The organism is Arthrobacter sp. Leaf337 (assembly GCF_001423745.1).
Taxonomy (GTDB): Bacteria; Actinomycetota; Actinomycetes; order Actinomycetales; family Micrococcaceae; genus Arthrobacter.
Genome location: NZ_LMPC01000002.1, coordinates 171,620 through 228,820 on the forward strand (window position 1 = coordinate 171,620; position 57,201 = coordinate 228,820).

Below are 57,201 nucleotides of genomic sequence, written 5' to 3' on the forward strand. Positions count from 1 at the left end.
CCGCTTGACCCCCGAAATCCTGCAGATATCGGCAGTGCTCGCCTGGGGTGCAATTCCGTGAAGCCAGCGTTGGAACGCCTTGGCGGGGAGTGGCATGGATGGCTTCCTGCGGGGTGGGGCGGGCTGGATACGTCGGTCGATTTTACGGCGGGGGGTATATGAACTATGCTAGATGGTCGAACCCGTTGGTCCGTACACCCCCCAAGTCCGGACCAGCGGGTTCCTCCATGCCCGGCGGGATTTCAGGCCGTTTTGGGCCGCAGTGAGAGGATGGACTAATGACTGCAACCCTAGTTGCCAAAGACCTTTCGGGCGGTCACGACCACCGCACACTCTTCTCAAAACTTTCCCTCACAGTGGCGCCCGGCGACGTCGTGGGCGTCGTTGGAGCGAACGGTGCCGGCAAATCCACCCTGCTGCGGCTGCTGGCCGGTGTGGACCAGCCCCTCGCGGGCTCGGTGAGCCTGGCCCCGGCCGATGCCTTCGTGGGCTGGCTGCCGCAGGAGCACGAGCGCGTGGACGGGGAAACCGTGGCGGACTACGTTGCACGCCGAACCGGCTGCGCCCAGGCAACGGCGGACATGGAATCCACCGCCGAGGCCCTGGGGTCCGGCGCCCCCGGCGCCGATGACGCCTACTCCCTGGCATTCGACCGCTGGATGGCCTCCGGCGCGGCCGACCTTGACGAACGGATTGCGCCGGTCCTGGCCGACCTTGGCCTGGACGTGGGGTCGGAAGCCCTGATGACCGGACTTTCCGGCGGACAGGCCGCACGGGTGGCGCTGGCCGCCCTGCTGCTGAGCCGCTTCGACGTGGTCCTGCTCGATGAGCCCACTAACGACCTGGACCTCAATGGGCTGGCCAAGCTGGAAGCATTCGTGCAGGGCCTCCGCGGCGGTGTGGTCCTGGTGTCCCACGACCGTGAATTCCTGGCACGGTGTGTCACCACCATCGTCGAACTGGACCTGGCCCAGAACTCCGTGGCGGTCTACGACGGCGGCTACGAGGCGTTCCTGGAGGAACGCGCCGTCGCGCGGCGCCATGCCCGCGAGCGCTACGAAGAGTTCGCTTCCACGAAAGCGGATCTCGTCTCCCGCGCCAGGACCCAGCGCGAGTGGAGCTCCCAAGGTGTGCGCAACGCCATGAAGAAAAGCCCCGACAATGACAAGATCCGCCGTGCGGCCTCCACCGAATCGTCGGAGAAGCAGGCCCAGAAGGTGCGCCAGATGGAGTCCCGTATTGCCCGGCTCGATGAGGTGGAGGAACCCCGCAAGGAGTGGCAGCTGCAGTTCAGCATTGGCCAGGCGCCGCGGTCCAGCGCGGTAGTGGCCACCTTGAGGGACGCCGTCGTACACCAGGGCGACTTCACCCTGGGACCGGTGAACCTGCAGCTCAACGCCGGCGAACGCATCGGCATCACGGGCCCCAACGGGGCCGGCAAGTCGACGCTTCTCCGGCTCCTGCTTGGAATCCGGGAGCCCGATTCCGGCAATGCCGCCATGGGCGCCTCGGTGGCCATTGGCGAAATCGACCAGGCCCGAGGCCTGCTGGCCGGCCACCTCAACCTGGGTAACGCCGTCGAAGCTGTCCTGACGGACCTGACCCCGGCCGAAGTCCGCACCCTGCTCGCCAAATTCGGCCTCAAAGCGGACCACACCTCGCGCCCGGTCGACTCGCTTTCCCCGGGCGAGCGGACTCGCGCGGCGCTGGCGCTCCTGCAGGCGCGCGGCGTGAACCTGCTGGTCCTGGACGAGCCCACCAACCACCTCGACCTGCCCGCGATCGAACAGCTCGAAGAAGCGTTGGAAAGTTACGACGGCGCCCTGCTCCTGGTGACCCATGACCGGCGGCTGCTGGAAAACGTGCGCCTGGACGTCCGCTGGAACGTCGAGGACGGAGTGGTGACCGAACAGCTTGCCGGCACGGGATCGCCGCACCGCGACGCAGGCCGCGCCAATGAACGTGCCACGAAAGGCCAGTCACGATGAGCATGGACCGGGTAGCGTGGAGCTCCCTTTACAACATCACGCGCGCCTCGAGCGGATCGAAGCCGTTCTCGAAGGCAACGCTGAAACGGGTGTTCGGTTTCGCCCGTCCGCACAAGGGCAAGCTGATCGCCTTCGTGTTACTGTCCATCGCCATGGCAGTCCTTGCCGTGGCCACACCCGTCCTTGCCGGGCAGGTGGTGGATGCCATCATCGCCGGCGCGGGTGCCGACGTCGTGATCCGGCTGGCCGTACTCATCGCCCTGGTGGCGGTTGCCGAGGCCGGCCTGGGGCTGGTCACCCGCTGGCTGTCCTCCACCATCGGTGAGGGCGTGATCGTGGACCTGCGCACCAAGGTGTTCGACCACGTGCAGAAAATGCCGATCGCCTTCTTCACCCGCACCAGGACCGGCGCCCTGGTCAGCCGCCTCAACAACGACGTGATCGGCGCGCAGTCCGCGTTCGCCGGAACCCTGTCCGGCGTCGTGAGCAACGTGGTGGCCCTCGCCCTGACCCTTGTGGTGATGCTGGGCAAGTCCTGGCTCGTGACCGTGCTCGCCATGATCCTGCTGCCGATCTTCCTCATCCCCGCCCGCCGGATGGGCTCCAAGCTGGCCGACCTGCGCCGGGAAGCCGCGGAGCACAACGCCTCCATGGGCACCCAGATGACGGAACGCTTCTCCGCCCCCGGCGCCACCCTGGTGAAGCTCTTCGGCCGCCCGGATGAGGAATCCCGGGAATTCGCCGCCCGCGCGGGACGCGTCCGGGATATCGGCGTGCGGACGGCGATGCTGCAGTTCACGTTCGTGACCGCCCTGACGCTCGTCTCGGCGCTGGCACTTGCCCTGGTCTACGGGCTGGGCGCCTTCCTGGCGCTGCAGGGGCAGCTGGCCGCGGGCGACGTCGTGGTGCTGGCACTGCTTCTCACCCGCCTTTATGCGCCGCTCACCGCCCTCTCCAACGCCCGGGTCGAGATCATGAGCGCCCTGGTCAGTTTTGAACGGGTCTTCGAGATCCTGGACCTCAAGCCGCTCATCCAGCAGAAACCCGATGCGGTGTCATCGCCCGCCGGGCCGCTGTCCGTGGAGTTCGACGACGTCCGCTTCTCCTACCCGTCCGCGGACAAGGTCTCGCTCGCCTCGCTGGAGGACGTGTCCACGCTCGACACCCGCGGCGGCGAAGAGGTGCTGCATGGCATCAGCTTCCGGGTGGAACCCGGCCAGACGGTCGCCCTCGTGGGCTCCTCGGGCGCCGGAAAGTCCACCATCGCCCAGCTGCTCTCGCGCCTGTACGACGTCGATTCCGGCGCCGTCCGCTTCGGCGGAACCACGCCGGGGACCGGGGTGGACGTCCGCGATCTCACCTTCGATTCGATGCGGCACACGCTCGGCATGGTGACGCAGGACGGGCACCTGTTCCACGAGAGCATCGCGTCCAACCTGCGCCTGGCCCGGCCGGAGGCCAGCGACGAGCTCATGTGGGACGTGCTGCGCCAGGCCCGGCTCGAAGACATGATCCGGTCGCTCCCGGACGGCCTGGACACGGTGGTGGGGGAGCGCGGCTACCGGCTCTCCGGTGGCGAACGCCAGCGCCTCACCATAGCCCGCCTGCTCATTGCCCAGCCGCGCGTCGTGATCCTGGACGAGGCCACCGCGGCCCTGGATTCCACCAACGAAGCCGCGGTCCAGGAGGCCCTGGGCGCCGCGCTCGAGGGCCGCACCGCCGTCGTCATCGCGCACCGGTTGTCCACCATCCGCGCGGCCGACATGATCCTGGTGGTGGAGGACGGCACCATCGTGGAGCGCGGTACCCACAGTGAACTGCTCGCGGCGGAAGGCCGGTACGCGGAGCTGTACCGCACGCAGTTTGCCGAAGCGAGCGCCGTGGTGGAAGAGGCTGTGCCGGAGTTCTAGCGCTGGAAACTACCTGCGGCCGGCGGCGAGGGCAGGCAGGATGTGGTCCGTCAACAGGGGTGCAAGGTCGGCCGGCAGCTCGCCGGCCAGGTCCAGCCAGCGGATTTCGGCTATCTCCGCGGACGGGTGGGCCTGCCAGGTTCCGGGGGCGGTGAAAACCGTGGCCTCGATGTCCGTGGCGGCCTCGTTGGCGGCATCGGCCAGCCACACTCCCATGAGCTGGAGATCTTCCGGCGCCACCACGATGCCCACTTCTTCCAGCAGTTCACGGGAGGCGGCCTGGGCTGCCGTTTCGCCGGGTTCGGGCTTGCCGCCCGGGTGCATGAACTTGTCCGTGCCGCGCTTGCGCACGGTCAGCAGGCGGCCGGCGCGGTCATAGACGCAAACGGCGGACACAACAATGCGGTCTTTCACGGCAACGACCCTAGCCCATCCGTGCCCGGCCTGAGCCGCCGCAGGACCGATTCCAGGAGCAGGTCCTTCCGCGGCCCCTGGACATCCCAGGAATAGCTGAATTCGTCGGGTCCGCGGAGGGCGTACGTCACTCGGTAGGTGTCCGGATCACACCAATGGTTGTCCTGGCTGGCAGCTTCCCGGAAGCTCATGCGGTGGAACGGCCGTCCGTCGGGGAACGTCATGTCCATCGCGTCGGGGGAATCCGCAGGCTGCAGGATGTAGTTCCGGCTTGCCGGACCCGTGAACGCACCGCCGTCCGGAGTAGGCCAGCGCACGGTGCCTTCTTCGTGGAAGTCAAGGCCGCCGTCGTCGTCCGTGGGGGAAAACCGGGCGATGCCGGTGAAGGTACCGCGGGTGCCGGAACTGCGGTCCCACAGGGTGCGCTCCACGGACCAGCTGCCCAGCAGGTACGCACGCAGGTGGAAGTTCAAGTGCCCTCGATTGGAATCGAACCAACGACACCGGCTTTAGGAGAGCCGTGCTCTATCCACTGAGCTACGAGGGCGGGCGTCCGAAGCGGTTGGCACAGGCCGTCCTGTTCGGGCACGGATACAAGCATACAAGGTGCGGGCCCGTACTACGCTCTTGGCATGACTGCAGCAACACCAGCAACGTCCTACCAGGCCGGGTTCCTCCCGGACATCGCCTCCGCCCGGGAGTATTTCGGGGCGTGGGCCAAGTTGAGCGTGCTGCAGTACTTCGTGGCGGAGTCGGCCGTGATCGCGGCGTGGGCCGGGCCGGAACCCTACGACCGGCGGATCGGCTACATCAGTGACCTTGGGGCCACGCATTGCGGGATCTACGAAGACCGGGACGTCTGCTCGCCCCTGCACGCGCTGATGAACGCCTCGTTCGTGGTGCAGGGGCTGGGCATGCTGGCAGGGGCACTGCTCCTCAGCTCCGCGCTCCTGTGCGTTGCAGCCCGTCCCGGTGTCCGGCTCGCTTTCGGCCCGGGCCACCGCGTTCCCTGGCTCACCGCCCTCGCTGCCAAGGTCCTGACCTTCACCGCCGGAACCGGGACAATCATCGTGGGCCTGGTGCCCGAGGACGCCGGCTGGTTTGCCGTGCATCTGACCGGTGCCCTGATGTATTTCATCGGGGGCGCGCTGGCACTGCTGCTGTTGGGGGTGCTGTGGCTGAGGCAGTCACCCCTGGGCTGGTTCATCCTCGCCTGCGGGGCTGTTTCCTTCGGCGCGCTGGTGATCGGCGGCGCCACCGGGATGGCCGTGCCCGAGCCGGGCACGCTGGAGCGCTTCATGGGCTACCCGGTGACGATCGGCCTGGCCACGGCGGGGCTGGTGATCGCCCAGCGCGTGCGGCAGGAACACAGGGCGCGGAAAGCTGCGCGGGCCGCGGCCCAGGGACCTACTTCCGCGGCTTCCGGCCGATAAACACCGCGGCGCCGCCGGCCAGCAGGCTCAGCACGAGCAGTACCCAGCCGGAAACGGTGAGCACGGACGCGAGCGCTACCTGACCGGCGTCGAGCGTTGACGTGGACATCATCGAATCAATGGCAGCGTTCCCCCACAACCGGACGGCCGCGAACAGCAGGGGGAGCGCCCAGAGCGCCCAGCGAAGGGGTTTGCGCGCCACGTTGGTCCCGATCAGCAGCAGCCAGGTGAACGCGAAGATCAGCGGAAACAGCGTGCCCGCCGTCTTGTGGAGGTAGTTGAGCTGGCCGCGGGCGTCCTCGTTCATGGCCGCACTCAGCTGGTCCACGAAGCCCTGGTCAAAGCCGCCGATCAGGGAATCGGGCATGGGCAGGCCGCCGGAGAGCTGGGTGAGCTGGTTCAGGGTCAGCAAGTGCAGGTACCAGAACAGGAAGAGGCTGGCCACCACGCCCGCGATGAGGATCAGGCTGCTGTTGCTCTGCGCCTTCTCCGGGGTCCGCCGGGTGGTCGGGTTGATCACCGGCGGCAGATGATGCTGGGGAACGGACGCCTTGGCGCCGTGTTTCTTGATCCGCTGTGCTGGTGTCTTGGCCATGCGTTCATTATCGCCGGTTCTGTTCGCGTTGCTGTTCCTTGCCTGTCCAGTTCCTGTTCCTTGCGGGTGGCCCCGGATAGGCTGGGACGCGTGACGGAACTAGGAAGACACAAACTTGGCAGGCACAGCGCGGCTGAACTGAACGCGGGCCTGGATGACTACCAGCTGGCCGAAGCCCTGGTCAGGGAAGCCGGGATGCTGGCCCTCATGATGCGCCAGGGCGGCCTGGAAGGGCAGCAAAAAACGTCGGTTTCCGATGTTGTCACCGCCGCCGACCACGCCGCCGAAGCCTACGTCCTCGAACAGCTGCGCCGCTGCCGGCCGGACGACGGCATCCTGGGGGAGGAAGGTGCCTCCGTCAAGGGGAGCAGCGGACGGACCTGGGTGATCGACCCCGTGGACGGCACCTATAACTTCCTGCACGGCTCCACGTACTGGTGCTCCGCGCTCGCCCTCAAGGATCCCGCCGGCACGGTGCTTGGTGCCATTTTCCAGCCCGAAGAGGACAAGCTGTGGCTGGGCGGAACCACCCGGCCCGCGACCCTGAACGGTGAACGGCTCACGTCCTTCCAGGAAGACGGCGGGGCCAGGACCCAGAGGCCGCTGGCCGAGCAAGGTGCCGCAACCTACATCCACCCGTCCTGGCTCGCGGACCCGCTGTGCGCCATGCCCTGGCACGCCGCGGCCACTGCCGCAGCGGCGCTGCGGATGTTCGGCTCGGGGTCGTGCGACCTGGGCCGGGTGGCCGACGGCGAACTGGACTGCTGGTTCCAGCACAGCTGCCCCGAATGGGACTGGCTCCCCGGCCAGGCAATCGTGATCGCCGCCGGCGGCGCCGCCGAGACAGTCCGTGTGAACGGGCTGGAATGGTTCATGGCAGGCGGAACGACGGCGGTCCGGCAGCTCCGTTCCGCCCTCGAGGCCGGCTCGGTGGAGTGAGCACGCCGGCTGGCCCGGAAGATAGTGTCGGCCCCACCGCCTAGACTTATAGCACCATGGATATGTTGTTTGACCCCTACGCTGACGGACCGTTCAAGGCTGCCCCGCGAGCGGCAGCGCTCACCAAGTCGCGCCCCGGGGGCGGGGAAGAGCCGGCACTCTATGGGAACGGCGGGCAGGAATCCGACCGGGAACGGGCGCACCCGCGCCTGCCCGGGGCGGATGAACTCCTGCAGGGCCTCAACCCCCAGCAGGAGGAAGCGGTCAAGCATTCCGGCAGCGCACTGCTCATCGTGGCCGGAGCCGGATCGGGCAAGACCCGGGTTCTCAGCAACCGGATCGCGTACCTCATCGCCACCCGGCAGGCGCATCACGGTGAGATCCTGGCCATCACCTTCACCAACAAGGCGGCCGCGGAAATGCGGGAGCGCATCCAGGCGCTGGTCGGCGGCAAGGCCAAGATCATGTGGATCTCCACGTTCCACTCGTCCTGCGTGCGCATCCTACGGCAGGAGGCCGCGAACGTCGGGCTGAAGTCCAACTTCTCCATCTATGACTCCGCGGACTCCCTCCGCCTCGTTACGCAGGTGTCCAAGAGCCTGGACCTTGATCCGAAGAAGTTCGCGCCCAAGGCCATCCAGCACAAGATCTCGGCGCTCAAGAACGAACTCATCGACGCCGATTCCTACACCTTGTCGGCCAACCACAACGATCCCTTCGAATCAGCCGTGGCCGACGTCTTCAAGGGCTACACCCAGCGGTTGCGCCAGGCCAACGCCATGGACTTTGACGACCTCATCGCCGAGACCGTCTACATGTTCCGCGCCTTCCCGGCGCTCGCCGAGTCCTACCGTCGGCGCTTCCGGCACGTCCTGGTGGACGAATACCAGGACACCAACCACGCCCAGTACGCACTGGTCCGCGAAATTGTGGGCGAGGGACCCGGGGCGTCCGAGCTGACCGTGGTGGGCGACTCGGACCAGTCCATCTACGCCTTCCGCGGCGCCGATATCCGCAACATTGTGGAGTTCGAAAAGGACTACCCGAACGCCCGCACCATCAAGTTGGAACAGAACTACCGCTCCACCCAGAACATCCTGTCCGCCGCCAACTCGGTGATTTCCCGCAACCCCAACCGGCCGGAGAAGCGGCTCTGGACCGCCGAGGGCGAAGGCCACAAAATCATCGGCTACGTGGGCGAGAACGAACACGACGAAGCCCAATTCATCGCCAAGGAAATCGACCGGCTGCAGGACGAGGACAACCTCCGTCCCGGCGACGTCGCCATCTTCTACCGCACCAACGCCCAGTCGCGCTCGATTGAAGACGTGCTGGTGCGCGTCGGGCTGCCGTACAAGGTGGTGGGCGGCACGCGCTTCTACGAGCGCAAGGAAATCAAGGACGCCCTCGCGTACCTGCGCGTCCTGGTCAACCCCGACGACGACGTCAACCTCCGGCGGGTGCTCAACGAGCCCAAACGCGGCATCGGCGACCGTGCCGAGGGTGCGGTGGCGGCCCTTGCCGAACGCGAACGCACGTCGTTCATGGCCGCCGCCCGCCGCGCCGACCACGCGCCCGGGATGGCAACGCGCTCGGTCAACGCCGTGCTTGGCTTCGTGAAACTGCTGGACGACCTCGCCGAGGTGGCCACCGGCTCCGGCGCGGCGGCAGCCCTGGAAGCCGTCCTGGAGCAGACCGGCTACCTTGCCGGCCTGCGGTCCAGCACGGATCCCCAGGACGAGTCCCGCGTGGAGAACCTCGCCGAACTCGTCGCCGTCGTGCGCGAATACGAACAGGAAAACCCCGAAGGATCCCTGGGCGCCTTCCTGGAGCAGGTCTCGCTCGTTGCGGACGCGGACCAGATCCCGGACGCCCCCGGCGCGGATATTGATGCCGCCGTCGCGGAAGCCAAACGGCTGGGCGTCGTCACGCTCATGACCCTCCACACGGCGAAGGGACTTGAGTTCCCGGTGGTGTTCCTCACCGGCATGGAGCACGGCCTCTTCCCGCACCAGCGGTCCGCCACGGATCCCAAGGAACTCGCGGAAGAGCGCCGGCTTGCCTACGTGGGCCTGACCCGTGCGCGGAAGCGACTGTACGTCACCCGCTCGGAGGTCCGCAGCATGTGGGGCCAGAGCCAGTACAACCCGGCCAGCCAGTTCATCGAGGAGATCCCGGCAGAACTGGTGGAATGGCGGCGCGAAGGCACCAGCCGCCAGGTCGGCGGCTGGGGGAGCGGCGCAGCCATCGGGTCCAGCCGGTACAGCGGCTCGTTCTGGGGCGCCGGCACAGCCCGAGGCAACGCTGCGAGCCCTTCCGCCGGCTTCAACGCCGACGTGCCCGCGGCCGTCGCGAAGAACCGCGTACAGCCGCAAAAGGAAGTGGTGGCCGTTAGCGTGGGGGACAAGGTCAACCACACAAGTTTCGGCAACGGCACGGTCCTGGCCGTTGAAGGCGCCGGCGACAAGACGGTCGCGAAGGTGAAGTTCAGCGTTGGCGAGAAGCGGCTATTGCTAAGGTACGCGCCGCTGACCAAACTGGACGCATAGCGCCGCAGTCTCGCGGCGCGGAGCCGCTCAGGCTCAGAGCGAGTCCGGGGGGACCATGAAGATCCTGTTCGCCAGCCAGGCCATTGACGGCCATTTCAATCCGATGACCGGCGTTGCCGTGCGGCTCAGGGAGCGCGGCCACGATGTCGGCTGGTACACGGGTCCTGTTTTTGAGGACAAACTTCGGAAGCTCGAGGTTCAGCACTTCCCGTTCCGCCGCGCCGTTGAGCACCGGGGCGACAACCTGAACGAGCTGTATCCGGAACGCGCCCGGCTCAAAGGTCCCAGGGCCATCGGATTCGACGGCGAAAAGATCTTTGCCAGCAACATCAGCAACTTCTTCGAGGACATCCGGGAGCTCCACGGCGACTTCCCATTCGATGTGGCCGTGGTGGACAGCTCCATGTTCATCCAGCGGCTGGTTTCAAGGTTGATGAGCACACCGGTGGTGACGTTTGTAGCGATTCCCAACATGGAAAGCGACCCGCTGGTGCCGCCGCTCTTCTTCGGTTTCAAACCGTCCCGCAACCTGGCCGAGAAAACCGCCCAGGCCGCCGCGGGGCTGCTGTCAGACAAGGTCATCCTCCGGCCGGCTAGCCAGAGCTACCGGCGGCAGCACGCGGCGTACGGCCAGGAGGTCCCCCGCCGGGGACGGCTGACCGACGAACCGTACCGCTGCGCGGCTGCCGTCATTCAGACAGGCCTGGAATCGCTGGACTTCCCGCGCCGGAACGTGAATCCGAAGGTCCACTACGTCGGCGCGCTTCTTCCCTACCGGGCACCGGAGGCTGTCGGTCCAGGGACGGACGGCGCCCGCTCAGCGGAGGCGGTGCCTGGTGAAGACCACGAATGGCCGCGGTCCTACCCGGCCACCATCGTGGTGACGCAGGGAACCGTGGACAACATAGACCAGAACAAGCTGATCGTCCCTGCGCTCGAAGCCGTGAAGGACATGGACGCGCTGGTGATCGTTGCCACCGGCGGACGCGGCACCGACGAATTGAAGGCCCGGTACCCGCAGCCCAACATCATCGTGCGCGACTATGTGGACTTCGCCAAAGTCTTCGAGTTCACCGATGTGTTCATCAGCAACGGCGGTTTTGGCGGCGTGCAGCTGAGCCTGTCCAAGGGCGTCCCGCTGGTGGTGTCCGGCATCAACGAGGGCAAGAGCGACGTCAATGCCCGGGTGGAGTACGCCGGCGTGGGCATCAGCCTGCGGACTGAGGCACCCAGGCCCGGCGACATAGCCCGGGCGGTGGCTGACGTCCTGGGTGATCCCGCCTGGAAGAGGCGGGCTGCCCAGATGCGGGAGCAGTTTGACCAGGCGGACCCCGCCGAGGCGGCTGCCGCCGTCGTCGAAGGTGCAGGGGCCGTCACCGGCTCCTAGCCGGTGACGGCATAATGGAGCCCATGCGACGGACTGTACCGGGGATCCTGGCCGCCCTCATCCTGCTGGCCTGCACTTCGTGCACCATCACCCGGGAGGACCCGGACTACGTCCCGCCGCCGCCGCTTCCCGCGCTGGAACAGCTCAAGCAGGCCCCGGTGGCGGACGCCGCCCCGTTCTCCGCGGGCGAAGGTGTGCTGAGTTTCGTCACTGCCGATCACAGCGCCGTCTGCTCGCTGACTTCGCAACGCGGCGAGCACATCAACCTGCCGTACGAGCAGAACGCCTATAGCGACGGCGCCAACAACAAGCTGGCAATCGTCCCTGTGGCCCACTGCGAACTCGCCGCATACCCCAAACCCGAGGCCGCCGACGTGACGGACGACTGTGCCGGCACCGGCCTGGGCTACCTCGGCGGCGCCGCGCTGCTCACTCCGGACAAGGCGACCTACGGGGAATGCCGCTCCGGCGTGACCCGGATGGAGGCGGAGTTCGGGCCCAAGGGCACCAAAGCCGGCCCCATCTCCCAGCTGCCCGTCCTGGCGGACGGACAGAACCTTGAGCGGAACGGCCTGCGCTGCTCGGCCTATAACGACGGCGTGGCCTGCGGAAACGTGTCTGCGGGCGTTGCTTTCTTCATTTCGCGGGACCATTACGAACTAGTTTCCGGAGAGGGCGCGGACCCCACCGTAACGCCGTCAGGGGCGCCAAAATCCCCGTAATCTAGGGGTTTTTCTACGCTCCATAGAATAGTGTCCTTACTCACATAACGGGTACTCTGGAACGGGCCGGTCCGAAGAAAGGACTAGAGTTCCGAGAGGAGCATTGCGCCGTGTGGCTCGTTTCCTAACCTGTCGCAGGGTGCGTTTATTCCGCAGCCCGGTAACCACGATTACGTGGGGTCCGGCTGTACAGAAACTACTTCGACGTAGAAGGACACTAAACCGTGGACCTGTTTGAATATCAGGCGCGCGATATGTTCGAGGCGCACGGTGTACCCGTGCTTGCTGGCATCGTGGCGCACACCCCTGAAGAAGCAAAGGCAGCTGCCGAGAAGATCGGCGGCGTAACTGTCGTCAAGGCACAGGTTAAGGTCGGTGGCCGCGGCAAGGCCGGCGGCGTTAAGGTCGCAAAGACCGCCGATGAGGCGCTGGAGCACTCCACCAACATCCTGGGCATGGACATCAAGGGCCACACGGTCAACAAGGTCATGATTGCCCAGGGCGCGGACATCGCCGAGGAATACTACTTCTCCGTCCTTCTGGACCGGGCCAACCGCAACTACCTGGCCATGTGCTCGGTTGAAGGCGGCATGGAAATCGAACAGCTCGCCGTCGAACGCCCCGACGCCCTGGCCAAGGTCGCCATCGATCCCGCAGTGGGCATCGACCAGGCCAAGGCCGACGAAATCGTTGCCGCTGCCGGCTTCGCTGAGGAACTGCGCGGCAAAGTCGCCGACGTCATCCTGAAGCTCTGGGACGTTTTCAAGAAGGAAGACGCCACCCTGGTGGAGGTCAACCCGCTGGTCAAGACCGGCGCCGGCGACATCGTTGCCCTTGACGGCAAGGTGACCCTGGACGAGAACGCCGATTTCCGGCACGCCAAGCACGCACTCCTGGAAGACAAGGACGCTGCTGACCCGCTCGAGGCCAAGGCCAAGGCGCAGGACCTGAACTACGTCAAGCTGGACGGCGAAGTCGGCATCATCGGCAACGGCGCCGGCCTGGTCATGTCCACCCTGGACGTCGTTGCCTACGCCGGTGAAAACCACGGCAACGTCAAGCCGGCCAACTTCCTGGACATCGGCGGCGGAGCCTCCGCCGAGGTCATGGCAGCCGGCCTGGACGTCATCCTGGGCGACGAGCAGGTCAAGTCCGTGTTCGTGAACGTCTTCGGCGGAATCACCGCCTGTGACGCAGTGGCCAAGGGCATCGTCGGAGCACTGGCCGAGCTGGGCCACTCCGCGAACAAGCCGCTGGTCGTCCGCCTCGACGGAAACAACGTCGAGGAAGGCCGCCGCATCCTGGCCGAGGCCAACCACCCGCTGGTTACCCTGGCCGCCACCATGGACGAGGGCGCCGACAAGGCCGCCGAGCTCGCCAACGCAGCTAAGTAAAGGGACGCACCATGTCTATCTATCTGAACAAGGACTCCAAGGTCATCGTCCAGGGCATCACCGGCGGCGAAGGCACCAAGCACACCGCCCTGATGCTCAAGGCCGGCACCAACGTTGTTGGCGGCGTCAACGCCCGCAAGGCCGGCACCACGGTCCTGCACGGCGATAACGAAATCACCGTTTTCGGCACCGTCAAGGAAGCCATGGCCGAGACCGGCGCCGACGTCTCCATCGTCTTCGTCCCCCCGGCATTCACCAAGGACGCCGTCGTTGAAGCCATCGAGGCCGGCATCGGCCTGGTCGTTGTCATCACCGAAGGCGTGCCGGTCCAGGACTCCGCCGAGTTCTGGGCACTGGCTCAGTCCACGGTTGACGCCAACGGCAAGCAGGTCACCCGCATCATCGGACCGAACTGCCCCGGCATCATCACCCCGGGCGAGGCCCTCGTGGGCATCACCCCGGCAAACATCACGGGCAAGGGCCCCATCGGCCTGGTCTCCAAGTCCGGTACCTTGACCTACCAGATGATGTACGAACTGCGCGACCTGGGCTTCTCCACCGCCATCGGCATCGGCGGCGACCCCGTCATCGGCACCACGCACATCGATGCACTGGAAGCCTTCGAAGCCGACCCCGAGACCAAGGCGATCGTCATGATCGGCGAGATCGGCGGCGACGCCGAAGAGCGTGCCGCTGACTACATCAAGGCTCACGTCACCAAGCCGGTTGTAGGCTACGTGGCAGGCTTCACCGCTCCGGAAGGTAAGACCATGGGCCACGCAGGCGCCATCGTCTCCGGTTCCGCGGGCACCGCACAGGCCAAGAAGGAAGCCCTCGAGGCTGCCGGCGTCAAGGTCGGCAAGACGCCGTCCGAGACCGCCAAGCTCCTGCGCGAGGTCTTCGCGACCCTCTAGGTCACGCCCCTCCACGCAGAAACGTTTTAGAGTACGACGGCGTCCGGCCGCCTTCCCCAGGAAGGCAACCGGACGCCGTCGTGCTTTAACCGGCAGTTCCCGGCGCCCACATCCGCGGCAGCGCGAACGGACAGTTGGGCCCCCCGGACGGACGGCCCCAAGTGTCCGTTCGCGCTATTTGCCGAGCAGCTCGTCCAGTTGGTCGTAGCCGGCGGCGATGCCGGACTCCATGCCGTCGGTGAGGAACTTCTCCCGGGCCTCGACGCTGGGGTATACGGACCGGCCGGTGAGCCTGGAGCGTCCCCCCGGCAGGTCCTGGAACGTGGCGAATTCCAGCGTGACGGTGTCCGGGTAGCCCTCGTACTCGAAGGTCTGCAGCACGAAGGCGTTCTCGCGGACCGTGTGGAAGACGCCCCGGAAGGCGTGCTGGCGGCCGTCCCGGCCCTCCTGCACGAAGCGGTACGTTCCGCCCGTGCGGCAGTCAAAGACGTCGATCCTCGTGCTCAGTTCCCGCGGTCCGATCCATTGCCGGAAGGCCTCCGCATCGGAGTGGGCGCGGAAGACGGCTGCCGCCGGGTAATCAAACTCCCGCTCGGAGTCCACAAAGGGCACATTCTCCGGGGCCACGAGCTTCAGTGCGTTGCTCATGCCGTCACCTTTCCGGCCTCCGACTGGCCCGTGGCGGAGGTGCCCGTGACCAAGGTGCCCGCGGCGGCGCCGCTGAGGAGCTCGTCGAGCCGCTCGTAGCCCTCCGTCATGCCGCCCTCCATGCCGGACTGCGCCATCCCGTCGCGGGCCTCCTGGCTGGGGTAGACGGAGTGGCCTGTCAGACGGCACCGGCCGCCGCCCAGGTCCTCGAAGGTGAGGTACTCGATGCTGACCACGTCCGGGTAACCGTCGAACTCGAATGTCTGGACGGCGAACTCGTTCTCGCGGACAGTGTGGAAGATGCCGTTGAAGCCGTAGCTTTGACCGTCGGGGGCGGTGTGCGTATAGCGGTAGCTTCCGCCGGTCCGGAAATCGTAGTGGTCGATGTCCATCCGGAGGCCGCGGGGGCCAAGCCACTGCGCGATCAGCTCGGGCTCCTTGTGGGCACGGAAGACGTCAGCCACCGGGAAATCGAACTCCCGCTCGTACTCGATGAAGGGCTGCCCCTCCGGAACAGTGAGTTTCAGGGAATTGCTCATCACGAATCCTTTGCCTGGGTGCCGCGTGAGGCGGCATTTGCTTGAAGCACGGCATCAAGGCTGCGGAACTGCCCCTCGCGGACCAGCCGGTACTGGTCGATCCATGCGGTGAGCGCCTCCAGCCGTGCGGGGTTCAGGTGGACGGGCCTGCGCTGGGCGTCACGCGTGCGCGTGACCAGCTGTGCCTGCTCGAGGACCTGGATGTGCTTCGAGACCGCCTGCTTGGTGATCGCGAAGGGTTCCGCCAGTTCGTTTACGGTGGCCGGGCCCCGGCTGAGCCGGGAGATGATGCGGCGGCGGACCGGGTCGGCGAGGGCCAGGAAGGCTGCATCGAGCAGTTCGTCGTCGCCGGTGTCCATGGCCTGCCAATCACCCCGCCCCGTTGCCTGGTGTCAAAACAGTGAATATGTAATCAATCAATTGCTTTATCAACCTCTTAGTTGTTTAAGGCTACGCCCGAAGCGGGAACGCTGGCAAGGGGCCATTTCCGGCGGGTCTTGTTCTTCGCCGATGTACTTTGTTAGTATGTCAGGACAAACTACTGAAGGAGCTAACGTGCCGCTGGTACGAATTGATGTGAACCAGGGGCGCAGCCCCGAGGATCTGCGCCGCCTCAGTCGGGGGATCCATGATGCGATCCTGGCCGAGTACGGGATTCCGGAGCGCGACTATTTCCACGTCCTCACCGAACACTCCCGCGGGCAGATCTTCGCCCAGGATGCCGGACTCGGCTTTGAGCGCACGCCGGATGTGGTGATGATCCAGATCTTTACCCAGGGCGGCCGGAGCCAGGAGGCGAAACAGTCGCTCTTTGCAGCCATCGCCGGAAGGTTGGCGGAGCTGGGAGTGGCCGGTGAGGATGTGTTCATCGGGTACGTGGAGAACACTGCCGGCGACTGGTCGTTCGGCTTCGGGCGGGCCCAGTATGTCACCGGCGAGCTGGCCGTTCCGCGGAAATAATCCCCGCCCTGAGCCTGCGATGTGCGGCCCGGGGGCTGCCGTTTCGGTGCGCTATGCCAAGTTGTAAATATGTCAGTACAAACCTTTGACAGGACAATAATTCTAGGGCAAAGTAGTGGTTGTGGCCCCGCTCACGGGGGTCCGCCAGGAACCGGAGCTCTATCTGTTCAGAGGTACAGAGTTCAAACCAGAAAGGTCCGCGATTACCGTGACCCACGAACTGCTCACGATCGGGCGCATCAGCGTTGATATCTACCCGAACGACATCGGGGTTGATCTGGAGGACGTCACGTCCTTCGGCAAGTACCTCGGTGGATCGCCTTCCAACGTGGCTGTCGCAGCCGCCCGGCACGGCCGCCGGACCGGAGTGATCACCCGCACCGGCGACGACGCCTTCGGTAAGTACCTGCACCGTGAACTGCGCAAGTTCAACGTGGACGACACTTTCGTTACACCGGTGAAGGAATGGCCCACCGCAGTGACGTTCTGCGCAATCAAACCGCCGGAAGACTTCCCGCTCTACTTCTACGGGCGCTTCCCCACGGCACCGGACCTGCAGATCAAGGCCGAAGAGCTGGATCTGGACGCCATCCGGGACGCACGGATCTTCTGGTCCACCGTGACCGGACTGTGCCAGGAGCCCAGCCGTGAAGCGCACATCAAGGCCCACGAGGCCCGCCCGCAGGCCGGCCTCAAGGAAGGCCAGTACACCATCCTCGACCTGGACTACCGCCCCATGTTTTGGGCGTCGGAAGAGGAAGCCCGGGCACAGGTCGCCAGGATCCTGCCGCATGTCACGGTGGCGATCGGCAACGACAAGGAGTGCGCCGTGGCCGTGGGTGAGGGAACCCCGGACGAGCAGGCAGACCGCCTCCTGGCCGCCGGCGTCGAAATCGCCGTCGTCAAGCTCGGCCCCGAAGGCGTGATGGCCAAGACCCGCACCGAGCGTGTGGTGTCCGCCCCCGTTCCGGTGGAGACCGTCAACGGCCTTGGTGCCGGTGACTCGTTCGGCGGAGCGTTCTGCCACGGGCTGCTGTCCGGCTGGAGCCTTGCCGAGGTCCTCGACTACGCGAACGCCGCCGGCGCGATCGTCGCCTCCCGCCTGTCCTGCGCCGACGCCATGCCGACGCCGGGCGAGGTCACCTTGCTGCTGGCCGAGCGCGGCCGCCTGGTTCCCGGTCAGTTCGCCACTGAAGGAGCAGCACTGTGACTCTCACACCCATCGCCTCGAACAATGCCCTGGACGACGATCCCCGCCGCTACGCGCACTTGAGCACCATCCGCTTGGAGGACCCGGACGCTGTTGCCCGCGCCGCCAAGGCCCGGCGCCGGCACCCCGGCCTGAAATACGGCCGGCAGAACTTCATCGTCGCGGCCGACCACCCGGCCCGCGGCGCCCTCGCCGTCGGCAATGATCCGGTGGCCATGGCGGACCGCCGCCAGCTGCTGGACCGGTTGCAGATCGCGCTGGCCAACCCGGATGTGGACGGCGTGCTCGCTTCCCCGGACATCATGGACGACCTGCTGCTGCTCGGTGCGCTCGACGGCAAACTGATTTTCGGTTCGATGAACCGCGGCGGACTGTCCGGCCTGGTCAACGAGTTCGATGACCGCTTCACCGGCCACACCGCCGCTGCACTGGAGGCCCTGGGGGCCGACGGCGGCAAGATGCTCACCCGCATCTGCCTCGGCGACCCCGACACGGTGGCCCTGCTGGAGGCGACGGCCAAGGCCATCGACTCCCTCGCCGAACGCAAGCTGATCGCCATGGTTGAGCCCTTCCTGTCCGTCCGCGAAAACGGCAAGGTCCGCAACGACCTCTCCACCAACGCCGTCATCAAATCCATCGCCATCGCCGAAGGCCTCGGCTCCACCAGCGCGTACACCTGGATGAAACTCCCCGTGGTGGCCGAGATGGAGCGCGTGATGGCCGCCACCACCATGCCCACCGTGCTGCTGGGCGGCGACCCGGAGGGCACCCAGGACGAAGTCTTCGCCACGTGGGAAGCCGCCCTGGCCCTCCCCGGCGTGCAGGGCCTCACCGTCGGCCGGACCCTCCTGTACCCGCAGGACGGTGATGTTGCCGGCGCCGTGGCCACTGCAGCCTCCCTCCTTCACCACACCGCATCAGCCCACACCGCAGAAGTATCGGAGTAATTCCCATGGGGATCAGAACTGGCAACGCAGCCGGAACCCGTCGAATGACCGTGGCCCAGGCCGTGGTGGAGTACCTTTCCAAGCAGTACACCGTTGATTCTGTCGGCGGGCTGGACTACCGGGAACGCCTGATCCCCGGAACGTTCGGCATCTTTGGCCACGGCAACGTTGCCGGCGTCGGGCAGGCCCTCAAGCAGTACCAGGCCGCCGACCCGACGATCATGCCGTACTACCAGGGCCGCAACGAGCAGGCGCAGTCCCACCAGGCCGTGGGCTACGCCCGCCACACCCGCCGCCGCCAGACGTTCGCCATCAGCACGTCCATCGGCCCCGGCTCCTCCAACCTGCTGACCGGCGCGGCACTGGCCACCACCAACCGCCTGCCGGTGCTGCTGCTGCCCAGCGACACCTTCGCCACCCGCGCCGCGGACCCGGTGCTGCAGCAGCTCGAGCAGCCCTACGCCTACGACATCACGGTCAACGACGCCTTCCGGCCGCTGTCCAAGTTCTTCGACCGCGTCAACCGGCCCGAACAGCTGTTCTCCGCGTTCCACCACGGCCTCCGCGTCCTGACGGATCCGGCCGAAACCGGCGCCGTCACCATCTCGCTGCCGCAGGACGTCCAAGCCGAAGCCTTTGACGTGCCCGAGGAATTCCTGGCCGAACGGGAGTGGCGCATCCGCCGCCCCGACGCCGACGACGAGGACATCCGCCGCGCCGCCGAAGCGATCCGGGCCGCAAAGCGCCCGCTGATCATCGCCGGCGGTGGCGTCCTCTACGCCTTCGCCAACGACGAACTCGCGAAGTTCGCGGAACTCACCGGGATTCCGGTTGGGAACACCCAGGCCGGCGTCGGCGTCCTGCCATGGGACCACCGGTTCTCCCTCGGAGCCATCGGCTCCACCGGCACGACGGCGGCAAACGCCATCGCTGCGGAGGCAGACCTGATCATCGGGATCGGCACCCGCTACGAGGACTTCACCACCGCGTCCCGGACCGCGTTCCAGAACCCGGACGTGAAGTTCATCAACATCAACGTGGCTGCCATCGATGCCTACAAGCACGGCACCACGCTGCCGATCGTGGCCGACGCCCGCAAGGCCCTGATCAAGCTGAACCAGGCGCTGGGCGGCTACCGCGTCGGCGCCGACCTGGAACAGCAGGTCGCTGCCGAGAAGAAGCGCTGGGACGCCACCGTTGACGAAGCGTTCGACACCCGGTTCACGCCGCTGCCGGCCCAGAACGAAATCATCGGGGCCACCAGCCGGGCCATGGACGCCCAGGACGTCGTCATTTGCGCCGCCGGTTCCCTGCCCGGTGACCTGCACAAGATGTGGCGCGTCCGGGACGCCTTCGGCTACCACGTCGAATACGCCTACTCCTGCATGGGCTACGAAATTCCCGGCGGGCTCGGCGTCAAGCGCGCAGCGCTGGCCGAAGCCGCCGCGGGCGGTGCCCAGCGCGACGTCGTCGTCATGGTGGGGGACGGCTCCTACCTGATGATGCACACCGAACTGGTCACCGCCGTCGCCGAGCGCATCAAGCTGATCGTGGTCCTGATCCAGAACCACGGCTACGCCTCCATCGGATCGCTCTCCGAGATGCTCGGATCACAGAGGTTCGGCACCCAGTACCGGGCGCTGAACGAGGAACAGCACAGCTTCGACGAAGGCGAAACCCTCCCGGTGGACCTCGCCCTGAACGCCGAAAGCCTCGGCGTGAAGGTGATCCGGATCGAACCGGGGGAGAAGGTCATCGCCGAACTCGAGCAGGCCATCCGCGATGCGAAGGCGGCACCGGAGCGCGGCGGACCCATCCTGATCCACGTCGAATCCGACCCCCTGCTGGATGCCCCGAGTTCCGAGTCGTGGTGGGACGTTCCAGTCTCCCAGGTCTCCGACCTCGACTCCACGCAACAGGCCTTCAAGACCTACACCGACCACAAGAACCGCCAGCGCAAGCTGCTCGGCTGAATCTCCAGGCACACAGCCCTCTTTCCCCACAGACCAAGGAAGTCCCACACCATGTCAACGACGACCGTCACCACCACCATCAACCACTTCATCAACGGGGCCGAAACCGCCGGCGAAGGCACCCGCACCCAGCCTGTCTACAACCCTGCCACGGGTGCTGTGTCAGCAGAGCTGCGGCTGGCCAACCGGGCGGACCTGGATGCCACCGTGGCCGCGGCCCGCGCCGCCGCTGACAGCTGGGGCGACATCTCCCTGGCCAAGCGCACCGCGGTGCTGTTCAAGTTCCGCGAACTCGTCGCCGCCCACGTGGACGATCTTGCCGAGCTGATCACCGCCGAGCACGGCAAGGTCCTCTCCGACGCCAAGGGCGAGATCGGCCGCGGCCTGGAAGTCATCGAGTTCGCCTGCGGCATCCCGCAGCTGCTCAAGGGCGATTACTCGGACCAGGTCTCCACCGGCATCGACGTGTTCTCCTTCCGCGAACCGCTCGGCGTCGTCGCCGGTATCACCCCGTTCAACTTCCCGGTCATGGTGCCGCTGTGGATGGCTCCGATGGCCATCGCCACGGGCAACGCCTTCATCCTCAAGCCCTCCGAGCGCGACCCCTCCGCCTCCATGCTGCTGGCCAAGCTGTGGAAGCAGGCCGGCCTGCCCGACGGCGTCTTCCAGGTACTGCACGGCGACAAGGAAACCGTTGAGGGCCTGCTGACCCACCCCGACGTGGACGGCATCTCCTTCGTTGGCTCCACCCCGATCGCCCAGTACGTCCACGAGACCGCCACCAAGCACGGGAAGCGCGTCCAGGCGCTGGGCGGCGCGAAGAACCACGCCATCGTGATGCCCGACGCCGACCTCGACAACGCCGCCGACCACCTCGCCGCAGCCGCTTTCGGTTCCGCCGGCGAACGCTGCATGGCCATCTCCGTTGCCGTGGCCGTCGGCGACGCCGCCGAACTGCTGGTGAAGAAGGTCGAAGAGCGCGCCCTCGCCGTCAAGGTCAACAACGGTACCGCGCCCGGCGCCGAAATGGGCCCGGTCATCACGCCCGCCTCCAAGGAACGCATCGTCAAGATCGTCACTGAAGCGGAAGCCGCCGGCGCCGCCATGGTGGTGGACGGCCGCGACCTGGTGGTCCCCGGCCACGAGGAAGGCTTCTGGGTCGGTCCCACTGTCCTGGACCACGTCAAGACCGAAATGACCGCCTACACCGAGGAAATCTTCGGACCGGTCCTCGTCGTGGTCCGCGTCGAAGACCTGGACGCCGGCATCGCGCTGATCAACTCCAACCCCTACGGCAACGGCACCGCCATCTTCACCTCCTCCGGCGCGAACGCCCGCAAGTTCCAGCGCTCCGTGACCGTGGGCATGATCGGCATCAACGTGCCGCTCCCCGTCCCGGTGGCCTACCACTCCTTCGGCGGCTGGAAGGCCTCACTCTTCGGCGACAAGCACATCTACGGCCCGGAAGGCGTGTCCTTCTACACCCGTGGCAAAGTAGTTACCTCACGCTGGCCCGAGCCCACCCACGCCTCGGGTGCCTCCTACAACTTCCCGTCCAACTAGCGACCCGACTACCCACCATCGACTGCTCCGCAACCGCCGTTTTGAGCGTCCAAAACGGCACCTGTGGAGCAACGGATGAGAAGGAATGGCAATGACTGAGAACAAACTGATCATCGGCACCGCACCGGACTCCTGGGGCGTCTGGTTCCCGGATGACCCCAAGCAGACCCCCTGGGAGCGCTTCCTCGACGAAGTGGCCGAGTCCGGCTACAAATGGATCGAGCTCGGCCCCTACGGCTACCTGCCGACCGACCCCGCCCGGCTTGCCGAGGAGCTCAAGCAGCGCGATCTGAAGGTCACGGCCGGAACGGTCTTCACCGCATTCCATCGCGGCCTGGACCAGTGGGAGACCGCCTGGGAACCTGCCCGCAAGGTCGCCGAGCTCACGGCTGCCATGGGCGGCGAACACATCGTGGTCATCCCGGCCATGTGGCGCGATGACGTCACCGGTGAAGCAGTGGAAAGCGGCCAGCTCACCGAGAAGGCCTGGAGCGACCTGTTCGCCGGGCACAACCGGCTGGGCAAGACCCTGCTGGAGGACTTCGGCCTGAAGCAGCAGTTCCACTCGCACGCCGATTCCCACGTCGGAGCCCAGGAAGACATTGAAACCCTCCTGGCCGCAACGGACTCGAAGTACCTGAACCTGTGCCTGGACACCGGCCACGCCGAATACTGCGGGGCCTCCAGCCTGGAGCTCATCAAGAACTACCCGGACCGCATCGGCTACCTGCACCTGAAGCAGATCAACCCTGACATCCTCAAGAAGGTCAACGAGGAAAACATGACCTGGGCCGCGGCCAACCTCGCCGGCGTCATGACCGAGCCGCCGAACGGGCTGCCGGACCTGCGCGCCGTCATCGAAGCAGTGGAGGCACTGAACCGCCCCATCTTCGGCATCGTGGAGCAGGACATGTACCCGGTTGCGTTCGACGTCCCCATGCCGATCGCCAAGCGCACCCGCAACTACCTGCTGTCCTGCGGCTCCCGCACGGCCGTCAACTAACAGCCGCCCAGGCACCCGAAACGTAAGGAAGAGAACAATGACTGAAACCCTTCGCGTCGCCGTCATCGGCGCCGGCCGCATGGGCGCGGACCACATCCAGCGCCTCAGCAAGCGCATCCACGGCGCTGAAGTTGCCGCCGTCGTCGACGTCGACCTCGCCCGTGCACAGGCCGCTATCCAAGGCATCCCGGGCGCAGTGGCCCTGGCCGATGCCGACGAAGCCCTCAACAACGGGGACGTCAACGCCGTCCTGATCGCCACGCCGGGCTTCCTGCACGAGGACATCCTGCTGAAGGCCCTCGCCAGGGACATCCCGATCCTCTGCGAGAAGCCCCTCACCCCGGACGCCGAATCCTCCTGGAAGATTGTCGAGGCAGAGCAGAAGCTTGGCCACAAGCGCATCCAGGTGGGCTTCATGCGCCGCTTTGACGCCGAGTACGCAGCCCTGGGCCAGGTCATCCGCGACCACGAACTGGGCGAACTGCTGATGCTGCACCACCAGCACCGCAACCCCACCACTCCGGCGGGCTTCACCAACGAGATGCTGATCAACGACTCGGTGGTGCACGAGTTCGATGCCATCCGGTTCTTTACCGGCGAGGAAATCACCAGCGTGCAGGTCCGCCTGGGCAAGGCCACGAAGAACGCCCCGGCCGGCCAGCACGATCCCCAGCACGTCCTGGTGGAAACCGAGTCCGGTGTCCTGGCCGACGTCGAAATCTACGTCAACGCCAAGTTCGGCTACGAAGTGGCCACGCAGGCCTCCTTCGAAGACGGCATCGTCAGCATCGGCGGCGATAAGGGACCCTACACCCGCAGCGCCGGCCGCTGGGGCGGCAACGTGACCCCCGGATTCGAAGAGCGCTTCGGCGCGGCATACGACGTCGAAATCCAGTCCTGGGTGGACGCGGCCCTCCGCGGCGAAATCGGCGGCCCCACCGCCTGGGACGGCTACGCCACCGCAGCCTGCTGCGAGGCCGGCGTCGAGGCACAGAAGAACGGCGAAAAGGTCGCCGTCAAGCTGAACGCCAAGCCTTCCCTTTACAGCTAGGAGGAAAGGGAAGGGGGCCGAGGCTCCCTTCCCTTTTCGTCCCGTCCCTCGCACAACATGACTCATCCACAATGGAGTGTTCCACGTGAAAATCGCACTTGATCCAACGCCGTTCCACCATTCGCACAGCCTGCTCGAATTCCCCCGGGTGGTGGCGGACCTCGGCTACAAGTACATGCAGATGACCCCGCACGCCGACTTCATCCCCTTCTACAACCACCCGAAGGCCGACGACGAACTGGTGGGCAAGCTCAGCAAGGCCTGCAAGGATGTGGGAGTCGAGATCGCCTCGGTCCTGCCGGTGCTCCGTTGGTCCGGTCCGGACGAGGACGCCCGTGAAGCCGCGGTCCGTTACTGGAAGCGCGTCATCCAGATCACCGTAGACCTCGGGGTCAGCACCATCAACACGGAATTCAGCGGACGCCCGGAGAAGGCCGAAGAATCAGAGCGCGCCTTCTACCGCTCCATGGAAGAGCTGCTGCCCATCATCGAACGCGAAGGCCTTGACCTCCTGATTGATCCGCACCCGGACGACTTCGTGGAGGAAGGCCTGGCCGCCATCCGCGTCATCCGCGGCCTGAACTCCAAGAACGTGGGCCTGGTCTACGTGGCGTCGCACAGCTTCCACATGAAGAACGCGCCCCTGGACATCATGCGCGCCGCGGGGGACAAACTCCGCCTGGTCCACGTGGCAGACACCATGAACCACCACGCCTCCCACGGCCTGCGCTACATCACCAACCCGCCCGGCAACGCGGTCCGCGTGCACCAGCACCTGAAAATCGGCGACGGCGACGTGAACTGGGAAGAATTCTTCGGCGGGCTGCAGGAGATCGGCTTCCTGGACCGCGAAGACACCGTGATGGTGTCCAGCGTCTTCGCCGAAGACGAGAATGCCGCAGAAGTTTCCCGCTACCAGCTGGACACGATGAACAACTACATCGCGAAAGCCCGGTAGCGGCCGCCCTATGAAGCAAACGGAAAATACACTTCCCAGTACTACGACCCGGTCGCCGGCAGGCCAGGCAGGTTCTGCCGCAGCAGCTCCCAATCCCAAGGGATTCATGCGGCGGGTGGCCCTGTTTTCGACATTCGGCGGCCTGCTCTTCGGTTACGACACCGGCGTCATCAACGGTGCACTGCCGTTCATGCAGCGGGACCTCGGGCTGACGCCGCTGACCGAGGGGCTCGTCACCTCGACCCTGCTGTTCGGTGCGGCGTTCGGCGCCATCACGGCCGGCCGGCTGTCCGACCGGTTCGGCCGCCGCAAGACCATCATGGCGCTGGCGATCATCTTCGCGCTCTCCACCATCGCCTGTTCCCTGGCGCCCACCACCGAGCTGCTGGTGGCAGCCCGCACGGTCCTCGGCCTGGCGGTGGGCGGGGCCTCGGTGATCGTACCCGTGTACCTGGCGGAAATGTCGCCCGCTGCCCAGCGGGGCCGGATCGTCACACAGAACGAACTCATGATCGTCACGGGCCAGTTCCTGGCGTTCACCTTCAATGCCGTCCTGGGCAACGCCTTCCCGGAAGCCTCCCATGTGTGGCGCTGGATGCTGGTCATCGCAACACTGCCCGCCGTCGTCCTCTGGTTCGGCATGCTGCTCCTCCCGGAGAGCCCCCGCTGGCTGGCGTCCGCCGGCCGCTTCGGCGAGGTCCTTGACGTGCTGCGCAAGACCCGCGCCTCCGCCGACGTCTCCACGGAGTTTGATGAGGTGCGGCAGGCGGCCCGCGAGGACTACCAATCCAAGCTCGGAACGTTCAGGGACCTCACCGTGCCATGGATCCGCAGGATCTTCGTGGTGGGCCTGGGCATGGCGGTCATCAACCAGATCAGCGGCGTCAACGCCATCATGTACTACGGCACGTCGATCCTCTCCAGCTCCGGCTTCGGGGACCAGGGTGCGCTCCTTGCCAACGTGGTCAACGGCGTCACGTCCGTGGTCGCCGTCGTCATCGGCATGTCCCTGATGACAAAGGTGCGCCGGAAGTCCATGCTGATCGTCGGCCTGGCGGGCACGGCATCCTCGCTGCTGGCCATCGGCCTGATTTCAATGCTGATCCCGGAAAGCACCCTGCGCGGCTACCTGGTGCTGCTGTTTATGGTGACATTCCTGGCGTCCATGCAGTCCTGCATCGGCACGGTGACGTGGCTGACGATGTCCGAAATCTTCCCGCTGCATGTCCGCGGCATCGGCATGGGCATCTGCGTGTTCGTGCTGTGGATGATCAACTTCCTGATCGGGTTCTTCTTCCCGCAGATGGTGGCGTCGATCGGCGTTTCGACGACTTTCTTCATCTTTGTTGCCATCCAGCTGGCGGCCATCGTCTGGGTGAAACGGGTGGTGCCGGAAACCAAGGACAAGAGCCTCGAGGACCTGGAGCACTACTTCAAGAACACCGCTGCCGAGAAAACGGCGGTCAGGGACGTGGCCGGAGTGAAGTGAGGCCACACAGCAAGAAAGCCCCGCGGGAGCGCTTCGGCGCGGCGCGGGGCTTTTGCGTTGTATGCCTACGCGTGCGCGTGGAGCCTGGGCAGGGCGTCCACCAGCGGGGCTAGCTCCGGGATCTCCTGGGCCTCGGCGAGGGCCCGTTCCAGTGTGGCGTCGTGGGCGGGGCGGGCCTCGTCCAGCAGCTTGATGCCGCTCTCGGTCAGTTCGGTGTAGATGCCGCGGCGGTCGTCCGCGCACAGGATGCGCGTGAGCAGGCCGCGGTCCTCGAGCCGGTTGACCAGCCGCGTGGTGGCGCTGGCGCTGAGGGCGGTGGCGCGAGCCAGCTGCTGCATGCGCATGTGCCAGCCGTCCTGCCGGCTCAGGGCGTCAAGCACCGTGTATTCGACGACGGACAGCTGGGCTTCGGCCTGCAGTGAGCGTTCCAGTTCCGACTCGATCAGTCCGTGCAGGGCCGCGAGGGTCCGCCACCCCTGCGCGCGGACTTCAACGGCGTCGTCCTTGATGCCCATGGTGTACTTCCCTTCGAATCGCGTACCCCGCGGATGTGTGAAGCGGGGCACAACAAATAATAGTTGCTTGCGCGCTGTATCTGCTTGTGCAACAATAAATAACGCGTCTGCAACTACTAGCCTACGCGCCCTACCCCATTCCGTACAGTTTTGAAGGAGCTTCGCCATGCCTATTGGCCTGTTAGCCCTCGCCCTCGGCGGGTTCGGGATCGGACTCACCGAGTTCGTGATCATGGGCCTGCTGCCCGAGGTTGCTGCCGACTTCGGCGTCAGCGAGGCCACGGCAGGCTGGCTGATCTCCGGCTACGCCCTCGCCGTCGTCGTTGGCGCACTGCTGCTCACGGCGGCAGTGACACGCTTCGAGCGCAAGCCCGTGCTAGCCGTCCTGCTGGTGCTGTTCATTGCCGGCAACCTGATCTCGGCCATCGCCCCCGGCTACTCCATGATGATGGTGGGCCGGATTGTTGCCGCGCTGGCCCACGGTGCGTTCTTCGGCATCGGGGCCGTGGTGGCCGCGGACATGGTGGCCCCCACCAAAAAAGCCGGTGCCATCGCCTTTATGTTCACCGGACTCACGGCCGCCAACGTCCTGGGCGTGCCGTTCGGCACCATGCTGGGGCAGGCGGCCGGCTGGCGCTCTACGTTCTGGGCCATCACGGGCATCGGCGTCCTTGCCCTGATCGGCATCCTGACCCTGGTGCCCAGGACCGGCCACGGCGACGCTGCCCAGGCCTCCTCCGGCGGGCTCCGTAGTGAGCTGCGCGCCTTCCGCTCCGGCCAGGTCTGGCTGTCCATCCTCGTGACGATCCTTGGCTACGGCGGCATGTTCGGCGCCTTCACCTACATCGCCTTCACCCTCACCGAAGTCTCCGGATTCGCAGCCTCCACTGTGCCCGGGCTCCTCATTCTCTTCGGCGTCGGACTTTTCATCGGCAACACCGTGGGCGGCAAGGCCGCGGACCGCAATGTGGACCGCACCCTGCTCGTGGTCCTGGCAGTGCTGGTTGTGGTCCTCGTGGCCTTCGCCCTGACCGCCGGGAATCAGCCCCTCACCATTGCCTCCATCGTGCTGATGGGCGGCTTCGGCTTCGCCACTGTCCCCGGACTGCAGATGCGCGTCATGAAGTACGCCAGCAGCGCTCCCACCCTGGCGTCCGGTGCCAACATCGGCGCCTTCAATGTCGGGAACGCCCTCGGTGCCTGGCTCGGCGGCGTGACGATCACCGCGGGGCTCGGCTACACCTCGCCGATCTGGGCCGGTGCAGCGATCACCGTCCTCGGGCTCGGCGTGATGGCTTTCGCCGCCGCCAAGGCCGGCAGGCGCACCGACAGCAGTACGACGGCGGCAGTCTCCGCTCCCGCTGTTGGCGACTCACCCGCCGTCGTGGACGCACCCGCGGGTGCCCGCTGACATGACTACCATGGCGATCGAGGCCCTGGAGCGGGACGGCAGGACCGGTCCGCATCCAGCCAGCTTCAACGGCTAAAGGAGCGCGTCCCGGGCCCGATCAAGGGCTCGCATCGCAGCGCCGGGGATGGCGGCACCGGCCGTCATCGCCGGCGTTTTTTGGTGCCCAAACCACTGATTCACGTAAAAACATCCTAATGTCAGGACAAACTATTGACATTAGTGAGCTGAATCACCATGATCTAGGTAGACAGTGCTCCGGCGGCTGCAGAGTGGCAGCCCGGAACCTGAGATCAAAGGAGATTAACGTGGCAAAATTTTCTTGGCGCAAGGCGGCTCTCGTTGCGGCGGTGGTGCCGATGATGGCGCTGAGCGCATGCTCAAGCAGCGGCGGAAAGCCTGCCGAAAGCGGTGGCGGCGCAGGCGGCGGCCAGGTGGCCACGACTGAGCGGATCAAGATCGCCCTCATCACCCACGCCGCAGCCGGAGACACCTTCTGGGACATCGTCCGCAAGGGCGCGGAGGAAGCCGCAGCGAAAGACAACGTGGAACTGCTGTACACCTCCGATCCGGAAGGCGGCCGCCAGGCCCAGCTGATCGAACAGGCCGTGGATCAGAAGGTGGACGGCATCGCGGTCACCCTGGCCAAGCCGGACGCCCTGAAGGATGCCCTGAAGAAGGCGACTGACGCCGGCATCCCCGTAGTCAGCCTCAACGCCGGTGAAGATGCCTCGAAGCAGCTCGGAGCCTTCACCCACTTCGGCTCAAACGAAAAGCTCGCCGGACAGGCAGTCGGAGAGAAGCTGGCTTCCCTGAACTTCAAGCACCCCATCTGCATCATCCAGGAGCAAGGCCACGTTGGCCTCGAAGCGCGCTGCGCCGGCGTGAAGGCGAAAGTAGCCGGCACCGAAATCCTGTATGTCAACGGCCGCGACATGACCGAAGTTTCATCCACCATCACGGCCAAGCTGCAGGCCACCAAGGACGCCGACGCGATCATCGGCCTCGGCGCCCCCATCACCCTGACGGCACTGAAGTCCATCACCGACGCCGGCAGCTCCGCTAAGGCGGCGTCGTTCGACATGAACGCCGACCTGGCGCAGAAGATCGTCGACGGCACCATCCTGTTCACGGTGGACCAGCAGCCATGGCTGCAGGGGTACGGCTCCATTGATGCGCTGTGGCAGTTCAATCGCGGTGGCTTCGAAGTGGGTGGCGGAATGCCTGTCCTGACCGGCCCCACAGTCGTGGACAAGGAATCCGCCGCCGACGTCCTCAAATTCGCCCAGCAGGGCGTCCGCTAACCAGCAGGCATCCCTGGCTGCGGGAGGGCCGGGTACCGGTCCTCCCGCAGCCAGATCAACAAGGAGTTTCCATGACACAGACGTTAGCCAAGCCGGCCCCGCTGGCACCGGATGAGCGGATCGGCCGCCGCAGCCCGTTCCAGAAGCTGCTCGGGCGCCCCGAAGTCGGCGCCCTGGTAGGCGCAATAGTCCTGTTCGTATTCTTCTCAGTGGTTTCGTCCACCTTCATCCAGCCGAGCTCGTTCGCGACTGTGCTGTACGGATCCTCCACCATCGGCATCATGGCCGTGGGCGTCTCACTGCTCATGATCGGCGGTGAGTTCGACCTCTCCACCGGTGTTGCAGTCATCAGCTCCGCCCTGACCGCCTCCATGTTCGCATGGTACTTCTCGCTCAACGTCTGGGTCGGTGTTGCCCTGGCCCTGGTGGTTTCACTCGGGATCGGTTTCATCAACGGCTGGATACTGGTGAAGACCAAGCTGCCCAGCTTCATCGTCACGCTGGCGACGTTCCTGATGCTGACCGGTCTGAACCTGGCACTCACCCGCATGATCTCCAACGGTGTATCGTCCCCGTCGATCGCCCAGATGGATGGTTTTGCCTCGGCCCGGGCCGTCTTCGCCTCGTCGGTGAACATTGCCGGTGTCGAAGTGAAAATCACCGTGTTCTTCTGGATTGTCCTGGTGGCCGTGGCGTCCTGGGTGCTGTTGCGGACCAAGGTGGGCAACTGGATCTTCGCCTCCGGTGGCGACGCCAACGCCGCCCGCGCCGTGGGTGTGCCGGTCACCAAGACCAAGATCGGCCTGTTCATGGCTGTGGGCTTCTGCGGCTGGGTGCTGGGCATGCACAACCTGTTCGCCTTCGACTCCGTGCAGTCCGGTGAAGGCGTGGGCAACGAGTTCCTCTACATCATCGCCGCGGTGATCGGCGGCTGCCTGTTGACCGGCGGCTACGGCTCGGCGGTGGGCGGCGCGATCGGCGCGTTCATCTTCGGCATGGCTAACAAGGGCATCGTGTACGCGCAGTGGAACCCGGACTGGTTCAAGTTCTTCCTGGGCCTGATGCTGCTGCTGGCCACCATCGTCAACCTGATCGTCAAGCGCCGCGCGGAACTGAAGTAAAGGGGCCTCCGAGACCATGAATGCCAAAGAGATCGACCAGCAAACCCTGCTGCAGAACGAAACGGACCCGCTGACCCATACCCCGGTGCACTTGCTTGCACTGGACAAGGTCGGCAAGAACTACGGCAACATCGTCGCGCTGAGCGACGTGACCATGGCCGTGGACAACGGCCGCGTCACCTGCGTCCTGGGCGACAACGGCGCCGGGAAGTCCACGCTCATCAAGATCATCGCCGGCCTGCACCAGCACGATCACGGCGTCCTGAAGGTGATGGGGGAGGAACGGAAGTTTACCTCGCCCCGTGACGCGCTCGACGTCGGCATCGCCACCGTGTACCAGGACCTCGCCGTCGTGCCGCTGATGCCGATCTGGCGGAACTTCTTCCTCGGCTCCGAACTGACCAGCGGTTTTGGGCCGTTCAAGAGCCTGGACGTGCAGAAGATGAAGGACATCACCAAGCACGAACTCGCCGAGATGGGCATCGACCTCCGCGACGTGGAGCAGCCCATCGGCCAGCTCTCCGGCGGTGAACGCCAGTGTGTCGCGATCGCCCGTGCCGTGTACTTCGGTGCGAAGGTCCTGATCCTGGACGAACCGACCGCGGCCCTGGGCGTCAAGCAGTCCGGCGTGGTGCTCCGCTACATCCTGCAGGCCCGCGACCGCGGTCTGGGCGTCATCTTCATCACCCACAACCCGCACCACGCCTTCCCCGTCGGCGACCGGTTCCTGCTCCTCAAGCGCGGCAAGTCGATCGGCTATTACGACAAGAAGGACATCACGCTCGACGAGCTCACCGCCCAGATGGCCGGCGGCGCGGAACTGGCCGAACTCGCCCACGAACTCGAACAGCTCGGTGGCCACGGCGACGTGGTCAAGGAAGTCAAGAGCGAAGTGGCCGACGTGGCACAGACCACCGGGAAGGCCTACAGCTGACCAGCTGACCCAACGCCACGAGCAGGGCCCGCCCACCCGGGCCGGCCCTGCTCAGCCATGCAATGGCACCCGGAACCTGCCGGGCATAAGCATCTTCGAACCAAAAGAAAGGACAAGCCCCTTGGCCTACATCACTCAAAACTCCGCCGGAATCCCGGCGCCTGTGCGGATCGGACTCATCGGCTCAGGTTGGATGGGGGCATTCCACGCAGAGAGCATCGCCCGCCGCGTTCCGGGCGCAGTCCTGGCGGCAATCGCAGACCCCAATGTTGAATCCGCGGAAGCGCTGGCCCGCTCCCTGGGCACCGCCAAGGTCACTCCTAACGCCGAGGACATCCTGGCTGACCCCGAGATTGACGCAGTGATCATCGCCAGCCCTGCGCGGTTCCATTCCTCCCTCATCGCGCAGGCGGCCGCCGCCGGAAAGCACGTGTTTTGCGAGAAGCCCGCCGGCCAGGGGCTTGATGAGCTGGACGCCGCCCTCGCCGCGGTGGAAGCATCGGGGGTGCACTTCCAGGTCGGGTTCAACCGCCGCTATGCAGAGGATTTCCTGGCTGCCAAGAAGGACCTGGCCGCCGGCGTTGCAGGAACACCGCAGCTCCTGCGGTCGCTGACCCGGGATCCCGGAAAGGGAAGCATCCCGAACGCAGCGAGGGTCCCGGCGTGGACCATCTTCCTGGAAACCCTTATCCATGATTTCGACACCCTCAACTGGTTCAACGAGGGCGCCGAGCCCGTGGAGGTCTACGCAGTTGCCGATGCCCTTGTAGAGCCCGGGCTGCGGGACCAGGGCTTCCTGGACACGGCCGTTGTGACCATCCGCTATGGCAACGGCGCCATCGCAGTGGCCGAGGCAAACTTCAGCGCGCTGTACGGGTACGACATCCGCGGCGAGGTCTTCGGTTCTAAGGGGATGGTGCAGGCCGGCCGTGCCACGGAAACGGCGGCCCGCCGCTTCACGGCAGACGGGATGTCCGCCGACACGCCGCGGCTCAATGTTGAACTGTTCCGGCAGGCCTACACGGACGAACTTGCCGACTTCGCTGCCGCGGTGCGTGCCAAGCGTGACGGCCTGCCGCCGTCGTCGTCCGCCGTCACCCTCACGCCCGGTGCCGGTGCCGCTGACGCGAGGCGGGCGCTGGCGATGGCGCTGGCCTGCATAGAGTCAGTCAAGCAGGGCGCCCCCGCGCCCGTGCCGGCTCTGGCAGCATCAGCCGTCGAATATGCAGGGGAGAAATCATGAAGGACGTCATTCTCGGCCTGGTCGGAGTGGGGCGGATCGGCGTTATGCACGCCAACAACATCGCAGCCCTGAACGGAGTCCTCAATCCGGACGGCATCAACGTCCGGCTCCGGCTCACCGACGTGGCCGAAGACCACGCGCGGACCGTTGCGGCCGGGCTCGGCGCCGAGTTCCTTCCCTCAGTGGAAGCGCTCCTGTCCTCCGGCCTGGACGGCCTGGTCATCGCCACGGGTACGGCAACCCACCCGGAGCTGATCAAGGCAGGCGTGGATGCCGGGATTCCGGTCTTCTGCGAGAAGCCGGTGGCATTGAACGTGGCGGATGCCGTGCCGGTGCTCGACTACATCCGCGACAACAACGGCGTGGTCCAGATCGGCCACCAGCGCCGCTTCGACGCCGGCTACCTGGAAGCGCGCCGCGCTTACCAGGCCGGCGAACTGGGCTGGATCCATTCGCTGCGCGCCGTCACGTGCGACATGGCGCCTCCGCCCGTGGAGTTCCTGGCCAGCTCCGGCGGCCTCTTCCGGGACTGCTCCGTCCACGACTTCGACATCCTCCGCTGGCTGACCGGCCGCGAAATCGTCGAGGTATATGCCAGGGGCTCCAACAACGGCGACCCCGCCATCGGGGAGGTGGGGGACGTGGACACCGCCCTCGCGCTGGTGACGTTCGACGACGGCACGGTGGGGACCGTCTCTGCCACCCGGTACAACGGGGCGGGCCACGACGTCCGCCTCGAAATCCAGGGTTCGCGCCGTTCGCTGATGGTGGGGCTGGACGACAAGACAGCGATGGCATCGGCCGAACCCGGCGTCGGTTTCCCCGCGGGCGAGCCGCACAAGACCTTCGCCGAACGCTTCGACCAGGCCTACCGCTCCGAGATGGAAGCCTTTGTGGAGCTGATCCTGGGCCGCAGGGAGAACCCGTGCACCCCGGAAGACGCCGTCGCGGCTTCCCGTGTGGCCGACGCCGCCCAGGAGTCTCTGGCAACGGGCGTCCCGGTCCGCGTGGCCCAGAAAGTGGCCAGCTGAGCCGGCCTGCCACCGCGGCGGAAAGACCTAGCCAAACAACTGATGCCCCCCACCGCGTGCGGTGAGGGGCATCAGTTGTCTTGCCGGAACCTAGGCGCCGAAGGGAAGCCGGGGGTCCACGTCCTGGCCTTCCCAGGTCTGGCGGATCCAGCCGTGGTGGGGGTCATCGCTGATGAGCCATTCGCGGACGGGGCCGGGGCCGGCCATCACGTTCAGGTAGTACAGGTCGTACCCCGGGGCAGCCATCGCGGGACCGTGCCAGCCGTAGGGGACCAGGACGACGTCGCCCGTGCGGACCTCCGCCGAGACGTCGATGGGCCGCTCGTCGGAGGCGTACACGCGCTGGTAGCCGATGGCGTCGCCCTGCTCGCCGGAGCCAGCGGCCGGGCCGTCCGGCGCCACGCGGGTCTCGAAGTAGTAGATTTCCTCGAGGTTGGTTTCGCCGTCCTTTTCCTCGTCGTGCTTGTGCGGGGGATAGGAGGACCAGTTCCCGGCCGGAGTGAGGACTTCGCAGACGATGAAGCGGTCCGCTTCGAGCGCGGCCGGGGTGCCGAAGTTGTGGACCTGCCGGGAGCAGTTGCCGGCACCCCGCAGTTCCACCGGGGTCTCGGCTGCCGTGACGAGGCGGGTGGGGTAGGAGGTCTTGGCCGGGGCCGTCGCTACGGCAACCCTGCCGCCGGCCTCCGAACTGATGCTGACAGCCTTGTCCGTGCCGGTGTACAGGACGTCGCTGGGGCCGTGGAAGACGCTGGCCCTGCCAGCCAGCCGATAGTCCTGGCCGTCGATGGTGGCGGTGAAGGATCCGCTGAGCGGAACCACGATGCGCTCCTCGCCTGCGGCGGGGAGTTCGACGGCGGCACCCGCAGCGAGCGTCGCCACCTTGAGCCCGGTGTGCGCCCAGCCGTCCACTTCCAGGGCGGAGTCGGAGGTTCCAAGGGAGACGTCCCACTTACCGTCGGCAGCGGAACCCAGCGGATATACCCAGTTGGCCATAGATTCTGTTCTTTCGTTTAAGTGCTTGCTGCCGCAGCGGTTAGCGCTGGCGCCTAACGCTGGACAAGGGTCATTTCAAAGCTGTAGGAGTCACCGCGGTAGACGTGGTGGCCGGTTTCCACCATGCGTCCCGTGTCGTCGACTGCGGTGCGTTCCATGGTCACCAAAGCCAAACCCGGCTCGGTGTCCAGCAGCGGCGCCTGGTAGTCGTTCGCCACCATGGCGCCGATGCGCTGTGAGGCCAGGCGGAAGTTGACGCCGCCGTTGCGGAGAATTGCGTACAGACCCTGGCCGGCGAGCTGGGCTTCGTCGATCATGGTGATGTCGTCGCGGACCCAGTTTTCCATCAGGGCCAGCGGTTTGCCGCCCACTTTGCGCAACCGGGTGAAGTGGTAGACCTTCGCGCCGGCCGGTAGCTGGAGGGCTTCGCGAGTGGCGGCGTCGGCCTCGATGTGGGAGAAGCTGAGCACCTCGGTGGTGGGCTTGCTCCCGTTATTGGTGAGGTCGTCGTAAAGGCTCGAGAGTTCCAGTGGCCGCCGGACCTGGCTGGAAACGACCTGTGTTCCCACCCCGCGCTTGCGCACCAGGAGCCCGGAACGCACCAGCTCGTCCATGGCCTTGCGCATGGTGGGCCGGGACAGGTTGAGCTGGGCGGCAAGGTCGATCTCGTTGTCCAGCCGGCTGCCCGGCGGCAGGAGTCCGGTGTGGATGGCGGACTCGATGCCCTGGACCACCTGATGGTAGAGGGGCACCGGCGAAGAGCGGTCGATGCTGAGATTAAGTTGATTCGCCACTGAGCGCTCCCTTGTGCTCCGCGGCCTCCGAGGGTGCCCGGGTGCCGCGTATGTCAGCCTATGTTCTCTTGATAGGACATACTGCCGTTTTGACGATAATAGCAGGCCTCCACGAATGCCCGGAAGGGGGCAACGCGTTCCTGGGCCGGGAGTTCCAGGACTTCCGGGTGCCACTGAACGGATGCCACCCAGCGGGCAGGATCCTCCAACGCTTCCACGGTGCCGTCGCCGGCGACCGCTGTCACGATCAGTCCGTCGGCCACCCGCGCCACGGCCTGGTGGTGGCCGGAAGCGATCCTGACCGTCAGGCCTTGCGCCGTGCCCCGCGATGCGTAGAGGCGTCCCACTTTGGACCCGGGAATAATGTCAACGTCGTGCCAGGCCCACGCTCCCGCGGCCCCGCCTTCACCGCCGCCAATCGCCGCACCACCCGCCGCCGGTTCGTGGTGCGTCACGGGGCCGTCCGCCATGTCCTGCACCAGGGTGCCGCCGTAGAGGACGTTGAGGAGCTGGTGTCCGCGGCAGATCCCGAGCAGCGGCAGGCCCGCTTCGATGGTTCCCCGCGCCACCGCCACATCCAGTGCGTCCTGCTCGACGTTGACGTCATAGCACTCGGCGCCCGGCTCTTCCCCGTAAAGCCGGGGGTCCAGGTCTCCGCCGCCGGGGAGTACGACGCCGTCCAGCCCCTTGAGCGTTTCGGCCAGCCCGCCGCCGTCGGAACCGCCGTCGGAATCCGGGGTGAGGAGCACCGGCTCCCCGCCTCCGTCGCGGACCAGGTCCACGATGTAATCGAACAGCTCATTGGCCTCCCCGACCCGCGGGTCGGCGTCCCGGGAGCTGCTGAGGCGGACCGGGATTCCGATCCGGGGGCGTCCAGGCGGGGGCGGGGGAGGAGTGCGCATGACTCATTCTGCAACAGCCTGAAACGGTTAGGCTTGCCGGATGAACAACAGATACCTTGTGTCCCGCCAGCGCTTCATTGCGGCCGGTCCCGAGGCCATTTTCGAAGTGCTGGCAACGCCCGCCCTGCACAGCGTGATCGACGGGTCGGACACGGTCAAGGCGGCGCAGCCTCGTGGTCCGGAGCGGCTGTCCGCCGGCGCCAGGTTCGGCATGGAGATGAACGTGATGGTGGACTACAAGATCCTCAACACCGTCTGTGAGTTCGAGGAAGGCAAACGCATTGCCTGGCGGCATTTCTTCGGGCATGTGTGGCGCTATGTGCTCGAACCCTCCGTCGATGCCGCGGGCACTCGGGGCACGCTGGTCACCGAGCAGTGGGACGCGCGGAGCGTCCGCGGGAAGTCGTTCCTCCGGCTGGCCGGCTACCTGCGCCGCCACCCCGCCAACCTGGAGGCCACCTTGGCGAAGCTGGACCAGTATGTCGCCGGTTCCGGCCACGATGCTGATCAGGACCGCATCCAACAGTAATGTTGAAGGAACCCGCGCTGCGGGGCAAGACCGAAGGCAGGAGCCAGGATGGGCCGCAGGACACTCGTTGACGACCTCGTCGACGGCCTGCTCGATGACATCCTCGACGGCAAGCTGAAGCCGCACGATGCCATCCCCCCGGAAGCCGACATCGCGAAGGCGTACGACGTCAGCAGGCTGACCGTCCGCGAAGCCCTCAAGGCCCTGCGGGCGCAGAACATCCTCTACGTCAAGGCCGGCCGCGGAACATTCGTCAATCCCTCGGACAACTGGACCGGGCTCGATGCGATCTTCAAGGCCGCCTCGCACGGAAACGGCGCGGACCAGGTCTCCGTCGGGCTGATCGAGATGCGGCGCATGGTGGAAACCGGCGCGGCCTCCCTGGCCGCCAAGCGGCATACCCCCGAGCATGCAGAGCAGATGCGCGGGTGCATCGCGGACATGAAGCGCTTCCATGAGGCCGGGGACCTGGACCGCTTTGTCGAAGCTGACATCGCGTTCCATGACGTGGTGCTGAAGGCCTCGGGGAATCCCTTTGTCCGGGCGCTGTTTGCGCAGCTGGGACAGCTGCTCTACATGACCAGGCGGGAAACGTCCGCTGTGCCCGAGATCCAGCTCCACGCCATCGAGTACCACCAGAAGGTCATGGACAGCATCCTCAGCGGCGACGCCGAACTGTCCCGGCGAACCATGGATGACCACATGGAGCAGACATACCGCGACTACGAACGCTACGTCCACCACTCCCAGCCCTGACGCTGCAGCTCCCGGCGGGCTTGACGTAACCCAGATCACGCTTCTATGATCTTTTTCATGTTCTTCCGTCAGATGTCAGACATCAGACTTAGTTAGTCACCGGACGGATTCCCCCCATTTCCATCGGACCGCGGCGCCCTTGTTCAGGTGCCGCCTCCGTCAAACAGAAGGTCGATGATGACTTCACTCTCCATGCAGTCCGCAGGGCTCGGCGAGCTCGGTGAGCGGACGCTCCGCAAGGTTCGCCGCCGCGTTATGCCGCTGATCGTCCTGCTCTACTTCGTTGCCTACCTTGACCGCAACAACGTGGGCTTCGCCAAACTCACCATGAGCGAGGACATCGGCCTCAGCGCTGCTGCCTACGGGCTTGGTGCCGGCATCTTCTTCCTCGGCTATGCCTTGCTGGAGGTTCCGAGCAACGCCGGCATGTACCGCTTCGGTGCACGCAAGTGGCTCGCCCGGATCCTCATCACCTGGGGCATCTTCGCCACGGCCATGTGCCTGGTCAACGGTGAAAGCACTTACTACATCATCCGGTTCCTGCTGGGTGCGGCAGAGGCCGGGTTCTTCCCCGCCATCCTGTTCTACCTGACCCTGTGGTTCCCGGCCGCGCAGCGCGTCACGGTCTTGGGCATCTTCATCCTGGCCCAGCCCGTGTCCAACGCGCTCGGCGCTCCGGTGTCCGGACTGCTGCTGCAGATGGACGGAATTCTTGGCCTGCACGGCTGGCAGTGGCTCTACATCATCGAAGGCATCCCCGCGATCCTGCTGGGCCTGCTGACACCGATCCTCATGACCGACCGCCCGCGCGACGCCAAGTGGCTCAATACTGACGAGCGCGAATGGCTCGCCACCACCATGGATGCCGAACTGGCCGCAAAATCCAAGGGCGGAAACCACAACTTCCTGGCCGGCCTGAAGGACAAGCGCACACTGGTGTACTCGGCCCTGTACTTCGGCCTGGTCTGTGGCATCTACGGCCTTGGCCTCTGGATGCCCACCATTGTTGCCGCCCTCGGCAAGTTCTCCACCGCCGAAGTGGGATTCATTGTCTTCATTCCCTACGCCATCGCCGCGGTCTTTGTGTATTTCTGGAGCAAGCGGGCGGACCGGACCGGCAAGCGCGCCTGGCACACCGCCGTCAGCATGGTTCTGGCCGGCATGGGCCTGCTGGCAGCCGGGTACCTGCTCCCGGTCAACCCCATCCTTGCCCTGATCGCACTGACCGCCTCGGCCATGGGGATCTACGGTGCCATCGCCCCGTTCCTGTCCATGCCGTCCGCGGCACTCACCGGCGCAGCGGCTGCATCCGGGCTGGCCCTGGTCAACTCGCTCGGCAACCTGGGCGGTTTCGTAGCCCCCTACGCGGTCGGCATGCTCAAGGACGCCACGGGCAACAACCAGAGCGGCCTGCTGTTCCTGTCCTTCTGCCTGTGCGTCACCGCGGTGGCCACCTACCTTTACGCCCGGAAGAGGCCTGAAGGTGATGCTGCCCTGGATCCCGCAGTGGCTGCTGCCGCTGCCGTGAATGCAGCAAAAGCCCGCTCCTGACCGACCGACCATCGACCTGACACCCGACGAAAGACACATCATGACAATCACCCCTTTTCCCGCCGAACGCACCGTCGTACTGACCGGGGCAGCCTCCGCCCGCGGCATCGGCCGGGCGGCCGCGGACCGGATGGCCAGCGAAGGCTGGTCCATCGCGATCCTGGACATCAACGCGGAAGACGCCAAGGCTGCGGCCGCCGAAATCGGCTCCAACCGTGCGGTCAAGGCCATCGGCGTGGGCGCTGATGTTTCCGACGCCGCCTCAGTGGACCGTGCCATCAGCGAAATCGAAGATTCCCTGCCGCCGATCGTCGCCCTCGCGAACCTTGCGGGCATCAGCTCGCCGACGACGTTCATGCAGACCACCGTGGAGGAGTGGGACAAGGTTTTCGCCATCAACATGCGCGGAACCTTCATCGTCTCCCAGCGCGTGCTCAAGGGCATGATCGAGCGCAAGCTCGGGCGCATCGTGAGCATCTCCTCAATCTCCGCCCAGCGCGGCGGCGGTACGTACTCCAAGGTTGCGTACAGTGCGTCGAAGGCCGGAATCATCGGCTTCACCCGTGCGCTTGCCCGTGAAGTGGGAGAGTTCGGCGTCACCGTCAACGCGATTGCACCGGGTCCCATCGACACTGACATCATGGGTGGCACCCTGTCCGAGGAACGTAAGGCCCAGATGTCCGAGGGCATCATGATGGGGCGGGTGGGCAGCCGTGAGGAAGTCGCGGCTCTGATCTCCTTCCTTCTCGGCCAGGATTCCGGCTACATCACCGCTGCCACGTACGACATCAACGGCGGCCTCCAGGTCTCCTGATCCGCCGCTGAAAATGCCCCGGCAGGAGTGCCCCCGGTGAATTTCACCGGGGGCACTCCTGTGTGTTTGTTGCGGACTAGGCTGACAGCATGAACGCCGCCCGCAGTCTCAGTCCCAGCCCCAGAACGCTTGAGGTTGAAAGCCTGGACAGCTTCGACCGGCTGGTTAAGGCGGGGGTCCGCAGCATGCAGGGCTGGCACGCCCAGTCCCTGGACCTTCGCGGCCGCTCCGCGCCGCTGCAAGCCATGGAGGCACAGGGTGCCATCTTCCTCGGCTGCACGTTCGACGACGGTGTGGAGGATACGCTTCGCGGCCGGGGTGCGCTCATCTTCCCCAAGCTGGTCAGCGTGCCCTTCAATCCTTACCGCGGGCAGCTCTACTCACCGCAGGAGCTCTACTCCGGGCCGGCCGGCGGGCGGTACGAATCAACACTGGACGCCCGGATCTACCAGTGGAGCATCCGGCCCGGCCAGCGCCACCGGCTGGATGCCACGCTCGCCGCAGCCCTGCATGACCACTCGATCGGTGACGCCCTGGATGAGCTGACTCGCTCGGAGTTAAGCCGCGGCCGCCCGATGGTGGGCGTGATGGGCGGCCACACCGCGATGCGAGGAACACCGGCATTCGAGGAGGCCGCCCTCGCCGGGAGGCTCCTTGCCGGAAGCGGCCGCGTGGTGGCCACCGGCGGCGGGCCGGGCGCCATGGAGGCAGCCAACATGGGTGCCTACCTCAGCGAACTGCCGGATGCGGACTTCCACGCAGCGCTGGCGCAGCTCGAAGCCGTACCGGGGTTCCGGCCCTCGGTGTCCGCATGGGCGCGGACGGCGGCCGCCGTCGTCGAACGCTATCCGGACGGGACGCCGTCGCTCGGGGTTCCCACCTGGTTCTACGGTCACGAGCCGCCCAACTATTTCGCCACCCACATCGCCAAGTATTTCGCCAACGCCATCCGGGAGGCGATCCTGCTGGAGCTGTGCGACGGCGGTGTGATCTTCCTGCCGGGGTCCGCCGGCACCCTGCAGGAAATCTTCCAGGACGCCTGCGAAAACTACTACGGTGCCTCGGAAACCATCACGCCCATGGTCCTCGTGGGAATCGAGCACTGGCAGCGCCGGTATCCCGCCTGGCCGCTGCTGCAAAGCCTGGCCGCGGGCAAGGCGATGGCGGACAGGATCTTCCTGGTGGAGACGGTGGAGGAAGCGCTCGACGTCGTGTCGGGCTAGCGGCGGCCGGCTAGCGGATCCGGGCCTACAGGTCCTTGCGGCAGGTGGTCTTGCCCAGCTGGTACAGGCCGTTGAGGTCGCCCGCGGCAAGGCCGTCCGGGGTGCCGATCTCCGGGTACATCAGCTGCCGGGGGTCATCGACGTGTTCGAGCCCCATGACGTGGGACAGCTCGTGCAGGATCACGGCGGTGGCGTAGGCGGAGCCTTGCGGCCGCTCGAGTTCCCCGGCGATCTGCGGGGCGTCGAGGTCCAGGCTGCCGGTGACGAAGGTCTTCGCGCCGCCGTCGAAACTGTAGTGGGTGCTGCCGCCGATGCCGATCACCTTGCCCTTTAGCTTGGGGGAGGCCTCCGGAGTGGTCCATGCGATGAGGAGCGGCGCCCATCGCTCCCCGTACGTCTCTGGCTGGTAGGGGTCCCGGTCCTCGGAGGGGCTTTCGGTGGAGGGCCCGTCGTTGATGAACCTGATCCCTGTGGCACGGGAAATCGTGCCGACGGCGTCTTCCACCAGGGTTTCCGCGCCAGCCGGCGCCAGCCCGGCATTGACGACGTAGTGCAGCGGGCGGCACGGCGAGTAGCCCACGGGCGTGCCGTCGTCGTTCGTGGCCAGGAATTCAAAGGAATCACTTGGCGAGGCAGGCTCTTCCGCGGCGAGAAGCGGCGAGTCCGCTTCTTCCAAACCGGGGGGAGGCGCGTCCGAGCTGACTCCCTCGGCGGCGGTTCCGGGCTGCTGGGCGGCAGCCTGTCCGTTGGGGACGGTGCTGTTCCGGGGCTGGAAGAGCCCCACGAAGCGGGGGTCGCCGTAGAACAACCCGGCTGCCGTGAAGGCGGCGGCGGCGATCACGGCGGTGAGTGCCGCTGTCCGGAGGATGCGGGCCAAGGTTCCCGGCCCGCCGGCATGCCGTGGCCGGCGTTGTTCCGGCCGCGGACCCTCCACTAGGCGACCACCGCGCCAAAGGCCATCCCGAGGAGGTAGGTGACGGCGGCCGCACCAATGCCGATGGCGAGTTGCCGGAAGCCGCGGCTGGTCGGCGACGTCCCGGACAGGAGGCCGACGACGCCGCCCGTCACCAGGAGCGCGATGCCCACCATGACGGCGGAAACCACCAGCGCCACGACGCCGGTCATGCCGAGAAGGAAGGGGATGATGGGAATGATGGCGCCGGAGGCGAAGAAGCAGAAGCTTGACGCAGCTGCACTCCATGCGGTGCCCACTGCTTCGTGCTGGTCGTGGGCTTCAGGGCGTTCGGGCTGGAGTGACAGGCTGGGATCGCAGTCGCAGCTCAGCAGGCCCATGCGTTCCGCGACGCGGTGTTCGGCGGCTTCCCGGGACATCCCACGGGCCAGGTACACCAGCAGCAGCTCGTTGTGCTCGATGTCCAGCCGCGGAGCCGCGGAGAGGGTGATCTGGGTGGGCCGCGTTGCGGCCAGCAGTTCCCGCTGGGAACGGACGGAGATGAATTCGCCCGCACCCATGGACAGGGCGCCGGCAAGGAGGCCCGCCACGCCGCTCAGGAGTACCACCTGGCTGCCGACGCCGGACGCGGCCATGCCCATCACCAGGGAAAGGTTGCTGACCAGGCCGTCGTTGGCTCCGAACACGGCGGCCCGGAAGGATCCGGCCAGCCGGTTCCGGCCGCGGGTGGCGAGACCGCGGACGACTTCCTCGTGGATCTGTTCGTCCGCCACCATGGCGGGCGTCGCGGTAGGGTCCGAGGCGTAAGGGGAGCGGCCCTCGGCGCGTTGGGCCAGCGCCAGGACGAACACCGAACCGAAGTGGCGGGCCAGGAATCCCAGCAGCTGGCTGCGCAGGGACGCCTGCCGCGGCTTCCCGGCGTGGTCGCCGAGGAGCCGGAGCCAGTGGGCTTCATGGCGACCCTCGGCCTCGGCGAGGGCAAGGAGGATGTCCCGTTCCTCGCCGCGGCGGTTCTGGGCGAGGTCACGGTAGACGCGGGCCTCGGCGCGTTCATCGGCGAGGTACTGGCGCCACCGTTTGACGTCGGCCGGGCTGGGGGCGGTCCCTGCGGGTGCGGCGACGGTGGTTTCTGCGGGTCCGGCGCCGGTGGTTTCTGCGGGTCCGGCGCCTGCGCTGCCGGCTGTGGTTTCGGGGACGCTTGCTGCCGGCTTGTCGGCGCGAGGGGCATGACTGCGGTCAGATTTAGCGTGCTGAGACACGAACACTCCTGGGCTTGATAGGGCATGAATCGGCCCCATTGCAGCTCCAGCCTACCGCGGATTTCCGCGGATTTTCGGCCGGTGTTCCTCACCGGTAAGTTTAGGCGGGCCTCAAATCGGGCTGAGGCCGGTGCCTTCGGCTGCGGGCATTGGAGGCGTGGAACAGACCGGCAACGGACCGCCTATTGACCGCGACGAATGCCGGTGTTGTGATGATTGCCAGGGCAGGTGCTTCCGTAGCCCGGCACCTGGCCGCACAACCAGACACGGAGGTTTGCACCATGGACACCACCGGATCACACCCCACCCAGCCGGAACGGGACACCCTCGAATCCGATCCCGCCTACGACTTTGCCGAGGACGCTCCCGTCGACGACGCCGGGGAGAGCGAGGAAGAGGAGCTGTTCGAGGAGGCCGACCGGCTTGTTCCCCTGGGCGCGGAGGATTTCCTCGGCGACGAGAAGCCCGTGGTGCCGTTGGCGGAGGAAGAATTCCGTGAGCCCGGGGAAGCCGAATAGGTCGTTTCCGCCCTCAACGCACGACGGCGGTGCCTCCCCGCGCTGGGAGGCACCGCCGTCGTGCGTTCTTCCGCAGTACTAGCTGACCGGAACCGGAACCTGTTCTTCTTCAGGGACGGTGCCGGCAACGCGGTCCTGCCAGTTCTTCATGACCTTGGGGTCGGTCGGCCTGGTAGCCAGGGACACCACGAGGTACACCAGGGCCGAGGCAATCAGGCCGTAATAGATCGGCTCGTTGGCGTAGATGCCGTCAAGTGGCGCCGCGGCGTTGATCTCAAGGTAGATCATGGTGCCGAGCGTGATGACCGAACCGACGGCCATCGAAGCTGCCGCGGCAACGCCCGTGCCCCGCTTCCAGACCAGGCCGCCGAGGATTGCCACCAGGAGGCCGCCCACCAGGATGTCGTAGGCGATGGTCAGGGCCGCCACGACGTCCTTGGTGACGATGGCGATGAGGATGGCCACGATGCCCAGGCCCAGGACCCACATGCGGTTGGCCTTGACGTCGTGCTCGGGGTTGTCGGTGTCGTCGGTGTTGATGTCCTTGCCGAACCAACTGGCCACGAAGGGCAGGACATCGGCGCGGGCCACTGTTGCTGCTGCGATAAGCGCACCTGAGGCGGTGGACATCATGGCCGCGACGGCCGCTGCGAGCACCAGGCCGCCGATGCCGATGGGGAGCAGGTTCTGGGCCACTTCTGCGTAGACAACGTCTTTGCCCGCAGCGGCCACGTCGATTTCCGGGAGCGCCACGCGTGCGCCCAGGCCGATCAGGGCGCCGGCTGCGCCGTACAGGATGCAGTAAACGCCGGCTGTTGCGCCGCCCCAGCGTGCAACCGTGGGGGTCTTGGCGGTGAAAACGCGCTGCCAGATGTCCTGGCCGATCAGCAGACCCAGGGTGTAGACCACGAAGTAGGTGATGATGGTCTGGATCCCGATGCCGTCGATCTGGAAGAAGCTGTCCTCCACGCGACTGCGGATCCCGTCCAGGCCGCCAGCGGCGTTGAGCGTGAACGGCAGCATCAGGAAGAAGATTCCCACCGTCTTGATCACGAACTGGACCTGGTCGGCGAGCGTGATGGACCACATGCCGCCGATGGTGGAGTACACCAGGACGATCGCGCCGCCGATGGCGATGGCCAGGGCACGGTCCCACCCGAACAGCACCACAAAAATGGTGGCGTAGGCGCCGGTTGAGGTGGCGCACAACATGAGCGTGTAGGCCAGCATGACGATGCCGGACGTCTGGGTGGCCCGGCTGCCATACCGGAGCGTCAGCATCTGGGACACCGTATAGATCTTCAGCTTCTGGATGGTGCCTGCAAAGAGCAGGCTCAGCAGCAGTACGCCGGCGCCGATGGCCACCACGAGCCACATGCCGGAGATGCCGAACTTGTAGCCGAGGCCTACGCCGCCCACCGTTGAGGCTCCGCCGAGCACGACGGCCGCCATGGTCCCGGTGTAAAGGAAGGGGCCCAGCCTGCGGCCGGCCACCAGGAAGTCGCTGTTGTTCTTTGTGCGGGATTTGCCCCACCAGCCGAAGGCCAGCATGGCGATCAGGTACACCACCACAATGGCGATGTTGACGAAGTTTGCGTCCATTTAATGGGCTCCTTGGAGCGGGTCGGCAGCAGGGCGGGAATTCGCGGCAAGAACGTGGGCCACGCCGGAATTCCGCTGCTATAGAGCGGGGATGCAGGGGGAGATCCCTGCTGGTGACAGGCTGACTGTCCCAGTGTTTGCCTACGAATTGCCTAATAGACAACACTTGTTGCCCCAAAGGTTATGCTGTGATCCGCGTAACAGTCAAGGCGGATTGACACCATGGTCCGTTCGGGCGTCACAAGGTAGGTATCCCGCTAGTATGGCTCCAGCAATGGGGCCGTGCGGCCGGCTGCGAAAGGTTCGTAAATGAAGGCTCTACCAGTTGAACCGAGCAACATACCGGTTGCCATCGGTTCGCGCATCCGCGCTGCCCGCCAGTCTCAGCGGCTCACCATTGAACAGGTCGCGGACGCGACGGGTCTCACCAAGGGATTCCTCAGCAGGGTGGAACGCGACCTGACGTCACCGTCGGTGGCTTCCCTGGTGACCCTGTGCCAGGTCCTGTCGATCTCCATCGGAGACCTGTTTGCCGCACCCGAAACCCACCTCACGAAGAAAGACGAGGGACCCCGGATTTCGCTGGGCGGCGAAGGCATCATCGAGCGCCTGCTGACCGCCCGCTCGGAACGCCGCGTCCAGATCATCCAGGCCGTGATCGAACCGCGCGGCCGCGGCGAATCCGAACTCTACGCCGTGGACTGCGACGTCGACGTCCTCCATGTGATCAAGGGCCGCATCCGGCTGATCCTGACCAACGAGGAATACGAACTCAGCACTGGCGACACCGTGACGTTCCCCGGCCGGGAACCGCACACGTGGATCAATCCCACGGACGACGCCGTCGAGGTGCTCTGGGTGCTGGTCCCCGCCGCCAGCCGCTGACGCAGAGTGCCGCCGGCGGGGCCGGGGCCGGCCTCAGCCCGGGCCTGCCGGGTCTCAACCCACGTGGACCCAGGGCCGGCGCGTGACGTCCGGCTCCGCCTCGCGCAGCACTTCCCGCGTGACGGGGGCGATCTCACCCTCGCCGAAGAGCAGGAACCGCGTCAGGTTGGTAAGCGGATTGCCCTCGGTCCAGCGGAAGTAGATGTGCGGCATCAGGCCGGTGACATCGCGGAGGTGCAGCAGGACGGCTGCCAGTGTGTTGGGCACGTTGTTGCTGTGGACTTCAAGGATGCGGAAGCCGTGCCGGATCTTCCCCGTGACCAGGAGCTCCTGTTCGAAGTCCGAGCTGTCGTCGACCAGGATTTCGATGAAGATGGCATCGCTGTCCACGGGCAGGTGGTTCGCGAGTTCGGCGTGCTCCAGCTTGGCCCGGTATCGGGCGGCGCTGAGGCGTTTGGGCTCATGCGCGATCAGCCGGATGGGCCCCTCTTCGCTGGCGGCCATGAATTCCAGGGCGCGTTCGTCCAGCCGGATGTGGGTGGCGCGCAGCTCGAAGGACCGCCGGACGCGCGACGCGAAGCTGACCATCACAATGCCCAGGATGAACATGGCCGCGATCTTCAGGCCGTCGGGGCGTTCCACCACGTTCGCCACTGTGGTGTAAAGGAAGACGACGGCGATCGCGCCGAAAGCGACCGTGCGGCCGCGTTGCTGCTTGCGCCGGGCGGACAACGTGACGGCGATGGACGCGGACGTCATCAGCACCAGCACGCCGGTGGCGTAGGCACCGCCCTGGGCCTCGACGTCGGCCTCGAACACCACCGTGATGAGAAAGGCGACGGCGGTGAACACCAGTACCAGCGGCCGCACCGCCCGGGTCCATGCCGGCGCCATGCCAAAGCGCGGAAGGTAGCGCGGCACCAGGTTGAGCAGGCCAGCCATCGCGGAGGCCCCGGCGAACCAGAGGATGGCGATGGTGCTGAGGTCGTATACAGTCCCGAATCCGTCGCCCAGGTATTGGTGCGCCAGGAATGCCAGAGCCCGGCCGTTGGCCTTGCCTCCCGGCTGGAACTCGCCTGCCGGGATGAGGAACGTGGTGATGAAGCTGGACGCGATGAGGAACGCGCTCATGATCAGGGCGGCCGTGGTCAGGAGCTTGTGCGCGCCGCGGATCCGGCCGGTCGGCTTCGCCTCGGTGTCGTCGGGGCTGCCCTGGATCTGCGGCATGACGGCCACGCCCGTTTCGAAGCCGGAAAGTCCCAGTGCCAGTTTGGGGAACACCAGCAGGGCGATGCCGATCATCACGAGCGGGTTGCCGTGCTGCTGGTTGAGGGCGGCCCACCAGTCCGTCACCACGTGGGCTTCGCTGTACACATGCGCGAGGCCCACCAGCACCACCACCGCGTTGAGCAGCAGGAACACTGCCACCAGGACAACGGCCACGTTGATGGCTTCCTTGAAGCCGCGGAGGAACACGATGCCCAGGCCCGCAATCAACGCCAGCGTAATGGCCACTTCCTGGCCGTGCAGGAAGGCCGGGGCAAACGGGTTTTCGATGGCGTGCGCACTGGCATCCGCGGCAGAGAGCGTCATGGTGATCATGAAGTCAGTTGCCGCGAAACCCAGAAGCGCCAGGACAAACAGCTTGCCGCCCCAGCGCGGCAGGAGCCGTTCGAGCATGGCGATGGAGCCCTCACCGCGAGGACTCTCCGAAGCCACCCTGCGGTACACCGGTAGGGCGCCGAGGAGCGTAACTGCCACCAGGACCACGGTGGCCAGCGGCGAGACCATGCCTGCGGCGAGCGCGGCAATGGCCGGCTGGTATCCCAGCGTGGAAAAATAGTCGACGCCCGTCAGGCACATGACCTTCCACCAGGGCTGGGGCGTATGGTTCGCCTGCGGCTGGCCGTGCGGCCCCTGGCGTTTCCCGGATCCCTCGGGCATGCCCTCCAGCAGCCAGCTCCTGAGCTTGTGGGGCTTGCGGTTGTACCTGTCCGAAGGGTCGGCGGGCGGCCTGGTCAGCGTGGTCACGGTATCCTTTCGCGCAGCGTTCCTTCGGCCGTGGGGGCCTGGTGTGCTGCTCCTGTTGGGAGCGTAGGCCCGGGGAAGCGTGCGGGATGGCTCCTTTAACGAAACCTTTACGGCTCGTGTGACCGCCGTCACCGTCTGGTGAGATGTACGTCACATTTTGGAAACCTGCCGGAAACCCGGAATTCATCCCCGGCGCCGCTGTTTAACACGCCGGAAAAACATCTCGGCCCTGGCGGAAACACCGCCGTTGTAGCGTCGGATAACGAGCGGCTGTGGAGCCCCAATAAGCTGTCGATGCTCAGTGGCTGTCTCGTTGTTTTGAATGGTCTCGTTTTGAATGGTCTCGCCGTAGTTGGCGCCCAGGAGCGCCACTTCCAGAGGAAGGCTCCCAAAATGAACATCTCTCTACTCAACGTGGGCATGGCAGTGGACCCCACAGCGCTGGACCCCGGCGCCACGGCATGGATGCTGGCGGCGTCCGCCCTGGTCCTGCTGATGACTCCCGGCCTGGCGTTCTTCTACGGGGGCCTCGTGCGGATGAAATCCGTCCTGAATATCATGATGATGAGCTTTGGCGCCATGGGTGTTGTTGCCGTGGTCTGGGCGCTGTGGGGCTACGGGCTGGCCTTCGGCCCCGACACGATGGCCGGACTCGTCGGGGATCCGTTTGCCAACCCCGGGCTGAGCGGACTGACCAGCAGCATCGGCGGCAAAGCGCCGGGCCTCCCGGACATGGTGTTCATCGGGTTCCAGGCCACATTCGCCATCATCACCGTCGCGCTGATCAGCGGCGCCGTGGCCGAGCGTGTCAGGTTCGGACCCTGGCTGCTGTTTGCTGCCTTGTGGGTGACCCTCGTCTACGCCCCGATCGCGCACTGGGTCTGGGGCGGCGGCCTCTTCGGCGCCACCGGCATCGTGGGCAGCAAGATCTCGGCGCTCGACTTCGCCGGCGGAACCGTCGTGCACATGAACGCCGGCATCGCCGGGCTGATGCTCGCCGTCGTGCTCGGAAAACGCCTTGGATTCATGAAAGATCCCAACATCCGTCCGCACAACCTGCCGTTCGTGATGCTCGGCGCCGGTCTCCTGTGGTTTGGCTGGTTTGGCTTCAACGCGGGCTCTGAACTCGCTGCCGATGCCACCGCGGGCCTGGCCTGGACCAACACCCTGCTGGCCACAAGTGCGGCGCTCCTGGGCTGGCTGCTCGTCGAGCGGCTCCGGGACGGCCATGCCACCTCCCTTGGTGCCGCCTCGGGAGCCGTGGCGGGCCTGGTTGCCGTGACTCCGGCTTGCGGCTTCGTCGACCCTGTCGGTGCCATCCTGATCGGGGCGGTGGCCGGAGTGCTCTGTGCGCTCGCGGTGGGCCTCAAGTTCCGGATCGGCCTCGACGACTCCCTTGACGTGGTGGCCGTCCACTTTGTTGGCGGGCTGTGGGGGACGCTCTCGCTGGGATTCTTCGCGGTGCCGTCGGCCAAGACCGAGGGCGGGCTCTTCTACGGCGGGGGCCTGGCACAGTTCTGGCCCCAGTTCCTCACTGCGGTGATTGTCACGGCCTGGAGCGCCATCATGACCACACTGATCGGATACGCCATCCATAAGACGATGGGCATGCGCGTGACCGAAGCCAGCGAGCGGTCCGGCATCGACGTCACCGAGCACGCCGAAACCGCCTACGAGCTGCTGATGGTGGGGGGAACCTTCCACCCCGGCGAACACCACGCCAAGGCCGCACCTGGCGGCGTGGACCCCGCAACGGAGATTCCGGCCGAAGTCCCGGGGGCTGTCCCGGTGGCCAGCCAGGCCGAGCGGGGCCGGGTGCGGACGTGAAACTCATTACGGCCATCGTCAGGCCGGAAAAGGTCGAGACGGTCCGTGCTGCCCTGGAAGGGTTCGGCGTCAGTGGCCTGACCGTCAGCCAGGCCAGCGGCTACGGGCAGCAGCGCGGCCATGTGGAGGTCTACCGCGGAACCGAATACAACTCGGACCTGCTGCCAAAGGTCCGGGTGGAAGTCCTGGTGACCGAGGACGCCATGGACGGTGTCATGGCGGCGATCGAGGCGGGCGCCAGTACCGGCCGGTTCGGCGACGGCAAGATCTGGACAGTCTCCGTTTCCGACGCCGTCCGGGTGCGGACGGGGGAGCGGGGCGCGTCCGCCATCGACTGATGCGCTGCTTGGATTGGTAAACACTTGATGCACAATAGGAAACTAGCGTGTATGATGGGTGTCACACTACCGATCCATCCTCGAAGGAGAGGCGTTCCTTTGGAAGAGCTGCGCATCGAGGCCAACGGCAACCTTGGCCCCATCGATTCATCCCGCATCCCCCGCTATGCAGGGGCCGCAACCTACGCCCGCCTGCCGCGGCTGGACCAGGTGGCCAAGGCGGACATCACGGTGGTGGGAGTGCCCTTCGATTCCGGCGTCTCCTACCGCCCGGGTGCCCGCTTCGGCGCCAACCATGTCCGCGAGGCCAGCCGCCTGCTGCGCCCCTACAACCCCGCTTGGGACGTCAGCCCCTTCGAGAACGTCCAGGTGGCGGACGCCGGCGACATGGCCGTCAACCCGTTCAACATCAACGAGGCGATCGAAACCATCCAGCAGAACGCCCTCGACCTGACGGCCGGCGGCAGCAAGCTTGTGACCCTTGGCGGGGACCACACCATTGCGCTGCCGCTGCTGCGGGCCGCTGCCGAGCGCGCCGGCGAGCCTGTGGCGATGCTGCACTTCGATGCCCACTTGGACACCTGGGACACCTACTTTGGCGCAGAATACACCCACGGCACGCCGTTCCGCCGCGCGGTCGAGGAAGGCATCCTGGACACCGAGGCGATCAGCCACATCGGAACCCGCGGCCCGCTGTACGGCAAGAAGGACCTCGACGATGACCACCGCTTCGGCTTCGGCATCGTGACGTCCGCGGATGTTTACTATCAGGGCGTCCTGGAGACGGTGGCCAAGGTCCGGGACCGGATCGGCAACCGTCCGCTGTACATCTCCGTTGACATCGACGTCCTGGACCCCGCGCACGCACCGGGCACGGGCACACCGGAGGCCGGCGGCATCACCAGCCGGGAACTGCTGGAGATCATCCGCGGCTTCCGCGGCATGAACCTCGTGGGTGCGGACATTGTTGAAGTGGCTCCGGCCTACGACCACGCAGAAATCACCGGGGTGGCTGCCAGCCATGTCGCCTACGAACTGGTCACCCTCATGGCGGATTCCGCCGTCGAAGGCGACAGGTTCGGCGCGGCCAACGGCTATGCCGCCCAGACCCTCGGGCAGGAGAAGAGGCACCAGGCCGGTTTTGCGGCCGCCGCTGCCCAGCCCGCAGGAATCATCCGTCCGGCCGTCGAGGAGTTCTCCAAGTGATCGATTTCGATCCGGGTGCGGCCGCTGCTCCGGCAGGAGCAAATGCAGGAACCGGCGTCCGCAACGGCGGGGATCTCGTCGTCGAAACCCTCGAAGCGCTGGGCGCGAAGACGGTCTTCGGCATCCCGGGCCAGCACGCGCTGGGCCTCTTTGATGCGATGGGCCGGGGAAACCTGCACTTCGTCTCCTCCCGGGTGGAAAACAATTCCGCGTTCGCGGCCGACGGCTACTCCCGCGCCACGGGTGAGGTGGGCGTGCTGTTCCTGTCCACCGGGCCCGGTGCCTTGACGTCCCTGGCCGGGCTACAGGAAGCCTACGCCACGGGTGTGCCCATGGTGGTGGTGGCCAGCCAGATTCCGCTGGACGGCCTGGGCGCGCGCCGCAAGGGCATGCTGCACCAGCTCGATGACCAGAAGGCCTCGGCCGCCAATGTCACCAAGAGCCAGCGGCTGATCCAACACGCCTCCGGCATCCCCTCAGCCATCCAGGACGCCTGGACCGAGGCGATTTCCTCCCCGCAGGGCCCTGTCTGGCTGGAGATCCCGCAGAACGTCCTGCTGGATCCCATCATGGTCCCGCCGGTTGAAGATGCCCTCGCCGAAGCGGCGGACAACCCGCCGCGTGTGGAGCTGGTTCGTGAGGCAGTGAAATGGCTGTCGACGGCGGAACGTCCGGCGATCATCGCCGGCGGCGGCACGCGCCGCGGCCGGGCCGAGAAGCCGCTGCTGTCCATCGCGGAAAAGCTGCGCGCACCGGTGATCTGCACCCCCGGCGGCAACGGCGCCTTCCCGTGGAACCACGAGCTGTCGCTTCAGTCCTGGATCGAGGACCGCTACATGACGGACCTGCTCGAGGACGCGGACGTGCTGATCGTCATCGGCTCCTCCCTCGGCGAAGTCACGTCCAACTACTTCACCTTCGAGCCGCGCGGCCGGATCATCCAGATCGACGCCGAACCGCGGGTCCTGGAGTCCAACCGGCCCGGCTTGGGCATCCGTGCCGACGCCGGACAGGCCCTGGCTGCGCTGGATGCCGCGCTCACCGAGCCGCACGGGGAACGGGCCGACTGGCATGGCACCTCACCGGAGGCGCTGGTCAAGGAATCCCTGGCCAAGGTTAAGGCGAGGCTGGAGTCCCAGGACCTCGGCAAGGAACTGAAATTCATGGCGGACATTCGCGAGGCCGTCCCCGCGGACATGCAGACCTTCTGGGACATGACCATCTCCGCGTACTGGGCCTGGAGCTGCTGGGACGCCCGCGAGGGGCAGTTCCACTCCGCCCAGGGCGCCGGCGGGCTGGGCTTCGGCTTCCCTTCGGCCATCGGCGGGGCCGTGGGGCTGGAAACCACGGGAAAGCCCGGACGTGTCCTGGCCGTCTCCGGTGACGGTTCGGCCATGTACTCCATTTCCGAACTGGCCACGGCCAAGCAGCACAACGTCCCGGTCACCTGGCTCATCGTGGACGACGGCGGTTACGGCATCCTGCGCGAATACATGGTGGGCGCCTTCGGCAAGGCCACCGCAACGGAACTGGCCCGGCCCGACTTCGTCAAACTCGCGGAAGCGTTCGGTGTCCCGGGCGTCCGGGTGGCGCCGGAGAACGTGGGGGACGCACTGAAAGCGGGCTTCGCCGCGGACGGCCCCAACGTCGTCGTCGTCGAAACCCTGCTCAAGATGTTCGGCCCCACTCACATGGGCGTCTAACAGCCGCCCTCAACAACTGAACACCCGCCCGCTACGACAAAGCGCGAGCGGACACTTGAGGCCCCCTTTCCATCAGGATCGGGGGCCTCAACTGTCCGCTCGCGCTAGTGGTTTAAGGCGCCCATCACGCCGGGCCGCCCCCCGCTGCCCGCTGGTTAGTTTCCCAAAGCAACCATTTTCCTATATAGTTGCCTAGGGCAAGCAAAGGGGTTATTCGCATGGCAGTCGCACCAGAAACCGCAGCCGATCTCGTCTACCAGATCTTCGACCTCCAGCGGGCTGTCCGCTGCGTTGCGATCTCAAGCACGCGCGGGCGGGACACCGGGGTGGCGCTCCAGGGCGTCCTGCGGTTCGTGGGGGAGGGGGAGTCCCGGGCCACGAAGCTTGCCGCGAGACTCGGCGTCAGCGCTCCCGTCCTGAGCAGGCACATCGCCGATCTGGAAGAGCAGGGCCTGGTGGTCCGCCGTCCGGATCCGGAGGACGGCCGTGCCCAACTGGTGGCGCTCTCAGAGGCGGGGGAGGGCAAGCTGCACGAGATAGAACAGCAACGCACAGCAACCCTTCAGGGCTATCTGCAGGACTGGAGCCAGTCCGACGCCGAGGAGACCGCGAAAATCCTGAAAAAACTTGCTGAATCCCTCAAGGACTCAGCCCGGGCAACGACGGCCGGATCCACCGAAACCATTCCCACCGTTTAAGGAGCTGCACATGGCCAGCCACACTACAGCCACCGGTCCGTCCCGGGCCCAGTCAACGACACCACCGCAGCCATCCGCACCTGCGCCCCAGGCGGCGATGAGCCACCGCCAGATCATGGAGGCCCTCACCGGGCTGCTGGCCGCATTCTTCACCGCCATCATCAGCAGCACCATCGTAGCCAACGCGCTGCCCACCATCATGTCCGAGCTCAAGGGCACCCAGACGGACTTCGCCTGGGTCATCACGGCGGCACTGCTGGCCAACGCGGCCACCACACCGATCTGGGGAAAGCTCGCCGACCTCTTCGACAAGAAACTGCTCGTCCAGCTGAGCATTGTGATCTTCGTGGCCGGTTCCGTCATGGCGGGCCTGTCGGAAACGATCCCGCTCCTGCTGACCGCCCGAGTCATCCAGGGTGTCGCCATGGGCGGCCTGACTGCCCTGGCGCAGGCCATTATCGGCTCCATCATCCCGCCCCGTGACCGCGGTAAGTACTCCGGTTACATGGGCGGAGTGATGGCAGTGGGTACCGCCGGCGGCCCGCTGCTCGGCGGATTCATCGTGGACAGCCCGCTCGGCTGGCGCTGGACCTTCTTCGTCTGCGTTCCTTTGGCCGTCATCGCCCTGATCTTGCTGCAGATCACGCTGAAGCTTCCCCACGTCAAACGCCACGCCAAGATCGACTGGCTTGGTTCCATCCTGCTCACTTCCGGCGTCAGCCTCCTCCTGATCTGGGTGTCCTTCGCCGGCAACCCGGACTACTACGACTGGTGGTCCTGGCAGACAGCGGCCATGGTGGGCGGCGGCGTGCTGCTCCTGGCCCTCCTCGTCGTCGTGGAATCCAGGGTGGAACAGCCCATCATCCCGCTCAAGATCATCAGCGAACGCACCACGGCCCTGGCCATCCTGGCCTCCGTCGCAGTGGGCGTCGGCATGTTCGGATCCTCCGCCTTCCTGGGCCAGTACTTCCAGGTGGCCCGCGGGGCCACACCCACCGAAGCCGGCCTGCTGACACTGCCCATGATCGCCGGCAACCTTATCGGTTCGGTCCTGTCGGGCCAGCTGATCAGCCGGACCGGCAAATGGAAGCGCTACCTGGTTGCGGGTTCCATCCTGTTGATCGGCGGCCTGGGACTGGCCGGCACTATCGACCACACCACCGAACTCTGGCTGACCGGCCTCTACACCGCTGTCCTGGGCCTCGGCCTCGGCCTGCTGATGCAGAACCTCGTGCTGGCAGTGCAGAACACCGTCCGCGCCACGGACATCGGGACCGCCAGTGCCTCCGTCGCGTTCTTCCGCTCGGTGGGCGGCGCGATCGGCGTGTCCGTGCTGGGCGCCGTCCTGGCCAACCGGGTCAAGGAACTGGCTGCCGAAGGCCTCGCAGCAGCCGGGATTCCGGTTACAGGCGGATCAGCCGGTGCCAGCATGGATCTTCAGGACATGCCCGCCCCGATCCGGGACATCATGCGGGCAGCCTACGGTGACGCGACGGCCGAGATCTTCCTGATCTCCGCGGCCATCGGCATCATTGCCCTCGTAGCCATCCTGTTCATCAAGGAACAGCCGCTGCGCCGCACCGTGGATATCGTGCCAGCAACCGCGGCCGGCGCCACGGGGAACAATGCCCCCGCGGCCACCGCCGAGCCGGTCACAGCAGGCGGGTCCGGCATCGTGGATCTGGACCGGGAGTTCATCGAGGTCCTGAGCAGGCAGCGCGCGCACGAATCACGGTTCCCCGAAGCCGCGCGCATGGACCGGGACGTTACCGGCGACGAGCACGGTACCCGCGGCGGCGACATCCCCGCTGCGGGCAGGGAAGGCTCCCGGGCCCGTTCCCGGACCATGGTGGCGGACCGGCGGCCCGAAGCTGCCGACGTCGTGCCGCTCCTCCTGCAGACCCAGCAGCTGCTGGCGGAGCAGCAGCTCCAGCTGGCAGAGGCATTGCGGGCCGTTCGCGAACAGTCGGCGGAGCAGCGTGAGATCGCGGCCGAACAGTCACGCATCAGCGAGCAACTCACCACCCTGCGGCGCCAGCTTGCCAAGGAACGGAAGCTGCAACGGGCGGCGGCGGACTACATCGCAACGCACGGGCGGCACCGGACCGAGTAACAGGACCCAATAACGTACGACGGCGACGGCGGCTGAGTGCCGCCGTCGCCGTTGCGATGTAGTCCTCAGGGCTCCGGGACCGGGGAGGCGACCACCACTACGTTCTTTCCCCAGGGGTCTTCGGTGTAGCAGCTGATGAGGACGAGGCGGTTGGGGAAGCCGGTCCAGATGGGGCTGTCCTTCAGGCTCGACTTCACGTAGGTATCCACCGAATCCACCCGGTACCGCATGGTTCCCGTTGCTGTGGTGACTTCCAGGATGTCCCCCGGGGTGCTCGAAGCGCTGAGCCGGTTGAACGGAGCGTCGCGGCCCTCCCAGCTGTGTCCGAGGATGTAGGTGCTGTTGGTGGACCCGGCGCCGGGCATGCCGAAGTTTGTCACCCAGTATCCGTCCACGGTGATCGG

General features: G+C 66.2%; 53 protein-coding genes and 1 tRNA gene (2 of these 54 only partly in view). 37 read left to right on the forward strand and 17 right to left on the reverse strand.

The window, feature by feature from the left end:
- Positions 1-96, reverse strand: the 5' end (the start) of a protein-coding gene (locus tag ASF98_RS03820; protein WP_055797638.1) for a hypothetical protein. It extends 651 nt beyond the left edge of the window; only the first 96 of its 747 coding nucleotides appear in the window; it begins with the start codon at positions 94-96; its stop codon lies beyond the left edge, outside the window.
- Positions 97-278: 182 nt separating this feature from the next.
- On the opposite strand from ASF98_RS03820, the gene ASF98_RS03825 reads away from it, so the two are divergent.
- A complete protein-coding gene (locus ASF98_RS03825; protein WP_055797641.1) occupies positions 279-1,988 on the forward strand; it encodes an ABC-F family ATP-binding cassette domain-containing protein in 1,710 nt (569 codons plus the stop codon).
- Entirely contained in the window at positions 1,985-3,898 is a 1,914-nt protein-coding gene (locus ASF98_RS03830) for an ABC transporter ATP-binding protein (protein WP_055797644.1), read from the forward strand. The genes ASF98_RS03825 and ASF98_RS03830 overlap by 4 nt, the downstream gene beginning before the upstream one ends.
- Before the next feature lie 9 nt (positions 3,899-3,907).
- On the opposite strand, the gene ASF98_RS03835 is transcribed toward ASF98_RS03830, so the two are convergent.
- The 3 genes from ASF98_RS03835 to ASF98_RS03845 form a co-directional block, all read right to left on the reverse strand.
- Positions 3,908-4,312, reverse strand: coding sequence for an NUDIX hydrolase (locus ASF98_RS03835; protein ID WP_055797647.1), 405 nt, complete (start codon positions 4,310-4,312; stop codon positions 3,908-3,910).
- Positions 4,309-4,785 carry a DUF6314 family protein gene (locus tag ASF98_RS03840; RefSeq protein ID WP_055797879.1) on the reverse strand — a complete coding sequence of 159 codons (477 nt, stop codon included), beginning with the start codon at positions 4,783-4,785 and terminating at the stop codon, positions 4,309-4,311. Before ASF98_RS03840 ends, ASF98_RS03835 begins: the two co-directional genes overlap by 4 nt.
- Before the next feature lies 1 nt (position 4,786).
- Positions 4,787-4,859 (reverse strand) — tRNA-Arg (locus ASF98_RS03845).
- Between the two features lie 85 nt (positions 4,860-4,944).
- On the opposite strand from ASF98_RS03845, the gene ASF98_RS03850 reads away from it, so the two are divergent.
- Positions 4,945-5,745, forward strand: coding sequence for a DUF998 domain-containing protein (locus tag ASF98_RS03850; protein ID WP_055797649.1), 801 nt, complete (start codon positions 4,945-4,947; stop codon positions 5,743-5,745).
- On the opposite strand, the gene ASF98_RS03855 is transcribed toward ASF98_RS03850, so the two are convergent.
- Complete coding sequence (locus tag ASF98_RS03855; RefSeq protein ID WP_055797652.1) at positions 5,720-6,340, reverse strand: hypothetical protein; 621 nt, start codon at positions 6,338-6,340, stop codon at positions 5,720-5,722. The genes ASF98_RS03850 and ASF98_RS03855 overlap by 26 nt on opposite strands.
- Before the next feature lie 90 nt (positions 6,341-6,430).
- Here ASF98_RS03855 and ASF98_RS03860 point away from each other — a divergent pair, with 90 nt between their 5' ends.
- From ASF98_RS03860 to sucD, 6 genes are all read left to right on the forward strand, one after another.
- Positions 6,431-7,279: an inositol monophosphatase family protein gene (locus ASF98_RS03860; RefSeq protein ID WP_055797656.1), complete on the forward strand. Its 849-nt coding sequence runs from the start codon at positions 6,431-6,433 to the stop codon at positions 7,277-7,279.
- A gap of 56 nt (positions 7,280-7,335) precedes the next feature.
- On the forward strand, positions 7,336-9,828 hold the full coding sequence (gene pcrA / locus ASF98_RS03865) for a DNA helicase PcrA (protein WP_055797659.1): 2,493 nt from the start codon (positions 7,336-7,338) through the stop codon (positions 9,826-9,828).
- A gap of 55 nt (positions 9,829-9,883) precedes the next feature.
- A complete protein-coding gene (locus tag ASF98_RS03870) occupies positions 9,884-11,215 on the forward strand; it encodes a glycosyltransferase (RefSeq protein WP_055797663.1) in 1,332 nt (443 codons plus the stop codon).
- 14 nt (positions 11,216-11,229) lie between these two features.
- A complete protein-coding gene (locus tag ASF98_RS03875) occupies positions 11,230-11,937 on the forward strand; it encodes a hypothetical protein (protein ID WP_055797666.1) in 708 nt (235 codons plus the stop codon).
- 224 nt (positions 11,938-12,161) lie between these two features.
- Positions 12,162-13,331, forward strand: coding sequence for an ADP-forming succinate--CoA ligase subunit beta (gene sucC, locus ASF98_RS03880; RefSeq protein ID WP_011690680.1), 1,170 nt, complete (start codon positions 12,162-12,164; stop codon positions 13,329-13,331).
- Positions 13,332-13,342: 11 nt separating this feature from the next.
- Positions 13,343-14,245 carry a succinate--CoA ligase subunit alpha gene (gene sucD / locus ASF98_RS03885; protein WP_055797669.1) on the forward strand — a complete coding sequence of 301 codons (903 nt, stop codon included), beginning with the start codon at positions 13,343-13,345 and terminating at the stop codon, positions 14,243-14,245.
- A 174-nt stretch (positions 14,246-14,419) separates the two neighbouring features.
- On the opposite strand, the gene ASF98_RS03890 is transcribed toward sucD, so the two are convergent.
- From ASF98_RS03890 to ASF98_RS03900, 3 genes are read right to left on the reverse strand one after another with little or no spacing between them, the layout of a single operon-like run.
- Positions 14,420-14,893 (reverse strand): SRPBCC family protein, encoded by a 474-nt coding sequence (locus tag ASF98_RS03890; RefSeq protein ID WP_055797674.1) that lies wholly within the window; start codon positions 14,891-14,893, stop codon positions 14,420-14,422.
- Complete coding sequence (locus ASF98_RS03895; RefSeq protein WP_082506695.1) at positions 14,890-15,432, reverse strand: SRPBCC family protein; 543 nt, start codon at positions 15,430-15,432, stop codon at positions 14,890-14,892. The genes ASF98_RS03890 and ASF98_RS03895 overlap by 4 nt, the downstream gene beginning before the upstream one ends.
- The gene (locus ASF98_RS03900) at positions 15,432-15,791 is read right to left on the reverse strand and encodes an ArsR/SmtB family transcription factor (RefSeq protein ID WP_055797678.1); all 360 of its coding nucleotides are present in this window, start codon (positions 15,789-15,791) and stop codon (positions 15,432-15,434) included. The genes ASF98_RS03895 and ASF98_RS03900 overlap by 1 nt, the downstream gene beginning before the upstream one ends.
- Before the next feature lie 196 nt (positions 15,792-15,987).
- Between ASF98_RS03900 and ASF98_RS03905 the strand changes: the two genes are divergently transcribed.
- The 9 genes from ASF98_RS03905 to ASF98_RS03945 all read left to right on the forward strand — a co-directional run bounded on the left by ASF98_RS03905 (position 15,988) and on the right by ASF98_RS03945 (position 26,586).
- Positions 15,988-16,392 carry a tautomerase family protein gene (locus ASF98_RS03905; protein ID WP_055797679.1) on the forward strand — a complete coding sequence of 135 codons (405 nt, stop codon included), beginning with the start codon at positions 15,988-15,990 and terminating at the stop codon, positions 16,390-16,392.
- A gap of 208 nt (positions 16,393-16,600) precedes the next feature.
- Positions 16,601-17,602, forward strand: a complete 1,002-nt coding sequence (gene iolC, locus ASF98_RS03910) for a 5-dehydro-2-deoxygluconokinase (protein WP_055797882.1) — start codon at positions 16,601-16,603, stop codon at positions 17,600-17,602.
- Positions 17,599-18,549 (forward strand): Cgl0159 family (beta/alpha)8-fold protein, encoded by a 951-nt coding sequence (locus ASF98_RS03915; RefSeq protein ID WP_055797682.1) that lies wholly within the window; start codon positions 17,599-17,601, stop codon positions 18,547-18,549. The genes iolC and ASF98_RS03915 overlap by 4 nt, the downstream gene beginning before the upstream one ends.
- A 44-nt stretch (positions 18,550-18,593) precedes the next feature.
- Positions 18,594-20,522, forward strand: a complete 1,929-nt coding sequence (gene iolD, locus ASF98_RS03920) for a 3D-(3,5/4)-trihydroxycyclohexane-1,2-dione acylhydrolase (decyclizing) (protein ID WP_055797685.1) — start codon at positions 18,594-18,596, stop codon at positions 20,520-20,522.
- A gap of 51 nt (positions 20,523-20,573) precedes the next feature.
- The gene (locus tag ASF98_RS03925; protein ID WP_055797689.1) at positions 20,574-22,085 is read left to right on the forward strand and encodes a CoA-acylating methylmalonate-semialdehyde dehydrogenase; all 1,512 of its coding nucleotides are present in this window, start codon (positions 20,574-20,576) and stop codon (positions 22,083-22,085) included.
- A 91-nt stretch (positions 22,086-22,176) separates the two neighbouring features.
- Positions 22,177-23,088, forward strand: coding sequence for a sugar phosphate isomerase/epimerase family protein (locus ASF98_RS03930; protein ID WP_055797692.1), 912 nt, complete (start codon positions 22,177-22,179; stop codon positions 23,086-23,088).
- 37 nt (positions 23,089-23,125) lie between these two features.
- On the forward strand, positions 23,126-24,139 hold the full coding sequence (locus ASF98_RS03935) for a Gfo/Idh/MocA family protein (RefSeq protein ID WP_055797695.1): 1,014 nt from the start codon (positions 23,126-23,128) through the stop codon (positions 24,137-24,139).
- 85 nt (positions 24,140-24,224) lie between these two features.
- Positions 24,225-25,097: a sugar phosphate isomerase/epimerase family protein gene (locus ASF98_RS03940; protein WP_055797698.1), complete on the forward strand. Its 873-nt coding sequence runs from the start codon at positions 24,225-24,227 to the stop codon at positions 25,095-25,097.
- A gap of 106 nt (positions 25,098-25,203) precedes the next feature.
- Positions 25,204-26,586 (forward strand): sugar porter family MFS transporter, encoded by a 1,383-nt coding sequence (locus ASF98_RS03945; protein ID WP_200939293.1) that lies wholly within the window; start codon positions 25,204-25,206, stop codon positions 26,584-26,586.
- A 65-nt stretch (positions 26,587-26,651) separates the two neighbouring features.
- Here the strand turns inward: ASF98_RS03945 and ASF98_RS03950 are convergent, their stop codons facing one another.
- Positions 26,652-27,101: a MarR family winged helix-turn-helix transcriptional regulator gene (locus ASF98_RS03950; RefSeq protein ID WP_028271276.1), complete on the reverse strand. Its 450-nt coding sequence runs from the start codon at positions 27,099-27,101 to the stop codon at positions 26,652-26,654.
- 166 nt (positions 27,102-27,267) lie between these two features.
- Here ASF98_RS03950 and ASF98_RS03955 point away from each other — a divergent pair, with 166 nt between their 5' ends.
- The 6 genes from ASF98_RS03955 to ASF98_RS03980 all read left to right on the forward strand — a co-directional run bounded on the left by ASF98_RS03955 (position 27,268) and on the right by ASF98_RS03980 (position 34,142).
- Positions 27,268-28,512 carry an MFS transporter gene (locus tag ASF98_RS03955; RefSeq protein ID WP_055797703.1) on the forward strand — a complete coding sequence of 415 codons (1,245 nt, stop codon included), beginning with the start codon at positions 27,268-27,270 and terminating at the stop codon, positions 28,510-28,512.
- Positions 28,513-28,817: 305 nt separating this feature from the next.
- Entirely contained in the window at positions 28,818-29,813 is a 996-nt protein-coding gene (locus tag ASF98_RS03960; RefSeq protein WP_200939294.1) for a substrate-binding domain-containing protein, read from the forward strand.
- Between the two features lie 71 nt (positions 29,814-29,884).
- The gene (locus ASF98_RS03965; protein WP_055797709.1) at positions 29,885-30,934 is read left to right on the forward strand and encodes an ABC transporter permease; all 1,050 of its coding nucleotides are present in this window, start codon (positions 29,885-29,887) and stop codon (positions 30,932-30,934) included.
- 16 nt (positions 30,935-30,950) lie between these two features.
- Positions 30,951-31,868 (forward strand): ATP-binding cassette domain-containing protein, encoded by a 918-nt coding sequence (locus tag ASF98_RS03970; RefSeq protein ID WP_055797712.1) that lies wholly within the window; start codon positions 30,951-30,953, stop codon positions 31,866-31,868.
- A gap of 121 nt (positions 31,869-31,989) precedes the next feature.
- Positions 31,990-33,111, forward strand: coding sequence for a Gfo/Idh/MocA family oxidoreductase (locus tag ASF98_RS03975; protein WP_055797714.1), 1,122 nt, complete (start codon positions 31,990-31,992; stop codon positions 33,109-33,111).
- Positions 33,108-34,142: a Gfo/Idh/MocA family oxidoreductase gene (locus tag ASF98_RS03980; protein ID WP_055797716.1), complete on the forward strand. Its 1,035-nt coding sequence runs from the start codon at positions 33,108-33,110 to the stop codon at positions 34,140-34,142. Before ASF98_RS03975 ends, ASF98_RS03980 begins: the two co-directional genes overlap by 4 nt.
- A gap of 90 nt (positions 34,143-34,232) precedes the next feature.
- On the opposite strand, the gene iolB is transcribed toward ASF98_RS03980, so the two are convergent.
- From iolB to ASF98_RS03995, 3 genes are read right to left on the reverse strand one after another with little or no spacing between them, the layout of a single operon-like run.
- Positions 34,233-35,135, reverse strand: coding sequence for a 5-deoxy-glucuronate isomerase (gene iolB / locus ASF98_RS03985; protein WP_055797719.1), 903 nt, complete (start codon positions 35,133-35,135; stop codon positions 34,233-34,235).
- 53 nt (positions 35,136-35,188) lie between these two features.
- Positions 35,189-35,929, reverse strand: coding sequence for a GntR family transcriptional regulator (locus tag ASF98_RS03990; RefSeq protein ID WP_055797722.1), 741 nt, complete (start codon positions 35,927-35,929; stop codon positions 35,189-35,191).
- Between the two features lie 53 nt (positions 35,930-35,982).
- On the reverse strand, positions 35,983-36,831 hold the full coding sequence (locus tag ASF98_RS03995; protein WP_055797725.1) for a gamma-glutamyl-gamma-aminobutyrate hydrolase family protein: 849 nt from the start codon (positions 36,829-36,831) through the stop codon (positions 35,983-35,985).
- A 40-nt stretch (positions 36,832-36,871) separates the two neighbouring features.
- On the opposite strand from ASF98_RS03995, the gene ASF98_RS04000 reads away from it, so the two are divergent.
- From ASF98_RS04000 to ASF98_RS04020, 5 genes are all read left to right on the forward strand, one after another.
- On the forward strand, positions 36,872-37,360 hold the full coding sequence (locus tag ASF98_RS04000; protein WP_055797728.1) for a polyketide cyclase / dehydrase and lipid transport: 489 nt from the start codon (positions 36,872-36,874) through the stop codon (positions 37,358-37,360).
- 48 nt (positions 37,361-37,408) lie between these two features.
- On the forward strand, positions 37,409-38,116 hold the full coding sequence (locus ASF98_RS04005) for a FadR/GntR family transcriptional regulator (RefSeq protein WP_055797730.1): 708 nt from the start codon (positions 37,409-37,411) through the stop codon (positions 38,114-38,116).
- A 174-nt stretch (positions 38,117-38,290) separates the two neighbouring features.
- Positions 38,291-39,667 carry an MFS transporter gene (locus ASF98_RS04010; protein WP_436056771.1) on the forward strand — a complete coding sequence of 459 codons (1,377 nt, stop codon included), beginning with the start codon at positions 38,291-38,293 and terminating at the stop codon, positions 39,665-39,667.
- A 40-nt stretch (positions 39,668-39,707) separates the two neighbouring features.
- Positions 39,708-40,481, forward strand: coding sequence for an SDR family NAD(P)-dependent oxidoreductase (locus ASF98_RS04015; RefSeq protein WP_055797884.1), 774 nt, complete (start codon positions 39,708-39,710; stop codon positions 40,479-40,481).
- Positions 40,482-40,570: 89 nt separating this feature from the next.
- Positions 40,571-41,704: an LOG family protein gene (locus ASF98_RS04020; RefSeq protein ID WP_055797738.1), complete on the forward strand. Its 1,134-nt coding sequence runs from the start codon at positions 40,571-40,573 to the stop codon at positions 41,702-41,704.
- 25 nt (positions 41,705-41,729) lie between these two features.
- On the opposite strand, the gene ASF98_RS04025 is transcribed toward ASF98_RS04020, so the two are convergent.
- Both ASF98_RS04025 and ASF98_RS04030 read right to left on the reverse strand, forming a co-directional pair.
- Positions 41,730-42,581 carry a matrixin family metalloprotease gene (locus ASF98_RS04025; protein ID WP_055797740.1) on the reverse strand — a complete coding sequence of 284 codons (852 nt, stop codon included), beginning with the start codon at positions 42,579-42,581 and terminating at the stop codon, positions 41,730-41,732.
- A gap of 56 nt (positions 42,582-42,637) precedes the next feature.
- On the reverse strand, positions 42,638-43,876 hold the full coding sequence (locus ASF98_RS04030) for a VIT1/CCC1 transporter family protein (RefSeq protein ID WP_055797744.1): 1,239 nt from the start codon (positions 43,874-43,876) through the stop codon (positions 42,638-42,640).
- A gap of 281 nt (positions 43,877-44,157) precedes the next feature.
- Here ASF98_RS04030 and ASF98_RS04035 point away from each other — a divergent pair, with 281 nt between their 5' ends.
- Positions 44,158-44,394, forward strand: a complete 237-nt coding sequence (locus tag ASF98_RS04035) for a hypothetical protein (RefSeq protein WP_028272062.1) — start codon at positions 44,158-44,160, stop codon at positions 44,392-44,394.
- A 78-nt stretch (positions 44,395-44,472) separates the two neighbouring features.
- On the opposite strand, the gene ASF98_RS04040 is transcribed toward ASF98_RS04035, so the two are convergent.
- Complete coding sequence (locus tag ASF98_RS04040) at positions 44,473-45,996, reverse strand: sodium:solute symporter (protein ID WP_055797746.1); 1,524 nt, start codon at positions 45,994-45,996, stop codon at positions 44,473-44,475.
- A gap of 309 nt (positions 45,997-46,305) precedes the next feature.
- Here ASF98_RS04040 and ASF98_RS04045 point away from each other — a divergent pair, with 309 nt between their 5' ends.
- Positions 46,306-46,881: a helix-turn-helix domain-containing protein gene (locus tag ASF98_RS04045; RefSeq protein WP_028272064.1), complete on the forward strand. Its 576-nt coding sequence runs from the start codon at positions 46,306-46,308 to the stop codon at positions 46,879-46,881.
- Between the two features lie 54 nt (positions 46,882-46,935).
- Here ASF98_RS04045 and ASF98_RS04050 read toward each other — a convergent pair whose 3' ends face one another.
- Positions 46,936-48,912: an APC family permease gene (locus ASF98_RS04050; protein WP_055797749.1), complete on the reverse strand. Its 1,977-nt coding sequence runs from the start codon at positions 48,910-48,912 to the stop codon at positions 46,936-46,938.
- A gap of 393 nt (positions 48,913-49,305) precedes the next feature.
- Here ASF98_RS04050 and ASF98_RS04055 point away from each other — a divergent pair, with 393 nt between their 5' ends.
- From ASF98_RS04055 to ASF98_RS04080, 6 genes are all read left to right on the forward strand, one after another.
- On the forward strand, positions 49,306-50,739 hold the full coding sequence (locus ASF98_RS04055; protein WP_055797758.1) for an ammonium transporter: 1,434 nt from the start codon (positions 49,306-49,308) through the stop codon (positions 50,737-50,739).
- Entirely contained in the window at positions 50,736-51,077 is a 342-nt protein-coding gene (locus tag ASF98_RS04060) for a P-II family nitrogen regulator (protein ID WP_055797761.1), read from the forward strand. The genes ASF98_RS04055 and ASF98_RS04060 overlap by 4 nt, the downstream gene beginning before the upstream one ends.
- Positions 51,078-51,176: 99 nt before the next feature.
- Positions 51,177-52,283, forward strand: coding sequence for an agmatinase (gene speB / locus ASF98_RS04065; protein WP_055797764.1), 1,107 nt, complete (start codon positions 51,177-51,179; stop codon positions 52,281-52,283).
- Complete coding sequence (locus ASF98_RS04070; protein ID WP_055797766.1) at positions 52,280-53,986, forward strand: thiamine pyrophosphate-binding protein; 1,707 nt, start codon at positions 52,280-52,282, stop codon at positions 53,984-53,986. Before speB ends, ASF98_RS04070 begins: the two co-directional genes overlap by 4 nt.
- A gap of 218 nt (positions 53,987-54,204) precedes the next feature.
- Positions 54,205-54,684, forward strand: coding sequence for a MarR family winged helix-turn-helix transcriptional regulator (locus tag ASF98_RS04075; protein ID WP_055797769.1), 480 nt, complete (start codon positions 54,205-54,207; stop codon positions 54,682-54,684).
- A 97-nt stretch (positions 54,685-54,781) separates the two neighbouring features.
- Entirely contained in the window at positions 54,782-56,797 is a 2,016-nt protein-coding gene (locus ASF98_RS04080) for an MFS transporter (protein ID WP_235505602.1), read from the forward strand.
- A gap of 65 nt (positions 56,798-56,862) precedes the next feature.
- Here the strand turns inward: ASF98_RS04080 and ASF98_RS04085 are convergent, their stop codons facing one another.
- Positions 56,863-57,201, reverse strand: partial view of a class F sortase gene (locus tag ASF98_RS04085; protein ID WP_082506697.1) — the 3' end only. It continues 564 nt past the right edge of the window; 339 of the gene's 903 nt are visible here — the last part of the coding sequence; its start codon lies beyond the right edge, outside the window — the gene reads right to left on this strand; its stop codon occupies positions 56,863-56,865.

Bases quoted from the DNA above. Each gene is read 5' to 3' on its own strand.
- ASF98_RS03825 (WP_055797641.1), top strand. From the start codon at position 279: ATGACTGCAACCCTAGTTGCCAAAGACCTTTCGGGCGGTCACGACCAC.
- ASF98_RS03830 (WP_055797644.1), top strand. From the start codon at position 1,985: ATGAGCATGGACCGGGTAGCGTGGAGCTCCCTTTACAACATCACGCGC.
- ASF98_RS03850 (WP_055797649.1), top strand. From the start codon at position 4,945: ATGACTGCAGCAACACCAGCAACGTCCTACCAGGCCGGGTTCCTCCCG.
- ASF98_RS03855 (WP_055797652.1), bottom strand. From the start codon at position 6,340: ATGGCCAAGACACCAGCACAGCGGATCAAGAAACACGGCGCCAAGGCG.
- pcrA (WP_055797659.1), top strand. From the start codon at position 7,336: ATGGATATGTTGTTTGACCCCTACGCTGACGGACCGTTCAAGGCTGCC.
- ASF98_RS03870 (WP_055797663.1), top strand. From the start codon at position 9,884: ATGAAGATCCTGTTCGCCAGCCAGGCCATTGACGGCCATTTCAATCCG.
- ASF98_RS03875 (WP_055797666.1), top strand. From the start codon at position 11,230: ATGGAGCCCATGCGACGGACTGTACCGGGGATCCTGGCCGCCCTCATC.
- sucD (WP_055797669.1), top strand. From the start codon at position 13,343: ATGTCTATCTATCTGAACAAGGACTCCAAGGTCATCGTCCAGGGCATC.
- ASF98_RS03890 (WP_055797674.1), bottom strand. From the start codon at position 14,893: ATGAGCAACGCACTGAAGCTCGTGGCCCCGGAGAATGTGCCCTTTGTG.
- ASF98_RS03895 (WP_082506695.1), bottom strand. From the start codon at position 15,432: ATGAGCAATTCCCTGAAACTCACTGTTCCGGAGGGGCAGCCCTTCATC.
- ASF98_RS03900 (WP_055797678.1), bottom strand. From the start codon at position 15,791: ATGGACACCGGCGACGACGAACTGCTCGATGCAGCCTTCCTGGCCCTC.
- iolD (WP_055797685.1), top strand. From the start codon at position 18,594: ATGACCGTGGCCCAGGCCGTGGTGGAGTACCTTTCCAAGCAGTACACC.
- ASF98_RS03925 (WP_055797689.1), top strand. From the start codon at position 20,574: ATGTCAACGACGACCGTCACCACCACCATCAACCACTTCATCAACGGG.
- ASF98_RS03930 (WP_055797692.1), top strand. From the start codon at position 22,177: ATGACTGAGAACAAACTGATCATCGGCACCGCACCGGACTCCTGGGGC.
- ASF98_RS03935 (WP_055797695.1), top strand. From the start codon at position 23,126: ATGACTGAAACCCTTCGCGTCGCCGTCATCGGCGCCGGCCGCATGGGC.
- ASF98_RS03945 (WP_200939293.1), top strand. From the start codon at position 25,204: ATGCGGCGGGTGGCCCTGTTTTCGACATTCGGCGGCCTGCTCTTCGGT.
- ASF98_RS03950 (WP_028271276.1), bottom strand. From the start codon at position 27,101: ATGGGCATCAAGGACGACGCCGTTGAAGTCCGCGCGCAGGGGTGGCGG.
- ASF98_RS03955 (WP_055797703.1), top strand. From the start codon at position 27,268: ATGCCTATTGGCCTGTTAGCCCTCGCCCTCGGCGGGTTCGGGATCGGA.
- ASF98_RS03965 (WP_055797709.1), top strand. From the start codon at position 29,885: ATGACACAGACGTTAGCCAAGCCGGCCCCGCTGGCACCGGATGAGCGG.
- ASF98_RS03970 (WP_055797712.1), top strand. From the start codon at position 30,951: ATGAATGCCAAAGAGATCGACCAGCAAACCCTGCTGCAGAACGAAACG.
- ASF98_RS03980 (WP_055797716.1), top strand. From the start codon at position 33,108: ATGAAGGACGTCATTCTCGGCCTGGTCGGAGTGGGGCGGATCGGCGTT.
- iolB (WP_055797719.1), bottom strand. From the start codon at position 35,135: ATGGCCAACTGGGTATATCCGCTGGGTTCCGCTGCCGACGGTAAGTGG.
- ASF98_RS03995 (WP_055797725.1), bottom strand. From the start codon at position 36,831: ATGCGCACTCCTCCCCCGCCCCCGCCTGGACGCCCCCGGATCGGAATC.
- ASF98_RS04000 (WP_055797728.1), top strand. From the start codon at position 36,872: ATGAACAACAGATACCTTGTGTCCCGCCAGCGCTTCATTGCGGCCGGT.
- ASF98_RS04005 (WP_055797730.1), top strand. From the start codon at position 37,409: ATGGGCCGCAGGACACTCGTTGACGACCTCGTCGACGGCCTGCTCGAT.
- ASF98_RS04010 (WP_436056771.1), top strand. From the start codon at position 38,291: ATGATGACTTCACTCTCCATGCAGTCCGCAGGGCTCGGCGAGCTCGGT.
- ASF98_RS04015 (WP_055797884.1), top strand. From the start codon at position 39,708: ATGACAATCACCCCTTTTCCCGCCGAACGCACCGTCGTACTGACCGGG.
- ASF98_RS04020 (WP_055797738.1), top strand. From the start codon at position 40,571: ATGAACGCCGCCCGCAGTCTCAGTCCCAGCCCCAGAACGCTTGAGGTT.
- ASF98_RS04035 (WP_028272062.1), top strand. From the start codon at position 44,158: ATGGACACCACCGGATCACACCCCACCCAGCCGGAACGGGACACCCTC.
- ASF98_RS04040 (WP_055797746.1), bottom strand. From the start codon at position 45,996: ATGGACGCAAACTTCGTCAACATCGCCATTGTGGTGGTGTACCTGATC.
- ASF98_RS04045 (WP_028272064.1), top strand. From the start codon at position 46,306: ATGAAGGCTCTACCAGTTGAACCGAGCAACATACCGGTTGCCATCGGT.
- ASF98_RS04055 (WP_055797758.1), top strand. From the start codon at position 49,306: ATGAACATCTCTCTACTCAACGTGGGCATGGCAGTGGACCCCACAGCG.
- ASF98_RS04075 (WP_055797769.1), top strand. From the start codon at position 54,205: ATGGCAGTCGCACCAGAAACCGCAGCCGATCTCGTCTACCAGATCTTC.
- ASF98_RS04080 (WP_235505602.1), top strand. From the start codon at position 54,782: ATGAGCCACCGCCAGATCATGGAGGCCCTCACCGGGCTGCTGGCCGCA.